Annotated in this window: 43 protein-coding genes and 2 riboswitches (2 of these 45 only partly in view); of the genes, 25 read left to right on the top strand and 18 right to left on the bottom strand. The window is 60.7% G+C overall.

Features of this window, described 5'->3' with window-relative positions; all coding sequences use genetic code 11:
• A protein-coding gene (gloB, locus tag AC0IYN_RS27905; RefSeq protein WP_214497622.1) for a hydroxyacylglutathione hydrolase crosses the window boundary here: on the bottom strand, positions 1–89 show its 5' portion. The gene continues 679 nt to the left of window position 1, outside the view; the window shows 89 of its 768 coding nt (coding positions 1–89); it begins with the start codon at positions 87–89; the stop codon falls past the left edge of the window.
• Positions 90–154: 65 nt separating this feature from the next.
• Here gloB and AC0IYN_RS27900 point away from each other — a divergent pair, with 65 nt between their 5' ends.
• From AC0IYN_RS27900 to AC0IYN_RS27880, 5 genes are all read left to right on the top strand, one after another.
• Positions 155–913, top strand: coding sequence for a class I SAM-dependent methyltransferase (locus tag AC0IYN_RS27900; RefSeq protein ID WP_406597452.1), 759 nt, complete (start codon positions 155–157; stop codon positions 911–913).
• Positions 914–943: 30 nt separating this feature from the next.
• On the top strand, positions 944–1,396 hold the full coding sequence (rnhA, locus tag AC0IYN_RS27895; protein ID WP_003173571.1) for a ribonuclease HI: 453 nt from the start codon (positions 944–946) through the stop codon (positions 1,394–1,396).
• A gap of 82 nt (positions 1,397–1,478) precedes the next feature.
• The gene (gene dnaQ, locus AC0IYN_RS27890) at positions 1,479–2,219 is read left to right on the top strand and encodes a DNA polymerase III subunit epsilon (RefSeq protein ID WP_406597484.1); all 741 of its coding nucleotides are present in this window, start codon (positions 1,479–1,481) and stop codon (positions 2,217–2,219) included.
• Between the two features lie 183 nt (positions 2,220–2,402).
• Complete coding sequence (locus AC0IYN_RS27885) at positions 2,403–4,658, top strand: Orn/Lys/Arg family decarboxylase (RefSeq protein WP_406597451.1); 2,256 nt, start codon at positions 2,403–2,405, stop codon at positions 4,656–4,658.
• Positions 4,659–4,666: 8 nt separating this feature from the next.
• Entirely contained in the window at positions 4,667–5,248 is a 582-nt protein-coding gene (locus AC0IYN_RS27880; protein ID WP_406597450.1) for a GNAT family N-acetyltransferase, read from the top strand.
• Here AC0IYN_RS27880 and AC0IYN_RS27875 read toward each other — a convergent pair.
• Positions 5,245–6,138 carry a LysR substrate-binding domain-containing protein gene (locus AC0IYN_RS27875; protein WP_406597449.1) on the bottom strand — a complete coding sequence of 298 codons (894 nt, stop codon included), beginning with the start codon at positions 6,136–6,138 and terminating at the stop codon, positions 5,245–5,247. The genes AC0IYN_RS27880 and AC0IYN_RS27875 overlap by 4 nt on opposite strands.
• A 109-nt stretch (positions 6,139–6,247) precedes the next feature.
• Between AC0IYN_RS27875 and AC0IYN_RS27870 the strand changes: the two genes are divergently transcribed.
• Positions 6,248–6,589, top strand: coding sequence for a hypothetical protein (locus tag AC0IYN_RS27870; RefSeq protein WP_457238671.1), 342 nt, complete (start codon positions 6,248–6,250; stop codon positions 6,587–6,589).
• Positions 6,590–6,650: 61 nt separating this feature from the next.
• Here the strand turns inward: AC0IYN_RS27870 and AC0IYN_RS27865 are convergent, their stop codons facing one another.
• A complete protein-coding gene (locus AC0IYN_RS27865) occupies positions 6,651–6,887 on the bottom strand; it encodes a hypothetical protein (protein ID WP_185708994.1) in 237 nt (78 codons plus the stop codon).
• 227 nt (positions 6,888–7,114) lie between these two features.
• Between AC0IYN_RS27865 and AC0IYN_RS27860 the strand changes: the two genes are divergently transcribed.
• Positions 7,115–7,672, top strand: coding sequence for an NADPH-dependent FMN reductase (locus AC0IYN_RS27860; protein WP_457238670.1), 558 nt, complete (start codon positions 7,115–7,117; stop codon positions 7,670–7,672).
• 272 nt (positions 7,673–7,944) lie between these two features.
• Here the strand turns inward: AC0IYN_RS27860 and poxB are convergent, their stop codons facing one another.
• Positions 7,945–9,669: a ubiquinone-dependent pyruvate dehydrogenase gene (gene poxB / locus AC0IYN_RS27855; protein WP_471844280.1), complete on the bottom strand. Its 1,725-nt coding sequence runs from the start codon at positions 9,667–9,669 to the stop codon at positions 7,945–7,947.
• Between the two features lie 77 nt (positions 9,670–9,746).
• Positions 9,747–10,979, bottom strand: a complete 1,233-nt coding sequence (locus AC0IYN_RS27850; RefSeq protein ID WP_122726779.1) for an NADH:flavin oxidoreductase/NADH oxidase family protein — start codon at positions 10,977–10,979, stop codon at positions 9,747–9,749.
• A 71-nt stretch (positions 10,980–11,050) separates the two neighbouring features.
• Here AC0IYN_RS27850 and AC0IYN_RS27845 point away from each other — a divergent pair, with 71 nt between their 5' ends.
• On the top strand, positions 11,051–11,455 hold the full coding sequence (locus AC0IYN_RS27845) for a MerR family transcriptional regulator (RefSeq protein ID WP_314535190.1): 405 nt from the start codon (positions 11,051–11,053) through the stop codon (positions 11,453–11,455).
• A 40-nt stretch (positions 11,456–11,495) separates the two neighbouring features.
• Here the strand turns inward: AC0IYN_RS27845 and AC0IYN_RS27840 are convergent, their stop codons facing one another.
• The 4 genes from AC0IYN_RS27840 to AC0IYN_RS27825 all read right to left on the bottom strand — a co-directional run bounded on the left by AC0IYN_RS27840 (position 11,496) and on the right by AC0IYN_RS27825 (position 19,264).
• Positions 11,496–11,990, bottom strand: a complete 495-nt coding sequence (locus tag AC0IYN_RS27840; RefSeq protein WP_406597445.1) for a DUF934 domain-containing protein — start codon at positions 11,988–11,990, stop codon at positions 11,496–11,498.
• Positions 11,974–13,632 (bottom strand): nitrite/sulfite reductase, encoded by a 1,659-nt coding sequence (locus tag AC0IYN_RS27835; RefSeq protein ID WP_406597444.1) that lies wholly within the window; start codon positions 13,630–13,632, stop codon positions 11,974–11,976. Before AC0IYN_RS27835 ends, AC0IYN_RS27840 begins: the two co-directional genes overlap by 17 nt.
• Positions 13,633–14,094: 462 nt before the next feature.
• A complete protein-coding gene (locus AC0IYN_RS27830) occupies positions 14,095–14,313 on the bottom strand; it encodes a DUF2970 domain-containing protein (protein ID WP_458375110.1) in 219 nt (72 codons plus the stop codon).
• A 97-nt stretch (positions 14,314–14,410) separates the two neighbouring features.
• Positions 14,411–19,264 carry a dermonecrotic toxin domain-containing protein gene (locus tag AC0IYN_RS27825; RefSeq protein ID WP_471844277.1) on the bottom strand — a complete coding sequence of 1,618 codons (4,854 nt, stop codon included), beginning with the start codon at positions 19,262–19,264 and terminating at the stop codon, positions 14,411–14,413.
• 219 nt (positions 19,265–19,483) lie between these two features.
• Here AC0IYN_RS27825 and AC0IYN_RS27820 point away from each other — a divergent pair, with 219 nt between their 5' ends.
• The gene (locus AC0IYN_RS27820; RefSeq protein ID WP_471844275.1) at positions 19,484–26,437 is read left to right on the top strand and encodes an NEL-type E3 ubiquitin ligase domain-containing protein; all 6,954 of its coding nucleotides are present in this window, start codon (positions 19,484–19,486) and stop codon (positions 26,435–26,437) included.
• 4 nt (positions 26,438–26,441) lie between these two features.
• Here the strand turns inward: AC0IYN_RS27820 and metH are convergent, their stop codons facing one another.
• Entirely contained in the window at positions 26,442–30,152 is a 3,711-nt protein-coding gene (gene metH, locus AC0IYN_RS27815; RefSeq protein ID WP_406597440.1) for a methionine synthase, read from the bottom strand.
• Positions 30,153–30,318: 166 nt separating this feature from the next.
• Here metH and AC0IYN_RS27810 point away from each other — a divergent pair, with 166 nt between their 5' ends.
• Positions 30,319–32,610 carry a fatty acid cis/trans isomerase gene (locus AC0IYN_RS27810; protein WP_471844273.1) on the top strand — a complete coding sequence of 764 codons (2,292 nt, stop codon included), beginning with the start codon at positions 30,319–30,321 and terminating at the stop codon, positions 32,608–32,610.
• 598 nt (positions 32,611–33,208) lie between these two features.
• The gene (gene nfuA, locus AC0IYN_RS27805; RefSeq protein ID WP_003173594.1) at positions 33,209–33,793 is read left to right on the top strand and encodes a Fe-S biogenesis protein NfuA; all 585 of its coding nucleotides are present in this window, start codon (positions 33,209–33,211) and stop codon (positions 33,791–33,793) included.
• A gap of 247 nt (positions 33,794–34,040) precedes the next feature.
• On the opposite strand, the gene cobM is transcribed toward nfuA, so the two are convergent.
• The 4 genes from cobM to AC0IYN_RS27785 form a co-directional block, all read right to left on the bottom strand.
• Positions 34,041–34,787: a precorrin-4 C(11)-methyltransferase gene (gene cobM / locus AC0IYN_RS27800; protein WP_406597438.1), complete on the bottom strand. Its 747-nt coding sequence runs from the start codon at positions 34,785–34,787 to the stop codon at positions 34,041–34,043.
• A gap of 69 nt (positions 34,788–34,856) precedes the next feature.
• Positions 34,857–35,249 (bottom strand): cobalamin biosynthesis protein, encoded by a 393-nt coding sequence (locus AC0IYN_RS27795; protein ID WP_457238665.1) that lies wholly within the window; start codon positions 35,247–35,249, stop codon positions 34,857–34,859.
• Positions 35,246–35,950: a CbtA family protein gene (locus AC0IYN_RS27790; RefSeq protein ID WP_406597436.1), complete on the bottom strand. Its 705-nt coding sequence runs from the start codon at positions 35,948–35,950 to the stop codon at positions 35,246–35,248. The genes AC0IYN_RS27795 and AC0IYN_RS27790 overlap by 4 nt, the downstream gene beginning before the upstream one ends.
• 11 nt (positions 35,951–35,961) lie before the next feature.
• Positions 35,962–36,150 (bottom strand): CbtB domain-containing protein, encoded by a 189-nt coding sequence (locus AC0IYN_RS27785; protein WP_027606475.1) that lies wholly within the window; start codon positions 36,148–36,150, stop codon positions 35,962–35,964.
• Positions 36,151–36,247: 97 nt separating this feature from the next.
• A riboswitch (cobalamin riboswitch) is annotated at positions 36,248–36,454 on the bottom strand.
• A gap of 77 nt (positions 36,455–36,531) precedes the next feature.
• Positions 36,532–36,731, top strand: a riboswitch (cobalamin riboswitch).
• Positions 36,732–36,824: 93 nt separating this feature from the next.
• Here AC0IYN_RS27785 and cobW point away from each other — a divergent pair.
• Genes cobW through AC0IYN_RS27765 form a run of 4 tightly spaced genes read left to right on the top strand, consistent with a single transcriptional unit; the run spans position 36,825 to position 43,302 of the window.
• Entirely contained in the window at positions 36,825–37,886 is a 1,062-nt protein-coding gene (gene cobW / locus AC0IYN_RS27780; RefSeq protein ID WP_078048105.1) for a cobalamin biosynthesis protein CobW, read from the top strand.
• Between the two features lie 3 nt (positions 37,887–37,889).
• Positions 37,890–41,651 (top strand): cobaltochelatase subunit CobN, encoded by a 3,762-nt coding sequence (gene cobN / locus AC0IYN_RS27775; protein ID WP_471844270.1) that lies wholly within the window; start codon positions 37,890–37,892, stop codon positions 41,649–41,651.
• Positions 41,651–42,649: a magnesium chelatase ATPase subunit I gene (locus tag AC0IYN_RS27770; protein WP_457238661.1), complete on the top strand. Its 999-nt coding sequence runs from the start codon at positions 41,651–41,653 to the stop codon at positions 42,647–42,649. The genes cobN and AC0IYN_RS27770 overlap by 1 nt, the downstream gene beginning before the upstream one ends.
• Before the next feature lie 53 nt (positions 42,650–42,702).
• Complete coding sequence (locus AC0IYN_RS27765; RefSeq protein ID WP_457247857.1) at positions 42,703–43,302, top strand: vWA domain-containing protein; 600 nt, start codon at positions 42,703–42,705, stop codon at positions 43,300–43,302.
• On the opposite strand, the gene AC0IYN_RS27760 is transcribed toward AC0IYN_RS27765, so the two are convergent.
• Positions 43,299–44,246, bottom strand: coding sequence for a DUF1853 family protein (locus tag AC0IYN_RS27760; protein ID WP_471844267.1), 948 nt, complete (start codon positions 44,244–44,246; stop codon positions 43,299–43,301). The two genes, AC0IYN_RS27765 and AC0IYN_RS27760, sit on opposite strands and share 4 nt — an antisense overlap.
• A 145-nt stretch (positions 44,247–44,391) precedes the next feature.
• Here AC0IYN_RS27760 and AC0IYN_RS27755 point away from each other — a divergent pair, with 145 nt between their 5' ends.
• The 6 genes from AC0IYN_RS27755 to pepN are packed head-to-tail and all read left to right on the top strand — an operon-like array spanning position 44,392 to position 50,892.
• Positions 44,392–45,282 carry an NAD(+) kinase gene (locus AC0IYN_RS27755; protein WP_003217892.1) on the top strand — a complete coding sequence of 297 codons (891 nt, stop codon included), beginning with the start codon at positions 44,392–44,394 and terminating at the stop codon, positions 45,280–45,282.
• Positions 45,279–46,253 (top strand): metallophosphoesterase, encoded by a 975-nt coding sequence (locus tag AC0IYN_RS27750; protein WP_406597482.1) that lies wholly within the window; start codon positions 45,279–45,281, stop codon positions 46,251–46,253. The genes AC0IYN_RS27755 and AC0IYN_RS27750 overlap by 4 nt, the downstream gene beginning before the upstream one ends.
• Entirely contained in the window at positions 46,250–47,119 is an 870-nt protein-coding gene (locus AC0IYN_RS27745) for a rhomboid family intramembrane serine protease (RefSeq protein WP_471844264.1), read from the top strand. Before AC0IYN_RS27750 ends, AC0IYN_RS27745 begins: the two co-directional genes overlap by 4 nt.
• A 14-nt stretch (positions 47,120–47,133) precedes the next feature.
• Positions 47,134–47,394 carry a YeaC family protein gene (locus tag AC0IYN_RS27740; RefSeq protein WP_016972751.1) on the top strand — a complete coding sequence of 87 codons (261 nt, stop codon included), beginning with the start codon at positions 47,134–47,136 and terminating at the stop codon, positions 47,392–47,394.
• Positions 47,391–48,221 carry a DUF2797 domain-containing protein gene (locus tag AC0IYN_RS27735; RefSeq protein ID WP_078048111.1) on the top strand — a complete coding sequence of 277 codons (831 nt, stop codon included), beginning with the start codon at positions 47,391–47,393 and terminating at the stop codon, positions 48,219–48,221. The genes AC0IYN_RS27740 and AC0IYN_RS27735 overlap by 4 nt, the downstream gene beginning before the upstream one ends.
• Positions 48,222–48,234: 13 nt before the next feature.
• Positions 48,235–50,892 (top strand): aminopeptidase N, encoded by a 2,658-nt coding sequence (gene pepN / locus AC0IYN_RS27730; RefSeq protein ID WP_457238659.1) that lies wholly within the window; start codon positions 48,235–48,237, stop codon positions 50,890–50,892.
• Between the two features lie 52 nt (positions 50,893–50,944).
• Here pepN and AC0IYN_RS27725 read toward each other — a convergent pair whose 3' ends face one another.
• Entirely contained in the window at positions 50,945–51,991 is a 1,047-nt protein-coding gene (locus tag AC0IYN_RS27725; RefSeq protein WP_457247852.1) for an aldo/keto reductase, read from the bottom strand.
• Positions 51,992–52,151: 160 nt separating this feature from the next.
• Between AC0IYN_RS27725 and AC0IYN_RS27720 the strand changes: the two genes are divergently transcribed.
• The 4 genes from AC0IYN_RS27720 (at position 52,152) to AC0IYN_RS27705 (ending at position 55,039) form a co-directional block, all read left to right on the top strand.
• Positions 52,152–52,868 (top strand): helix-turn-helix transcriptional regulator, encoded by a 717-nt coding sequence (locus AC0IYN_RS27720; RefSeq protein WP_406597429.1) that lies wholly within the window; start codon positions 52,152–52,154, stop codon positions 52,866–52,868.
• Between the two features lie 52 nt (positions 52,869–52,920).
• A complete protein-coding gene (locus tag AC0IYN_RS27715; RefSeq protein WP_078048115.1) occupies positions 52,921–53,256 on the top strand; it encodes a nuclear transport factor 2 family protein in 336 nt (111 codons plus the stop codon).
• A gap of 15 nt (positions 53,257–53,271) precedes the next feature.
• Complete coding sequence (gene zapE / locus AC0IYN_RS27710) at positions 53,272–54,375, top strand: cell division protein ZapE (protein WP_471844259.1); 1,104 nt, start codon at positions 53,272–53,274, stop codon at positions 54,373–54,375.
• 172 nt (positions 54,376–54,547) lie between these two features.
• The gene (locus tag AC0IYN_RS27705) at positions 54,548–55,039 is read left to right on the top strand and encodes a GNAT family N-acetyltransferase (RefSeq protein ID WP_471844257.1); all 492 of its coding nucleotides are present in this window, start codon (positions 54,548–54,550) and stop codon (positions 55,037–55,039) included.
• 109 nt (positions 55,040–55,148) lie between these two features.
• On the opposite strand, the gene AC0IYN_RS27700 is transcribed toward AC0IYN_RS27705, so the two are convergent.
• Positions 55,149–55,370 carry a hypothetical protein gene (locus AC0IYN_RS27700; protein ID WP_078048118.1) on the bottom strand — a complete coding sequence of 74 codons (222 nt, stop codon included), beginning with the start codon at positions 55,368–55,370 and terminating at the stop codon, positions 55,149–55,151.
• A 144-nt stretch (positions 55,371–55,514) separates the two neighbouring features.
• Positions 55,515–57,671, bottom strand: partial view of a TonB-dependent siderophore receptor gene (locus AC0IYN_RS27695; RefSeq protein ID WP_471844255.1) — the 3' portion only. 69 nt of this gene lie beyond the right edge of the window; only the last 2,157 of its 2,226 coding nucleotides appear in the window; its start codon lies off the right edge, out of view; it ends in the stop codon at positions 55,515–55,517.

Below are 57,671 nucleotides of genomic sequence, written 5' to 3'. Positions count from 1 at the left end.
TCGACCACGGCGCAGCGTCGGGTGCTTGGGTCCTGTAACAACCAGATGTAGTTATCGGTGAAGGCGGGCAGGGCACTGATCTGTATCATTCTTCGATTCGCCAAGCTGAACACATTGGTGCATCTTAGAACGTCTAGGCGAGTTGGAGAATGCAATGACTGATAAAGCGTTCGCCCAGGCCGATCCTGAGTGGCTGGCCCTGATCGGTGCAGCCCGCGAATGGCTGTCCGGTCCCATCGGGCAATTTCTGCTGGACGAAGAACGGCGCATGCTCGAAGACGAGTTGGGCCGGTTCTTTGGTGGCTACCTGGTGCATTACGGTCCTTCGGCCGAAACGCCGCCGTCCGCGCCGCAGGTACAGCGCAATGTGCGCCTGGGGGCGCCGTTGCCGGGGGTGGAGATTGTCTGCGAAGAACAGGCCTGGCCGCTCAGCGAGCACGCCGCCGACGTGGTGGTGTTGCAACATGGCCTGGATTTCTGCCTGTCGCCCCACGGCTTGCTGCGCGAAGCCGCGAGCAGCGTACGGCCAGGGGGCCATTTGCTGATTGTGGGGATCAACCCCTGGAGCAGTTGGGGCCTGCGCCATGTGTTCGCCCACGACGGCCTGCGCCAGGCACGCTGTATCTCGCCGCAACGGGTGGGCGACTGGCTGAACCTGCTGGGCTTCGCGCTGGAGAAACGCCGCTTCGGGTGCTATCGTCCGCCGCTTGCTTCAACCAAGTGGCAAGGCCGCCTGGCCGGCTGGGAGCGCCGCGCAGGTGCCTGGCAATTGGGCGGTGGCGGCTTCTATCTGCTGGTGGCACGCAAGATCGTGGTTGGGCTGCGGCCGGTGCAGCAGGTGCGCCGCGAGCCGATGGGCAAGCTGGTGCCGATGCCGATGGCCAAGGTCAACCGCAAGCAAAGCGATGCGTAACCCTCTTCTTGAATGAATACCGAGTGACCGATGACCGATAGCGTAGAACTCTTCACCGATGGCGCCTGCAAAGGCAACCCGGGCCCTGGCGGCTGGGGCGCGTTGCTGGTGTGCAAAGGCGTGGAGAAAGAGTTGTGGGGCGGTGAAGCCAATACCACCAACAACCGCATGGAGCTGATGGGCGCCATTCGCGGCCTCGAAGAACTCAAGCGCCGCTGCAACGTGCTGCTGGTGACCGACTCGCAATACGTGATGAAGGGCATCAACGAGTGGATGGTCAACTGGAAGAAGCGCGGCTGGAAGACCGCCGCCAAGGAGCCGGTGAAAAATGCCGACCTGTGGCAACTGCTCGATGAACAATGCAATCGCCACGACATCACTTGGAAATGGGTACGCGGCCACATCGGCCACCCCGGCAACGAGCGCGCCGACCAGTTGGCCAACCGAGGCGTGGACGAAGTGCGCGGCTACAAGCAGAGCTGATGGCGACTCACGTGTTAATATCGCGCGCCTTGATTCACACCACACCGCATACCACACCGTTGAGAGCTGAACCCTGATGGCCATCCGATCTGTTGTACTCGATACCGAAACCACCGGCATGCCGGTGACCGATGGCCACCGGATCATTGAAATCGGCTGTGTCGAATTGATGGGTCGTCGTCTCACCGGTCGTCACTTCCACGTCTACCTGCAACCAGACCGCGACAGTGACGAGGGCGCGATCGGCGTCCACGGTATCACCGACGAATTCCTCAAGGGCAAGCCGCGTTTTGCCGAAGTCGCCGATGAGTTCTTCGAATTCATCAACGGCGCCCAACTGATCATCCATAACGCGGCGTTCGACGTCGGCTTCATCAACAACGAATTTGCCCTGATGGGGCAGACCGATCGCGCAGACATTTCCCAGCACTGCTCGATCCTCGACACCTTGATGATGGCCCGTGAGCGTCACCCGGGCCAGCGCAACAGCCTGGATGCCTTGTGCAAACGTTATGGCGTCGACAACTCCGGCCGTGAACTCCACGGCGCCTTGCTCGACTCCGAGATTCTCGCCGACGTCTACCTGACCATGACCGGCGGGCAGACCAGCCTGTCCCTTGCGGGCAATGCCACCGATGGCAGCGGCTCGGCGGAAGGCTCGGGTAACCGACCTTCGGAAATCCGCCGCCTGCCGGCTGATCGCAAGCCCACGCCGATTATTCGCGCCAGTGAACAGGACCTGGCCGAGCACGTGGCACGGCTGGAAGCGATCGCCAAGTCGGCGGGTGCGCCGGCGCTGTGGTCGACCCTGACCCAGCAATGACGCAAACCTTGTAGGAGCCGGCTTGCCGGCGATGGCGGCATTGAACCCATTGCAAGATTCAACGGCCTCATCGCCGGCAAGCCGGCTCCTACAGGGGTGTGTTGCCTGTTCGAAATCTTCATTCGCCACATCCGCTTCCAGCTTCTACCCTTGAGTGCATAGCCCTCAGGACTACAAGCGCTGATGTATAAAGACCTGAAGTTCCCCGTCCTTATCGTGCACCGCGACATCAAGTCCGACACCGTTGCCGGTGACCGGGTCCGAGGCATCGCCCGAGAGTTGGAGCAAGAGGGCTTCAGTATCTTTTCCGCAGTGGACTACGCCGAAGGCCGGCTGGTGGCTTCTACCCATCACGGTCTGGCGTGCATGCTGATCGCCGCCGAAGGCGCCGGCGAGAATACCCATCTGTTGCAGAATATGGTCGAGCTGATCCGGCTTGCACGGCTGCGGGCGCCCAATTTGCCGATCTTCGCGCTGGGCGAGCAAGTCACCCTGGAAAATGCGCCGGCGGACGCCATGAGCGAGCTCAACCAACTGCGCGGCATCCTGTACCTGTTCGAAGACACCGTGCCGTTTCTGGCTCGGCAAGTCGCTCGCGCGGCCCGTACTTACCTGGATGGCCTGCTGCCGCCGTTCTTCAAGGCGCTGGTGCAGCACACCGCTGATTCGAATTACTCCTGGCACACCCCCGGCCATGGCGGCGGCGTGGCCTACCGCAAAAGCCCGGTAGGGCAGGCGTTCCATCAGTTCTTCGGTGAAAACACCCTGCGTTCGGACTTGTCGGTGTCGGTGCCCGAGCTGGGTTCGTTGCTCGACCACACCGGGCCGCTGGCCGAAGCCGAGGCCCGCGCGGCGCGCAACTTTGGCGCTGACCATACCTTCTTCGTCATCAATGGCACCTCCACCGCCAACAAAATCGTGTGGCATTCCATGGTCGGGCGCGATGACCTGGTGCTGGTGGACCGCAACTGTCACAAGTCGGTGCTGCACTCGATCATCATGACTGGCGCCATTCCGTTGTACCTGTGCCCGGAACGCAACGAACTGGGGATCATCGGCCCGATTCCCCTGAGCGAATTCAGCCCTGACGCGATCCGCGCCAAGATCGACGCCAGCCCGCTGACCCGTGGTCGTCCGCCAAAGGTGAAGATGGCGGTGGTCACCAACTCCACCTATGACGGCCTGTGCTACAACGCCGAGTTGATCAAGCAGCAGTTGGGCAATAGCGTTGAGGTCCTGCACTTTGACGAAGCTTGGTACGCCTACGCGGCGTTTCATGAGTTCTTCGCCGGCCGCTACGGCATGGGCACTTCGCGCACGCCGGACAGCCCGCTGGTGTTCACCACACACTCTACCCACAAGCTGTTGGCGGCGTTCAGCCAGGCCTCGATGATCCACGTGCAGGACGGCGGCGCGCGCCAACTGGACCGTGACCGCTTCAACGAAGCGTTCATGATGCATATTTCGACATCGCCGCAATACAGCATCATTGCCTCGCTGGATGTGGCCTCGGCGATGATGGAGGGCCCGGCCGGGCGCTCGCTGTTGCAGGAAATGTTCGACGAGGCCCTGAGCTTCCGCCGTGCCCTGGCCAACCTGCGCCAGCACATCGACGCCGAGGATTGGTGGTTTTCCATCTGGCAGCCGCCGTCGGTGGCGGGTATCGACCGGGTTGTCACCGCCGATTGGCTGTTGCACCCGCAGGATGACTGGCATGGCTTTGGTGATGTCGCCGAGGACTACGTGCTGCTGGACCCGATCAAAGTGACGCTGGTGATGCCCGGTCTCAACGCGGGCGGGGCCCTGAGTGATTGCGGGATTCCGGCGGCGGTGGTCAGCAAGTTCCTTTGGGAGCGTGGCCTGGTGGTGGAGAAGACTGGGCTGTACTCCTTCCTCGTACTGTTCTCCATGGGCATTACCAAAGGTAAGTGGAGTACCCTGCTCACCGAATTGCTGGAGTTCAAGCGCAACTACGACGCCAATGTCAGCCTGGCCAGTTGCCTGCCATCGGTGTTTGCCCAGGGCCCGACGCGCTATCAAGGCCTGGGCCTGCGCGACCTGTGCGATCAATTGCATAGCTGTTACCGTAGCAACGCCACCGCCAAACACCTCAAACGGATGTACACCGTTTTGCCGGAAATCGCGATGAAACCCGCCGACGCCTACGATCAGTTGGTCAGGGGTGAAGTGGAGGCGGTCTCCATCGACGCCTTGCCAGGGCGCATCGCAGCCGTGATGCTGGTGCCTTATCCGCCGGGCATTCCACTGATCATGCCGGGCGAACGCTTTACCGAGTCGACGCGCTCGATCATCGATTACCTGGCCTTCGCCAGGACCTTCGATAGCAGTTTCCCCGGTTTTGTCGCCGATGTTCATGGGTTGCAACACGAAGATGACGGCAGTGGTCGTTGTTACACTGTCGATTGCATCAAGGGTTAAGGATGTTTATGCAAGCTGTAATGAACCCGAAGTACCCGGGGCTCAGTGTAAGGGTTGCCGACGAAGGCTTTGATGCCTACGTGTGGGGCAATGATTTCAGCTTTGAGGTCAGCGCCTACGGTGAGCCGCAGATGGGCAAGCGGGTCGATCAATGGCCCGTGGAGCGCATCCTGCCGTACCGCAAGTGCTATGGCATTGACCCGGAGGAGTTCGCCAGTTTTCGCGACGCACCCGACAGCGCGATCTTCATGGCTTACCTGGATGATCGCCCGGTGGGGCATATCGTGGTCAGCACCAACTGGAACGGTTTTGCCCATGTTGATGAATTGGCCGTCGCCTTGCCTGCGCGGCGTCACGGGGTGGCCAAGGCGTTGCTGGATGTGGCGCAGTTCTGGAGCCGCAAGAAAAACCTGCCCGGCATGATGCTCGAAACCCAGAACAACAACCTCGGCGCCTGTCGCTTGTACGAGCGTTGCGGCTACGTGATGGGCGGCATCGACCACCTGCGCTATCGCGGCATCGATCCGCAGACCCGCGAAGTGGCGATATTCTGGTATCGGCTGTTCAAAAGCGAAGTCGACAAGACTTAACCCGCCAGCAGGTCTTCGGCCTTCTGCGTCACGATCTGCAGCAGCGCATTCAGCGCTGGCGAGGACGCGCCGTCCTTGAGGGTCAGCGCGTACAGGCTGACCATGATCGGCGGCGACACCGGGCACGCATCCAGCCCCGCCTCCCGTGCGCCAAAGGCGGTGAAGGGGTCAACCACCGCCAGGCCTTCTCCTGCTTCGACCATACTACGCATCATCTGGTAGGTCTGTACGCGCGTCTGCACCACCGGCAGCGGCCGCAGGGCCAGCAGCTTGGCATCCAGCAGGCGGCTGAGCGGGTCCTGGCCTTCCAGGCCGATCATCGATTGCCCGGCCAGGTCCTGTAGCGCGATGTATTTCTGTTTGGGTTTGAGCCAGCCATGGGGGGCGAGCAATTGCAGTTTGCCTTGGGCCAGTACCGTGCTGTGGATTTGCGGGTGTTCCGGGTCATGCAGGCTCAAACCCACATCGGCTTCGTGCAGCAGCAGGCTCCTGACAATCTCTCGGGTCGGTTGGCTCGACAGGTTGCACGGCGTGTCCTGAAAGCGTCGGCGCAACGCGGCAATGCTTTGCGGAAGCAGTTGATTGGCCAGGGGCGGCGTGCAGAGGGCGCGCAGAGTGGGGGCATGATGGTGTTTCAAGCGGCTGGCCAGTCGCTGCACCGGCTCCAGCGCTTCATAGACGTGGGCGATTTCGGCCTGCAGTTCCAGGGTTTCCCGGGTGGCCTGCAAACGTCCACGCACACTGGCGAACAGCATGAACCCGAGCTGTTGCTCGGCGTCCTTGAGCGCCGTGTCCACATCGCCCACGGAAAGTTGCAACCACTCGGCGGCCGTGCCGAGGTGTCCGGTCTGCAAGATGGCCTGAATCACTTCGATATGACGTAAACGCATCGCCGGAGTCTATGTGCAGCGGCCCGGGGATTCAATAGAATGGCTGCGCTGATCATCAACGACCAAAGCCGGCTACCGGCGTTAACAACAAAAACAGGTCTGGTCTCATATGCCTCTACCCTCGATCCTCGGGGTAACGGCCAAGCAACTGCTGGTCTTGGTGACCGTGGGGTGCGTGGCTGCTTATCTCTTCAACACTCAAAACGAAACCCCGCCGGAAAACCTGGCACTTGAAGCCTTTATCCGTTCCCAGGAGCAGGTAGTGGAGCAGGTGGGCTCGGTGCTGGGCATGGAGTTGGTCAGGCAAGTGGTCGCGCATCCCGGCTACAACTCCGCTGGCTACCAGCGTTCGCTGTATGCCGTTGACGGCGAGAGGGGGCGGCTGATGGTGACGCTGAAGAAGGTACAGGGAGAGCAGGGCATTGAGGTCACGGAGATCCGTCGTCCGTGATCACCCCAGCCCAGTCAACGCCATCAATGGCCAGGACTGAGCAGGTGGATAGGGCGGGATCTTATGACGCGAGGATGGTTTGCGACTCGCGCACAAGAATAGTGCCCGATTGGATCAACTTGAATTCGTCGCCTTCCAGTTTCTCTACACGATCGCCAATGGCCAGCTTGTAGGTGGTGGTAGGTGCCGAGCCAGCCAGGTCGCCTTGCGCCGGGTTGGATTCCTGGAACTCATGCACCGAATACACGCGTCCTTCTGCGTCTCTGGCATGAAACTGTCCGACTAGTACTGCTGCCATCTGTTTAGAACCTCTGGAGATAAACACTCGATTTGCGGTTCTGTAGACCGTCATGGAGCGGGGTAGTTTACTTACGGAATAAAAATACTATTCGTTGATCTTTTCAGATGATTCCTACGCATCACGCTGCGAAGCAAACAGCCTGGGGATTATCAAAACCCGCTGGTGAACACGCCGCGAAGACTCTATAACTACAGGCTCCTTTAGTCAGACGTCGGGAAACCCCAATGAGCAAGGTCTACACCGTAGCCGTCCTGGTTGGCAGCTTGAGAAAAGACTCGATCAACCGTAAGGTCGCGCTGGCATTGGCCGAATTGGCCCCTGCCAACCTGAAGTTGAGCATTGTGGAAATTGGCGACTTGCCGCTCTACAACGAAGACATTGACGGTGCGACACCGCCGGCAGCCTACAGTACTTTCCGTCAACACGTGAGCTCATCCGACGCGGTGTTGTTCGTGACCCCGGAATACAACCGCTCTGTCCCGGCGCCGCTGAAAAATGCCATCGACGTCGGGTCCCGTCCCTACGGCAAGAGCGCCTGGAGCGGCAAGCCTGGCGCGATCATCAGTGTGTCGCCGGGTGCGATTGGTGGGTTTGGCGCCAACCATCATCTGCGCCAGTCCCTGGTGTTCCTTGATGTGTGGTGTATGCAGCAGCCAGAAGCTTACCTGGGGGGCGCGGGCAACGTGTTTGACGAGGCAGGCAAGCTATCTGAAAAGACCAAGCCGTTCCTGCAGGCGTTTATCGATGCCTACGGTAAATGGGTCGAAAAACAAAAGGCCTGACGCGGTCTTCCCCCGTAGGAGCCGGCTTGCCGGCGATGGCGCTGGCATGATCACCGCAAGGCATAAGGGCCAATCGCCGGCAAGCCGGCTCCTACAGATCCAAGCCAGGCGGTCTGCCAGCGGCAGCGCCAGTGCTGTACTGTCCAGGCGCGAAGCCTGATCGACCTCCGGCCCCAGGATGGTCTGTTCAGTGCGCCGGATGCAGACCCGCGCATGGTAGAGGTGATAACGCAGGTGGTGGTCCGTTATGGCGCTTCCTTGCGCGCGTAAGATCAACGCAACCAGTTGGTACGCGCCAGTTCGATCACTTCATCGCCACGGCCGCTCATCACCGCCTTGAGCATGTACAGGCTGAACCCCTTGGCCTGTTCCAGCTTGATGGTCGGCGGCATCACCAACTCCTGGGTCGCGGTGAACACGTCCACCAGCACCGGGCCGTCATGGGCGAGGGCGCGGCGCAGGGCCGGTTCCAGGTCTTCGGATTGCTCCACGCGAATGCCAAGAATGCCCATGGCATTGGACATGGCGGCGAAGTCCGGGTTTTTCAGCTCGGTGCCGGCATCCAGGTAGCCGGCGGCTTTCATTTCCATGGCGACAAAACCCAGTGACGAGTTATCGAACACGATGACCTTCACCGGCAGATTCAACTGCGCCAGCGAGATGAAATCCCCCATCAACATGGCAAAGCCGCCATCTCCGGACATCGAGATCACCTGGCGATCCGGGAAAGCCGCCTGCGCGCCAATTGCCTGGGGCATGGCGTTGGCCATCGAACCGTGGTTGAACGAACCGATCAGGCGGCGCTTGCCATTCATCTTCAAATAGCGCGCCGCCCACACGGTCGGCGAACCGACGTCAGCGGTGAAAATGGCATCGTCATCCGCCAACTCGCTGAGCAGGCGCGCGACGTACTGCGGGTGGATCGGCCGATTGGCCTTCGACGGTTGAGCCAGGTCGTCCAGCCCTTGGCGGGCCTTTTCGTAATGCTTCAAGGAGGTTTCGAGAAAGCTGCGATCAGTCTTGCGCGTCAAGCGCGGCAACAGGGCGCCGATGGTTTCACTGACATCGGCGGCAATGCCCAGGTCCAGCGTGGCGCGTCGGCCGAGGGCCTGGGGGTTGCGGTCAACCTGAACGATCGTGGCGTCGGTGGGGTAGAACTGGCGGTAGGGAAAGTCGGTGCCGAGCATGATCAACGTGTCGCAGTCGAGCATCGCGTGGTAACCAGAGCTGAAACCGATCAGGCCGGTCATGCCCACATCGAACGGATTGTCCCACTCCACATGTTCCTTGCCGCGCAGGGCGTGGACCACGGGGGCGCCCAGCGTGTCGGCCAGGGCCACCACCTGATCATGGGCGCCGGCGCAACCGCTGCCGCACAGCAGGGTGACTTTCTGACTGCTTTCAAGGATCTCGGTGAGGCGTTGCAGGTCCGGGTCGGCGGGCAGCGTGCGCGGTGCGTGCAGGGCTGGCCAGGGCTTGAGCTTGTCCTCGACTTCCAGCAGCGACACGTCGCCCGGAATCACCACCACCGCCACACCACGATTGAGGATCGCCGAGCGCATGGCGCGGTGCAGTACATGAGGCATCTGCTCGGGGTTGGTCACCAGCTCGATGAAGTGGCTGCACTCCTTGAACAGTTCCTGGGGATGGGTTTCCTGGAAGTAGTTGAGGCCGATCTCCGAAGACGGGATCTGTGCGGCAATCGCCAGCACCGGCACATGGTTGCGATGGCAGTCGAACAGGCCATTGATCAAGTGCAGGTTGCCTGGCCCGCAACTGCCGGCGCACACAGTCAACTCACCCGTGGCGGCCGCCTCGGCACCCGCAGCGAATGCCGCCACTTCTTCGTGACGCACATGCATCCACTCGATGCTGTCCATGGTGCGCAGGGCGTCGGTGAGGCCATTGAGGCTGTCGCCGGTCAGGCCCCAGATGCGCTTGATGCCCGCCTGTTCAAGGGTGGTCGCCAATTGCTGGGCCAGGTTGATTTTCGCCATGAAGAACTCCAATCGTCAGTGAGGTTAAAAACTGCTGATCAATAGGGGACAGTTCGATCACGGCGGATGTTCATCCTTTAATGTGAAGATTGAGTCATGGCTGCCCGGTACTGCCGGGTACGCCGCGCCAGAAACCATTGGTCGCGCACCAACGCCATGCACGGCGCAACATTGGCTTTGGGCAAATGGCCGCGGCTGAGGCGGCGCATCTGGTAGCGCACCACCGCGAGGATGGCGAGGGACGCCAGGGGTTTGCGCTTCCAGTCGATGGGCTTGAGTTGCGGGTTGGGGTCGCGGCCTTCGCGCCAGTGCTGGATCAACTGCGGTTCCAGGGTCAGGGCCGTGGCGATCCCGGCCATGGCGACGCCGCTGTCCAGCACCTGTTGCACGATGGGCAGGCGGCGAATGCCACCCGTGACCATCACCGGCATCTTGGCGATGGTCGCCAGTTGGCTGGCGAACTCCAGGAAGTACGCCTCACGTGCCAGGGTGCGACCGTCACGCGCTTCGCCCTGCATGGCCGGCGCTTCGTAACTGCCACCGGATAACTCCAGCAGGTCGATGGGCAACGGATTGAGCATTTCGACCACGGCGCGTGCATCGGCTTCTGCAAAGCCGCCCCGTTGGAAGTCGGCAGAGTTTAGTTTGACGGCGACACAAAACGACGGGCTGACGTTAGCGCGCACTGCACGAATCACTTCCAGCAACAGCCGCGCGCGGTTCTCCAGGGAACCGCCCCAGCGGTCGGTGCGCTGATTGCTCAGCGGAGAAAGGAACTGGCTGAGCAAGTAGCCATGGGCACCGTGAATCTGCACGCCGGTAAACCCGGCTTGCTCGGCCAGGCGTGCGCTGGTGGCGAAGCGCTGGATCACGTCTTGGATGTCGTCTTCGGTCATGGCCTTGGGCGTGGCAAACATCTTCGAGAAACCGCCCAGGTCGAGCGCCACGGCGGACGGTGCAATGGCTTGCTGGCGCAGGTTGGCCGGCGTCTGGCGACCTGGGTGGCTGAGTTGTACCCAGAAGTGCACGCCGTTGTCGCGCGCCACGTCGGCCCACTCACGAAAGCTCGCCAGGTGCTGCTCATCCTCAAGCGCCACGCCGCCGGGGCCGGTCATGGCGCGGCGGTCGACCATCACGTTGCCGGTGATCAACAAGCCGGGCTCGCCCTGCGCCCAGGCCTTGTACAACTGCTTCAGTTCGCGCGACGGCGCCTGATTGCCATCGGCCATATTTTCTTCCATCGCCGCCTTGGCGATGCGGTTGGAGAGGACTTGACCATTGGGCAATTGCAGGGCTTCAAAGGGTGACATGGGTTGACTCCTGAGCGGGGGAGGCCTCAGGCTAAGCTTAAAGTTAACTTTAATGTCAAGCAGGGGCGGTGATGAATATTGGTGAGCTGGCAAAGCAGAGTGGGTTGGCGGCTTCGCGGATCCGCTTTTATGAGGCCGAGGGGCTTATCAGCCAAGTGGGGCGCCAGGCCAATGGTTATCGGCGTTACGCGCCGGAGGCGCTGCAAACCCTGCAACTGATCCAGAGCGCGCAACAGGCGGGGTTTACCTTGCAGGAACTCAAGGCACTGATGCCGGCGCCGGGCGAGCACAAGCGCGAAGAGCTGATCGAGGCATTGGAGCGCAAGGTCGCGCAGATCGAAGAGATGCAAGCGCAACTGGCCCATAGCAAGGCGCAACTGCTGGGGGTGATCGAAGCGGTACGGGCGCAGCCGGAAGGTGTGCCGTGCAGCATGGGGCAAAAGCAGGTGCTGGCGTCGATCAAACTCAATGCGTAAAAAAACCCTGGCATGCCAGGGCTTTTTCATACGCCAATACTCAGCGACGACGGAACAGCGGCAGCGGTTCATCCGTGGCTGCCTGGTACGTCACCGAGAAGTCCTTGAGGCTTTCCAGCGCTTCGTAGGGGTCTTTGTCGGCGCGCAGGGCGAAGGCATCGAAGCCGCAGCGGCGCAGGTAGAACAGTTGGTCGCGCAGCACGTCGCCAATTGCGCGCAGTTCGCCTTTGTAACCGTAACGGTCACGCAGCAGGCGCGCGTTGGAGTAGTTGCGACCATCGGTGAAGGCCGGGAAGTTCAGCGCGATGACCTGGAAGTGTTCCACGTCGGCACCGATTTCCTCGGCTTCTTCATCGGCGTCCAGCCACACACCCAGGCCGCCGTCGCGGGCCTTGAGGGCGTGACCGTGTTCGCGCCACAGCACCAACGGCACGATCAGGTCGTCGCAGTTGGAGATGCCGTCGAAGCTCGCGTCCTTGGGCAGCAGGTGCCAGGTTTCGTCGAGGACTTCGTTGTTCTTAATGATTCGCTGCATAGACGCGCTCCTTGAACAGGTCAATGCCGATGCGCTGGTAGGTGTCGATGAAACGCTCATCTTCGGTGCGCTGTTCGATGTACACGTCGATCAGCTTGCCGATCACCTCAGGCATGGCTTCCTGGGCGAAGGATGGGCCGAGGATCTTGCCCAGGCTCGCATCGCGGCTGGCGCTGCCACCCAGGGACACTTGGTAGAATTCTTCGCCTTTCTTGTCCACGCCCAGGATGCCGATGTGGCCGACGTGGTGGTGACCACAGGCGTTCATGCAACCGGAAATGTTCAGGTCTAGCTCGCCGATGTCGAACAGGTAGTCCAGGTCGTCGAAACGGCGCTGGATCGATTCGGCAATCGGGATCGACTTGGCGTTGGCCAGGGAGCAGAAATCGCCGCCCGGACAGCAGATGATGTCGGTCAGCAGGCCGATGTTTGGCGTGGCGAATCCGCCTTCGCGCAACTCGCCCCACAGGGTGAAAAGTTGGCTCTGCTCAACGTCCGCGAGAATGATGTTCTGCTCGTGGGAAGTGCGCAGTTGACCGAAGCTGTAGCGCTCGGCCAGGTCGGCAACGGCGTCCAGCTGCTTGTCGGTGATATCGCCCGGTGCAACGCCGGTTGGCTTCAACGACAGGGTCACTGCGACATAACCCGGCTTCTTGTGCGCCAGGGTGTTGCGGCCACGCCAGCGGGCGAAACCTGGATGCTCTTGGTCAAGTGCTGCGAGCTCGGCGTCCTGATTGCTCAGGGCCTTGTACTCGGGGTCGACGAAGTGTTTGGCGACGCGGTGCACTTCGGCTTCGGTCAGGGTGGTCTGGCCGCCGCGCAGGTGTTCCATCTCGGCGTCGACTTTCTGGGCGAACACCTCAGGGGTCAGCGCTTTGACCAGGATCTTGATCCGGGCCTTGTATTTGTTGTCACGACGGCCATAGCGGTTGTAGACCCGCAGGATGGCGTCGAGGTAGCTCAACAGGTCCTGCCACGGCAGGAACTCATTGATAAAGGCGCCGACCACCGGCGTACGGCCGAGGCCGCCACCCACCAGTACGCGAAAACCCAGCTCGCCGGCTGCGTTGTGCACCGGCTCCAGGCCGATATCGTGCACTTCGATGGCCGCACGGTCCGAGGTCGAGCCATTGATGGCGATCTTGAACTTGCGCGGCAGGTAGGCGAATTCGGGGTGGAAGGTGGTCCACTGACGGACGATTTCGCACCAGGGGCGTGGGTCGATCAGCTCGTCGGCGGCAACACCGGCGAATTGGTCGGTGGTCACGTTGCGCAGGCAGTTACCGCTGGTCTGAATGGCGTGCATCTGCACGGTGGCCAGTTCAGCCAGGATGTCCGGCACATCTTCCAGCGCCGGCCAGTTGAACTGTACGTTCTGGCGAGTACTGATGTGGGCATAGCCTTTGTCGAAGTCGCGGGCAATCTTGGCCATCATGCGCGTCTGGCGCGACGTCAGTTGGCCATAGGGCACGGCCACCCGCAGCATCGGCGCAAAGCGCTGAACATAAAGGCCATTTTGCAGGCGCAGAGGGCGGAACTCTTCTTCGCTCAGTTCACCTGCTAGGTAGCGTCGGGTCTGATCACGGAACTGCTTGACGCGGTCCTCGATGATGCGCTGATCGTATTCGTCGTATACGTACATATAGGTCCTGTTCTCGGCAAATCTGCGCGCACGGCCGCGCACTCCCAACGGAGCCGGCGCACGATACCAGTTTGCGTTTATGCGCAAAAGTGATGTTTGAGTATATGCAAATAACCAAATTGACTAATGAGAACGGTTATCGCGATACCCACATTTGTCATGCGGGCAATCGTCGACTTTACTGTGATCGTGTCTGAACGTTATCACCTATAAAACCGACAAGAGGCGATGCGATGAGCAATTCGACAAAAGCCCGTAAGCCCGACAGTACCGTGGACGCCTGGGCCATTCTGTTCTTGATAATCCTGGTGGTTGGCACTGCCGTGTTCTGGGTCAGCCACCAGTAGTCATAGATACGGACCCCTGTAGGCGCTGGCTTGCCAGCGATAGCCTCACCTCGGTTGTCAGCCACACCGCAGTGAGGCCATCGCTGGCAAGCCAGTTCCTACAGTCAGGTTGGGTTTATACGCCAGCCAAGTGCAACACCAGTTGCACGATGCCAAACAGCGTCAGCGCGAACACCGCCGTAAACAAAACCCCCAGGATCACAAAGTGGCTGGGCTTGCCGTGGGTGAAATCCCGCGCGCGGTTCTTGCCGCTTTGCACGCCAAACGCGGCGGCCATGACGCTGTGGAGCATCTGCCAGAAGGTCGGCGGTTTGTTGTCGATTGGATCGTCCATACAGCCCTCGTCAGCAAGATCATCCCAAAGAGCATAGACAACCTGTCATCCAGCACCTCATCGATCACCGATGATGCTCGCTCCAACTTAGCCCCTATTATTGCGCCAGCTTGAAAAACAAATCGTTATCCAGCGGCGCTTTGATCACGGCTCTTTCCAGGTAAATCACTTCACGGTTATTCGCTCGCGCCCGTTCGATCAATTCTTTGAGTGTGTAGGGCCGATCCTCTACGGTCTTCAAATGGCCGAAGGTACTTTGCTGGACGGGGGTGTCGACGGAGGGGTAATGGAAATGGGCGTACCACAGAATGGTTTCCTCGTACGGTTTGCCTTGTGCAATTTTACGTTTGTCGCGCACGGTATATTCGTCGAGGAAGTCGCCCGCCTTCAGTGGGACGCGACGTTTAGACAAGTTGATATCGACATACTTGTTTTTCCACAGATAGGCAACTTTGAACGCTTGGGGACGCTGCTTCAGGTAACCTTTGCTGCGTGCCTCAACGGCCAACGTTTTTAAGGCATTCGACTCGGCACGGTATTCGTTTATCAGTTCAGTGGCCTTTGAGGCGGTGCTGTGTTCGCGTTGAATTTCATCGGCCAATGCGTCCATCTTGTTCGCGTGCTGGGTCAGCATGTCGTCCCAGTCCAACGGGGTTACGGCTTCGCGTTCCGAGGGGTTCTCGAGCTTTTTCTGTTGGGCGCGTATCGTGTGCTCAATCCCCGCTTTTTGAGCGATCAGGGTGCGCGCATTGCCCGTAATCTTTTTCAACGAACGCGTGACCTTTGGTTTGGGCGGTTCGACCGGCGCGACCGGCGCGGCCGGGACGACCTTAACCCATACCCCTTCACTGGCGTGTTCGTGATAGGTGGCAATGGGTTGGTCGGTGATAGGGTCTTTGATATCGACAAAATTGCCGGGTGCGTCAGGCTGACTGGGGCGTAACTCACCAATCAGGTGTTGATTGTCTCGGGTTTTGATCACTCTGCGGTTAGCGTTTTTGGGGCGTTTGGCTTTTTTGGGCTCTGGCAATGGGGCGATTTTTTCTTCAGCCCGGATCAAATCGGCTACCTGTTTTTCAGCGTCCGAGCGCATCTCGCTCAAGAGTTCCAAAAGCGGTGCTCGATACTCCTCGCGCAGCAACCGGGATTTCATTTCAGCTAACGAGTTAATTGCATTTTCCATTCGCTCTAACTCGTGGAGCACATTGCCGAGCACGGCAATTTGTTCGGACGGTGAATAGCCGCTGACCGAACTGACTTCCTTATGATACGAGAGGATTTTGGTGGCGGCATCGCGGTCCATAAGTCCGTTTCCGAAGTGTCGCTCCGCAGGAATGTCCGTTTCAATCGTACGATCGATGATCAACTCATTCAGCGTTATAAGTTGGAACCATCTTACGTTCGCTCGGGAGATGTCATCCGGCCCTGGCAAATAAGTTTCCAATCTTTCACGCAGCGGCCCTGAGTTCTCCAGCGTGACTTCGATTTGTTCTGCGGTCTTTAACTGATCATCGAAAATATCCCATCGTAGCTTCGCGTTGTTGATTAACTCATCGTAGCCAACTGTATTTTTTTCGGGCAGTTCTACATCGGTACGGAGCAAGAGTTCAAGGTAATTTTCACCAAGCTTGCTGCTAAAAGTGTTACTGATGTAGGTACTATTGAATGTAAACGATGACACGTGATACTGGAAGTTTTGCTCTGTTAACTTGTTTAGCATGTCTTGAAGGGCCGCTGCCGTCCTGTCCAAGCTCATTAGTTTGGTGACCTTTTCTGACACCTGTATACATTCCTCTGCAAAAGCCCGCGCCTTTGTCTGATATTCATGGGCTGCGTCTCGCCAGCGGGCCTGGGCAAGTTTCATGTTCTGTTGCCTTTGTATATGGCGTTCAGAAATTTTGAAGTACAGCTCGGGGGATAGTTGGGGGGGCCTGAGCCTTTCCCAATCCTCTCGCACTAAGCGCATGCTGGTTTCCATTTGATCCTCGGCAGTGAGCGCTGCATCATAAAGCCGTTTGGTAATGGCAGACTGTTGTACCGCCTCTTGGGTAAAGAGTTTCACTTCCGAATGCAGTTGAGCCAGATTTTCTTGGCGTTTTGCCTTCCATTCCGTTATTCGCCCTCTAGGCATGCCACCCTCCAACCGTGCCTGACGGTCCAGCCGCCAATTTCCCAGGTCATTGCGGGTCAGTTTGAAGCCCGGATGGTGTGCACGCTGCGGGTCAACCAGGTAAACATCGCCGAAACCCGGCACCACGCTGACTTGGAACAGCAGGCCGCCGACACTGGCGTGCCAGGCATCGCCGATACGGTAAAGCCCCTTGAGGCGGCCACTCGCTTCTGGCGGCGGCAAGGACGATGGCCACGGCACATGCACGGCGAGCAAAGCTTTCAGCAAGTTGGCGCCCGCCTTGGGGCTGGCAATCGAGCGGATGAAGTCCAATGCGGTATGGCCTCCCGCTGGAGGTTCTCCCGGCAACGCCACGGTGGCCTGTCGAACCTGAGCGACTCCCGGTTGAGCGGGCATGCCTGCAATACGGCGCAACGGCTTAAGGTGCAGAAGGTGATCGTGTTCCTCCAGCTTCGGCAAAGGTTTTGCGGCTCTTTCAGAAGGGGTGGCGCCATGCATCAGCACCATTGCGGTATTAAGCAACAGATCGATCAGTGCCAACTCGCGGCGGGTGGGGTCATCGCTGTCAAGGCCCTCCAAGTCCTCTTGCAGGCTGCTGACCAGTACCAGGAGCCAACCCGCCAACATTAAGGCCCCCCGCGCCAGCGGTAACAGCAGGGTGTTAAACAACAGCCAGGCCCCCTCCATCATGACGGCCCAGCGGCTTTCGCTGTTGGATACAGATGCTCTATCCGCCACGTCAACCAGGGCGCGGGCGGTACTGCCGAACAAATGGTTGAGCAACTTACCGTTGACTTGCGACTGTAACCATTCTTGCGCCCCTTCATCGATGGACAGCGTCGCGGGGGCAGGCTTTTCGCGGGTAACGAACTCATCTCCGGGCAGGAATCTGATGATGTGCGGCTCCTTGATCCCGCCGTGGTCGTAGACCGCACGCGCTTTGTCGCTCAGCCAGGTCAGTACGCTGGTTTGCAAGGCGCCTGGGCTGGCGAGTGCGTCCAGCAGGGCCTGACGCGTCGAGTATTGATGAAGGGCTTCGTCGTATAACGGGCGATACAGCAGGTGCGGGCCTTGATGACTGTCGCGGGGCTCGATCACGAAGAAATTGTTAACGATATCGGGTGGGGCACCGGCTTTTCGGCACAGGCCCAGGGGGCGCAGGACGATCTCCTGACCGTCGACGACTCTGTCGGCGGGTGTATAGCCCATCAATGCTTTTACATACCGATAGCCGGTGATGGTCACACCGTATTGCTGCCTGATCGCATACTCCAATGCCTGTATCGGCAGCTTGACCTTGAGCTCGTGGGTAAACAACCGCTCCCGGCGGCGTGCTTCGGCGGTGTCTGACAGCAACATCTCCTTGATCTTCTGTGGATAGTGGGTGCCGATGTCGACGCGCTGGATCAAGCCGGCGCTACCCAGCAGGTAGGTTTCGTTGAGCCAGTCCGGCAGAGCCTTGGTGCCTTTCGCAGCGAGCTTAAGCGTGCCTTTGGGCTTACCGGCGAGATTCTTCACGGCCAGTTCCGTCAGTGACATCTGTACATGCTCGATAAAGCCAAAACCGCCTGGGTAGCCTGCGGCCACTGCAAAGTCCAATATCACATCGTCGGGATCAAAATCAGCATGATCGGCCTGCATTTGTTTGCGCAGTGCGTCGCGGCTGAAGCCGTGGATAGTCTCAATACCCTCGTTGAACGAACGGCCCTGCTTCTGTTTCACCACTTGCGCCATATCCTGCGAGTGGCGCAGGTAGGCAAAGCGGTCATCGGCAGTCGCTTGCGCGAGGTGTTCGGGAAGCTGATCGTTGATCGTTTGCAGCTGCGTGGCAGGAGGCACAGGCACAGTGGTGAAATGCAAGGCTGGATCCGTGAGCGTATCCAGAGTGAGGGTCAGTGCCTCTTCACTTTGACCCTGGAATGACAGCGCCGCCAGGTCTTCCAGTTGCTGGTTGAGGATAAGCCCGGCCTGGCGTTCAAACACATTGCGTTCAGGCTCGTTGCGCCGCCAGGTCACGCTGTCGCACTGGAACTGGCGCTGCATTCGACTGCCCCAGCTTTCACCAAAGGCGTCAATCGAATCAAACGGCTCGATGACGCCGGCCACGCTGTACAGCAGCACCTGCTTGTCGCGAACCAGCAACAGGTCGGGCGTGAGCAGGTGTTCTTCTTTCCCGTCTTTGGACAGCGTGGTTTCAATGAAATAGACATAGGTGGTGGGCGTGGAACGCGGCAGACGCTCCAGAAGTTCTGGCCAGGTGGCAGTGACGGTCAGCATGTCCCGTTGTAGGTCGGTCAGGCCTGAGTGGCCTGCTGCTGTGGCAGTCATCTGGCCGTTGAGAAACTCGCCCAGCCATTGCCAGCGGCTTTGTCCATGGCTGTCGATTGCGCTCCAATAGTCGGCCAGGGCTTGCTGGAAATAGAGGTAAAGCGATTCGGGCAACTCGTCGATGATTTGCGCAATGACCTGCATATCAATTGGAGGGGGGGCAGAAGGCTCAAGGGTCGTGGGTATTTGCTGCGTAAGGTAAAAGGGCAGCTCCCGGCGCGAGCGCAAATCCAGCAGTTGCGGGTTCACGACATGCGCGATAGCGATGTTTGTCAGCAGTGGGTAGGTATAACTGCCGGAGGGCGTAGGGCTCGCCAACCTGGTCGTGAGAAGGTCCAGTTCCAGCGTCCGGTAACGCTCCAGGATACGGTCGCGCAGGGTATTGAATACTACCGAGAACAAAGAGGGGCGGGAGGAGAAGCGCTTATGGATTGCCTGGGCGGGTATCTGGCTGAAAGCAGCGGGTGATGGGGGGAGGGTGGGTGCGGGCATGGCTAAATCCTTTTTTCTGTAGATCCCGGTATTGCTTGGCTGCCGGGTCAGCAGACCGATAATCGGTCTGCGACAGGAAATCGGATTTTTTTGCAGTGGCTGCGGTAAGGAGCTACCGCAACGGGCCCTGGGTGCTTAGCCCGCTACAACAGTGCACCGCTTTGAAGCGCATCGGGCGTGGTTTTCTGAAGCTTCTTCATAACGCCTCAGGAATCCATCATGCCCACCGCTGTATTTCATGCTCCTTTCATCAAGGCCAATCTGCCTGGATGGGTCAAACATCTGGCCGCATCCGATATCCAGGCCTTGCATCGCGCCCGCGACCCGGTGCAGCAATTCAAGCAGACCTTTCCCGAAAAATTCGCCGCCGCCAGCCCGCAACTGCAAAAAGCCTTGACCGACAGCGGTGTTCAGCGCCAGGCGTCAAGCCAGGCACTGGCCAAGGCGCTAAAAGATTTCAAAGGCATTGCCGAGTTTGCTGAGCCGCTGCTGCTCGAAGCCATGCGCAAACAGTTTGCCCTGGCACCCGACGTCAACAAGACCATGCTCTACCATATGCGCAAACACAAACGTGCGGACAAGCAAACGTTGTTGCAAGCGGCGCTGCGTAATTTTGAAGCCGATGAGTCGTTTGACGAATCTATGGGAGGGGAAACCAGCGCGCTGGCGCCAGTTGGAGCATTGGATGAGGTCTTTTCCACTAATGATGACTGGACGTGGTTGGGCGTACGCTATCACCTGCGCGACAAGCTGGCGATCAAGCCAGCAGAGTTCGCCAGCCTGTGCCGCGAACTGGATTTGGGCAAGCAGTACCAGGCACACCTGAGTACCGTGTTTGAAACACCCGCTACGGCGCCACAGGTACGCCAGCTCACGATTGCGTCCAACAAAGATACGTTGCGCTTGCAAACCCATATCGCCCGAATGCGCAGTGAAATAAGCGAAACTGCCTACACAACGTTGCAAGCGATACTGGATGGTTCGCCCGCACCCACTTTTCATGGCAGGTCAGTTGTTTACAGTCAATTGAATATGCTGGGTTCGGACGTGAGCGACGTGTTGATTATCGGTACCGCCGCACGCAAGGGGAATGTACTCACTGATTTCATTATTCCCGTACCCTCAGTGTTCGAGTCGTTTCTCGACTACAGGCGCATCATCGTGTGGATCCCGGGCGACCCTCTGGAGCCGGTCAAGGAGTACCGCTCGCCCAAAGAGTTTATTGTGCGGTTGGCGGTCAGACTGCGCGCACCAGACTATCAACGTTTTTTTACCGGTTTCTTGCCCCAGGATGAAGCCCAGGCATTTTTGCACCGACTCAAAAGCCAGCTGAAAGTCTTGCGGTGGAACCCGAATCCCGTATACCCGGGGCCGAACTACAACCCCAAGTCCTTCGCCAACGGGATTTACGAGCGTGTCTGGAACGACAATGTCAATCTGCACGCCAAAGAGTCGTTCATAGACGCCGAAGTGTTTGGTCATCTCTACGAAAAGCACCTTGCACGCGTCAAGTCCAACGCGAAACTGTTGGCGGTGCCCACCGCCCAGGTTGATCACACTGCATGGATCGATCGCCTCATGCACTGGGCCGAGTGGGGGTTGAACGTACTTAACGTCGCCGCGTTCTTTGTACCTGGGTTGGGCGAGGTGATGATGGCTGTCACCGTCGTGCAACTCGGTTATGAGGTTTATCAAGGGGTCGAAGCCTGGAGCGTCGGTGACAGCGAAGAAGCTTGGGCGCACCTCACCTCGGTCATACAGAACGTCGCGTACATGGCGGCACTGGGGGCCGTGGCGGGCAAGGCACCCCCTATCTTGCCGTCGAAGTTCGTCAATGGGATGGCCCGGGTGAAATCGCCGTTCGGCAAGCTGCGTTTGTGGCATCCGGACCTTGCGGCGTATAAGAGTAATGTTTCGCTAAAGGGCCTGACGCCCAATGCGCTGGGGCAGTATGAGATAGCCCGCAAGACTTATATTGCGCTGGATGGCAATACGTACGAAACGATCTTCGACCCGGCGGCCAACCATTGGCGCATCAAGCACCCTTACGCGATAGATACCTATGAGCCGATTTTGCGGCACAACGGGCACGGTGCCTGGCGTCACAGTCTGGAGCGACCACTGGAATGGCCGCGTCTGGCTCTGCTGCGGCGAACCGGGCCGCACATGGATCTCTTCACCGACGCACAAGTGGATCGGATCGCCGAGGTCAGCGGGTTCAGCGACGATGCCCTGCGTGCGATGCATGTTGACAATCATGCTCCCCCCCCGGCGTTCATGGAAACGGCGCGGTTGTTCGAGATCGATCGACAAGTGGACGAGTTGATCGGAAATATCCGCGATGGGGGCAGCCTTGGGGAGCCTGGCCAGTTCATTGTTCCGCTGGCTGTGGAAATGCCCCGGTGGCCGGTCGAGGTGGGGGTCGACGTTATAAGCAGCCCGGAATCCTGGGCGACTTCAATGCACTACGGCGCGGACAACGCACCCCGGTCGATCATCATCACCCGGTCAGAGGTCGCTGCCGGGAAGTTGCCGGAAAAAATTCTCGCAGGCCTCGACGAAACACAGATCACCCATTTACTGGGCCAAGAGAGTGCACAGCCGGGCGCGGACCGTTTGCAGCAACTCAAGGGTCGCCTAGCTGATCATGCACAAAGCCGACGAAAATCATTGTTCGACAGCCTGCTGAGCAAGCAAGCCGCACCCGATGCCGATACGAAGGCGCTCCAGCGCAGTTTCCCGTCGCTGTCGCCAGAGGCCGCGCAGCATGTGCTGGGCGGTGCCAGCGTCGACGAGTTGAGCCAATTGCGCAGTACCGGGAGCATTCCCGTGCGGCTGGCCAAGGCGATCCGGGTGCAGGTGCATCAGAGCAGCTTGAGTAGGGCGCTTGCCGGCTTGTACGTGGAGAACCTGGCGTCCGCGGCCAGTGATCGGTTGGCGTTGCACTGCCTGGAGCAAATGCCCGGTTGGTCGGCGGATGTTCGGGTAGAAGTACGCTCCCTTGGTATCAGCGGACCGCTGGTGGACAGCATTGGCAGTGAACAAGCATTGAAGCGGTTTTACCTGATCAAGGCAGGGGATGCTTTTGTGATCATGGACGCCGAGGGCAAGGCGCTGAACAGCGCTGCGAGGTATGGCCGAAATCTGTTCGAGTCGCTGCTGGAAGTGCTCCCTGAGGCATGGCGGGTCTCACTGGGGGAGTGGCCGAGCGCCGACTTGCGCCAACAGGTGGCTGACTATGCGTGCAGCCATCGTGATGCCATGTCGCGAATCCTCAGGCGCGAACCGCTCAAGGCTGGCGCGGGGCGTCTGGTGCGTACGCCGGGCCGGTTTGCCTACTTGGCCAGCGGTGAAGTTGCAGGCTTCGTCGATGAGCCATTAGTCGCCAGGGTGCGGGATGTTTATCCGAACATCGATGATGTTCAGGCGTTGCAGTTCATCAGGTCGCGCCGGCTAGACGGTGAAAGCGATCAGCAGATTTTCCACGCGTTGGAGAACCGTCGCAGGGAGTTTGAAGGGTTAAACACGGTACTGGATAGCTGGGTCGCAGGTGCTGCATCGCAGTCTCGGGGAGGCTTGTTCGGGTATGGCCGACGTGAATTCGCCGATCGGATTATTGCCTGCTGGCGAGGTGGGCTCTATCGCGGGCTGAAGCCTGTGTACACGCTTGACCTGGTTGGCGCCGACACATTACCGGCGTGGGCTGCCGACTTTTCCCACGTACGTGGCTTGCGGGTATACGGTACCCAGCTTGCCGATGACACGCTTTTGCCGCGCTTTAGCGCGTTAGAGAGCCTTAATATTACCGCCGGTACGCAAAGCATGGCAGTTCTGGCTGATCAGTTGCCCGCGCTCAACCGCATTACCAAGCTCAGCCTATCTACGCAGGTGGGACACTTTGACTATTCACCGCCATTGATCCAGGCGCTCGAGGGCATGACTCAACTGGAAGGGTTGCATTTGAGCGGGAGTCTCCCAGCGTTGGACTACAGCGCGCTGACAGCCTTGCGTCAGGTATCGCTCGATGGAAACCTAAGCGAGTGGCCGACCAGCCTCCTGGCGCTCGACAAGCTTGAGTCGGTGAACCTGTGGGGCGCGAATATTTCATCGCTGCCCGATGCACTGTTCAGTGGGCATGAACGGTTATGGCGTGGCTTGTCGTTGAACTGGAGAGCCCTGGATCCACAGGCGTTCATGAAGGCCTTTGAGTATTTGCATCAACATCCGGCTCATCTGGTGGATGAGGAGCAGATGGTGGGGGAGTACTGTAGGGGCCGCCTTGAGAAGCTGATTCCCCGCGCACGTGAATTCCCGACCGACGCCCTCTCAGCCTTCCAGAATGAGGGGCTGTCCGGCCGCGAGTTGCTGGCGAAGATCGAGGCGATGGAGCAGGAATACCACGACTGGAATGCGCCTCTGGTGCAGTGGGAAGGCGTAACCGGGCCATCGATCGATGGCGAGCGTATGCCCGCCTATCATCGCGCGGAGCTTGCAGACAGGCTGCGGGTCTGTTGGCGTAATGCGCAGAGGGCCAAGTATATGCCCCGCGAGCCTGTCACGGAGCGGCACGCAGGCATCTCATTTACCGTAACAGAAGAGACACTGGACTTGTCGACGCATGGTGCGCCAGGTGACTTGCCAGCGTTGAACGAAGTCGTATTTACGCAAATACGTCGCCTGAAACTGGCAAGCGCCAAACTGACAGCCACACAGCTAAATGGGTTCCTGAGTCAGTTTCCTCACTTGCGTGAACTCGACCTGAGTGGCAACCGTTTGACCGAGCTGCCCCAGGCGCTTGGGGAGCTGGCGCAACTTTCCGATCTTGATTTGTCTGGCAATGAACTGACGATCACCGCATCGACACAGGCGCGGTTGAACCGATTGAGTGCTTTGCAGCGGCTGAGCCTGGCTGGCAATCGCGTTCGCAACCTGCAGGTCACTTCGCTCACCGAGCTGACTTCGCTGGACCTGGCGCGGACCCAAATTAAAGTATGGCCGGAGGGTGTGCTGAGCCTGCCAAGACTCGGTTTCCTGGACCTGAGTTACAGTGCTGTCACCAGCATTCCCGATGCTGTGTGGGTGGGGCACGAAGCACTGCTGGCAGGTACTAAATTGCGCGGTTGCCGTTTAAGCCGTTCGGCATTGGCAAGCGCGCAGGAATTTGCCGTACGTAACGGCCCTGGAACCCCACTGGGAACCATGTTCGTCGATCCGTTCGGCATCGAACGGCGCGTGCTGGCTGCCGGCAGGACCGGGGGCGATCCGCAGTTCTTCCCGGTGGAGGTCGCAGAGCACCCGGACCTGTTGCTGCCAATGCCTGGCGCAGAGCCAGAACTGCCGTTGACATCCGCCGAGCGCCTGCAACGGCTGGACCCACAACTTGACACAACCCAGGCCGTTCAGCGAATAGACACGTGGCTTGCGCAAGAGGTGAGCGCAGTGGACATCGACGCCGCGCTACGCCAGTGGCAGGCGCAGCACGCAACAATGACCCGGGACCTCAATGCTTGGATTGATCGCCCGGCGATCCGTAACCGTGACGGATGGGCGAACGCCACCGACCGCCGACGCGCCGCTGATCGCCTGCTGTTTTGTTGGCGGGAGACACTGCGTAATGTGCCTGCCGCACAGCCTGTGGCTGAGTCTAGTGTTGACTTGAGCGAGCTGAACCTGGGGGACTTGCCGACGCTGGAGGTCACCTTCAGCCATGTGGGCGCACTGGACCTGAGTCGTACCCGGCTTACGAGTGCTCCGGACGCATTTCTGCGCGCGTTTCCCCGATTGAACCGCCTGATGCTCAATGGCAACCGACTGGGTGCATTGCCCGAGCCCGTCACGCATCTGACCGACCTTACCCATCTGGGCATCAACAATAACGCGCTGCATGCGCACGAGCCATTGCAGCGCGAACTGCGCACCTTGACGCGTTTGCAAGTATTGGACTTGGGAGAAAACCGATTGGACACGTTTGACGTGACGGGGCTTGACCGCTTGCAAAGCCTCGATTTGCGCGCAAATCAGTTGACCACCTGGCCGATAGGTGTCCTGGAGGCACCCGCGCTGACTCACTTGAACCTGGGCGCAAATTCGTTCGTAAATATTCCGCCCTCTGCATTTGAAGCGCAACATGCGGCCTTAATGGCGGGTACTGACTTGTCCGATAATTCGTTGGTCGCTGAAGATTTAATCAGCCTGCGTGATTACCAGGGCCGAACGGGAATTGAGTTGGGTTGGAGCACCGCAGAAATTGAGCGCAGTTTGGAGAGTTTCCACGCGAGTTCGTCCGATGAAGAGGACGTTGGCATTCACCCTGGGCAGGAAACCCCGCAACAACGTAAAGCCCGTTGGTTTGACGGCGTAGCGACAGATTCCGAGAAGCACGAGATGTGGGACACGGTGATGTCCACGGACAGCACGGGGGATTTCGGCGAAATCCTGGCGCAACTGCGTCATACACGCGACTTCACCCAGGATCGCGCCGGTCTTGATAGGCGCGTCTGGGACGTAGTGGGAGGGGCGTACGCCGATCTGGAACTACGTGAACGGTTGATGGGCATCGCCCAGGCTTCCAGGCACCGCCAAACCTGCGGGGACGGCCGTATGTTGCTATTCAATGCATTGGAGGTCGAGGTGTATGAGTTCAATGCCCTGCGCGATGTGGACCCCACTAACAAGGGCCGCGCCCTGCTGAAACTGTCCAGGGGGTTATTCCGTCTGGCTCAGTTGGAAGCGATCGCCCTCGAACGCATTCGGCTCAACCCCGGCATCGACCCTGCGGAAATTCGCCTGGCCTACCGCGTCGGCTTAGCCCAGCGGCTGGAACTGCCGAGGCAGCCCCGAGGCATGCTTTTTGAACAAATGTCAAGGGTGCAAGCGGCGGACCTGGACGTGGCCTATCGAAAGATTCTTGAACTGGAGCAGACACCTGCATTCTGCGAGCAACTGACTGCGCGCCCGTACTGGAAAGAGTACTTGCAGGAGAAATATCCCGACGACTTCGCGACGCTGCAACAAACCCGTCAAGACAAAGCCTCGGCATTGGAAGATCAATACCCCGAGTTTAGCCCGGAGTACTTCCAGGAAATTGACGCCCTGGATAAGGCCAACGAGACCGAGCAGCAGGCATTGATGAATGAACTGTCAGCGCGGGAAATCGCCGCGCTGGGTAGTTAGTCGATCAGTTGTCATACCCCAGGTTCGGCGCCAGCCAGCGTTCGGTCACGCTGAGGTCCTGGCCTTTGCGTGCGGTGTAGCTCGCCACTTGGTCCTTGTCGACCTTGCCCACGGCAAAATACTGCGCCTGCGGGTGGGCGAAGTACCAGCCGCTGACCGCCGCTGCCGGGAACATCGCGTAGTGTTCGGTGAGGAACACGCCACTGCGACCGGCGTGCATTTCGCGGGCCTCGGGGTCGAGCAGTTGGAACAGCTGGGCTTTCTCGGTGTGATCCGGGCACGCCGGGTAGCCTGGGGCAGGGCGGATGCCGCTGTACTGCTCCTTGATCAGCGCCTCGTTGTCCAGTTGCTCGTCCTTGGCGTAGCCCCAGTGTTCTTTACGCACCTGTTGGTGCAGCCACTCGGCGCAGGCCTCGGCCAGGCGGTCCGCCAGGGCCTTGACCATGATCGAGTTGTAGTCGTCGCCAGCGTCCTGATAGGCCTTGGCGACTTCTTCGGCGCCGATGCCGGCGGTGGTGATAAAGCCACCGATGTAGTCGGTTACGCCGCTGTCCTTGGGCGCGACGAAGTCGGCCAGGGAGAAGTTCGGTTTGCCGTCGGTCTTGATGATCTGCTGGCGCAGGTGGTGCAGCCGCGCAATCGGCTGGCCATCGTCGCCGTAGACTTCCAGGTCATCGTCCTGCACCTGGTTGGTCGGCCAGAAGCCGAACACGGCACGGGCGCTGATGAGTTTTTCGTCGATCAGCTTCTTGAGCATGTCCTGGGCATCGGCGTACAGCGCAGTGGCGGCTTCACCGACCACTTCGTCTTCGAGGATGCGCGGGAACTTGCCGGCCAAGTCCCAGGAGATAAAGAACGGCGTCCAGTCGATATATTCGGCCAGCACCTTGAGGTCGATATTGTCCAGCACCTTGGCGCCGGTAAAGGTCGGCACCACCGGGGTGTAAGTGGCCCAGTCGAACTGCGGCTTCTTGGCGATGGCCGCCGGGTAGCTGAGGCGCTCAGTGCGTGCGCTGCGGTTGGACGTGCGCTCACGCACGTCGATGTATTCCAGGCGGGTCTTCTCGACGAAGCCGGCCTTGAGTTCCTTGGACAGCAACTGCGTGGCCACGCCCACGGCGCGTGAGGCGTCGGTGACGTAGATCACCGCATCGTTGCTGTACTTGGGCTCGATCTTCACCGCCGTGTGCGCCTTGGACGTGGTGGCGCCACCGATCATCAGCGGCAGGTAGAAATCCTGGCGCTGCATCTCGCGGGCCACATGCACCATCTCGTCCAGGGACGGCGTGATCAGGCCGGACAACCCGATGATGTCGCACTTCTGCTCCTTGGCCACCTGCAGGATCTTCTCCGCCGGCACCATTACGCCCAGGTCGACGATGTCATAGCCGTTGCAACCCAGCACCACGCCGACGATGTTCTTGCCGATGTCGTGCACGTCGCCCTTCACCGTGGCCATCAGGATCTTGCCCTTGGCTTCCGGCTTGTCGCCTTTTTCCAGCTCGATGAACGGGATCAAGTGGGCCACGGCCTGTTTCATCACTCGGGCGGATTTCACCACCTGGGGCAGGAACATTTTGCCGGCGCCGAACAAGTCGCCGACGATGTTCATGCCGGACATCAGCGGGCCTTCGATCACTTCGATCGGGCGCGCGAACGACAGGCGCGATTCCTCGGTGTCTTCAACGATGTGGGTGGTGATGCCTTTGACCAGTGCGTGTTCCAGGCGCTTGTTGACGTCCCAGCCACGCCATTCCTCGGTCTCGGCTTCCTTGACGCTGCCGTCACCCTTGTACTTGTCGGCAATGGCGAGGAGGGCATCGGTGCCTTCCGGGGTGCGGTTGAGCACCACGTCTTCCACGGCGTCGCGCAGCTCGGTCGGGATCTGGTCGTAGATCTCCAACTGGCCAGCGTTGACGATACCCATGGTCAAGCCGTTGCGGATCGCATACAGCAGGAACACCGAGTGGATCGCCTCGCGCACCGGGTTGTTGCCCCGGAATGAGAACGACACGTTGGACACGCCGCCGGAGGTCAGCGCATACGGCAGTTCGTCACGGATATAGGCGCAGGCATTGATGAAGTCGACGGCGTAGTTGTTGTGCTCCTCGATACCAGTGGCGACCGCGAAGATGTTCGGGTCGAAGATGATGTCTTCCGGTGGGAAGCCCACTTCGTTTACCAGGATGTCGTAGGAGCGTTTGCAGATTTCTTTCTTGCGCGCCTCGGTGTCGGCCTGGCCGGCTTCGTCGAACGCCATTACCACCACCGCAGCGCCGTAGCGCTTGCACAGCTTGGCGTGGTGGATGAACTGCTCCACACCTTCCTTCATGCTGATGGAGTTGACGATGCCCTTGCCCTGGATGCACTTCAGGCCGGCCTCGATCACTTCCCACTTGGAGGAGTCGATCATGATCGGTACGCGGGAGATATCAGGCTCGCCGGCAATCAGATTGAGGAAGGTCACCATGGCCTTCTTCGAATCGAGCATGCCCTCGTCCATGTTGATGTCGATTACCTGGGCGCCGGCTTCCACTTGCTGCAGGGCGACTTCGAGGGCTTCGGTGTAGTTGTCTTCACGGATCAGGCGGGCAAACCGCGCGGAACCGGTGATGTTAGTGCGCTCGCCGACGTTGACGAACAACGAGCTGCGGTCGATGGTGAACGGCTCCAGGCCCGACAGTCGGCACGCCTTGGGAATGTCCGGGATCGCACGCGGTGCATAACCGGCCACGGCCTTGGCAATGGCTTCGATGTGGCCCGGCGTGGTGCCACAGCAGCCGCCGACGATGTTGAGGAAGCCGCTCTGGGCGAATTCTTCGATGACCTTGGCGGTTTCCGAGGGCAGTTCGTCGTACTCGCCGAATTCGTTCGGCAGGCCGGCGTTGGGGTGCGCGGAAACGTGGGTGTTGGCCTTATTCGACAACTCTTCCAGGTACGGACGCAGCTCGCTGGCGCCCAGCGCGCAGTTGAGGCCCACCGAAATCGGCTTGGCGTGGGCCACGGAGTTCCAGAACGCTTCGGTGGTCTGGCCCGACAACGTGCGGCCGGAGGCGTCGGTGATGGTGCCGGAGATCATGATCGGCAGTTCGACATTCAGCGCTTCGAACACCCCTTGCACGGCAAAGATCGCGGCCTTGGCGTTGAGGGTGTCGAAGATGGTCTCGATCAGGATCAGGTCGGCGCCGCCCTCGATCAAACCTTTGGTGGCTTCGGTGTAGTTTTCCACCAGCTCATCGAAGGTCACATTACGGTAGCCGGGGTTGTTCACGTCTGGCGACAGCGAGCAGGTACGGCTGGTCGGGCCGAGCACGCCGGCGACGAAACGCGGCTTGGCCGGGTTTTCGGCGGTCTTGGCGTCGGCGATCTTGCGCGCCAGGCGTGCGCCTTCTACGTTTAACTCGTAGGCCAGTTCTTCCATGCCGTAATCGGCCATGGAAATGCGCGTGGCGTTGAAGGTGTTGGTTTCGAGGATGTCGGCGCCGGCATCCAGGTAGGCTTTTTCGATGCCGCCGATCACGTCCGGACGAGTGATCACCAGCAGGTCGTTGTTACCCTTGACGTCGCTTGGCCAGTCGGCGAAGCGTTTGCCACGGTAGTCCTGCTCTTCCAGTTTATAGCTCTGGATCATCGTGCCCATACCGCCGTCGAGGATCAGGATACGTTCCTTGAGGGCTTGATGAAGGGCTTGCAGACGAACGCTACGATCGGACATGGGACTACTCTGGTCAGGCATTACGGAGGGCGTGGATCATAGCAAACCTGTGCCGATTTAGAGCATGCGCAGGTTTTGCATGAATATCGTTCATGTTGTTGTGGGGGATGGCCCGGTAGAATCACCGGCAATTTTTCAGCGCACGCATTGAATCGGGACCGGATACATGTCACTTCGCCTCATCACCAGCGCCGTCCTGGCACTGGTCGCCTGCCTCGCACAGGCTGACGGACCCGCCCCGGCGATTTCGTATACCCGCGACATTCAACCGATCTTCACCGAAAAATGCGTGGCCTGCCACGCCTGCTACGATTCCGCCTGCCAGCTTAACCTGGGCAGTGCCGAGGGCGCGGCGCGCGGCGCCAGCAAAATGCCGGTGTACGACGGCGAACGCAGCCAGGCCACGCCGACCACCCGCTTGTTTTATGACGCCTTTGGCAAGCAAGCCTGGCAGCAGAAAGGCTTCTATTCGGTACTGGACGCTCAAGGCAGCCAGGCCGCCCTGATGGCGCGCATGCTGGAACTGGGCCATAACGCACCGCTGCAACCCAATGCCAAGTTGCCGGACGACATCGTGCTGGGCCTTAACCGCGAAAACATGTGCGCCATGCCCGGCGAGTTCAATGCCTACGCCGGTGCCCATCCCAAGGAGGGCATGCCGCTGGCGGTCACCGGGCTGACCGACCAGCAGTACCAGACCTTGCAGCGCTGGCTCGCGTCGGGTGCGCCAATCGATGCACAAGGCCTGGCCCCCAGCGCCCGGGAAGCCCTGCAAGTGCAGCAATGGGAAAACCTGTTCAACCAGCCCGGCGCCCGCGAAAGCCTGGTGACGCGCTGGTTGTTCGAGCATTTGTTCCTTGCCCACATTTACTTCGAGAATGGCGAGCCGGGGCATTTCTTCCAGTGGGTGCGTTCGCGCACACCGAGCGGACAACCCATCGACCTGATCGCCACGCGCCGTCCCAATGATGATCCGGGCACCCAGGTGTACTACCGCCTATGGCCGGTGCAGGGCGTGATCGTGCATAAGACCCACATCACGTACCCGTTCAGTGCTGAAAAGATGGCGCGTATCAAAGCGCTGTTCTACGCCGGTAACTGGCAGGTCAACGCCTTGCCGGGCTACGGCCCTGGCCGGCGCGCCAACCCCTTCGAAACCTTCGAGGCCATCCCGGCCAAGGCGCGTTACCAGTTCATGCTGGATAACGCCGAGTACTTTGTGCGCACCTTTATTCGCGGGCCGGTGTGCCGTGGGCAGATCGCCACGGACGTGATCCGCGATAACTTCTGGACCCTGTTCCAGGACCCGGACCACGACCTGTACATCACCGACGCGCGCTATCGCGGCCAGGCCACGCCTTTGCTGGCCATGCCGGGGCAGAACGATGACGTCGGCAGTGTGCTCAGCCTGTGGCTGGCCTACCGCGACAAACGCAATGAATACGAGGCCCTGCGCCGTGACAGTTACGCCGACCTGCCGCCACCGAGTTGGTCGAGCCTGTGGGCGGGCAATGACAATGCCTTGCTGAGCATTTTCCGCCACTTCGACAGCGCCTCGGTGACCAAAGGGCTGATTGGCGAGGTGCCGCAGACGATGTGGCTGTTTGACTACCCTTTGCTGGAGCGCACGTATTACCAGTTGGCGGTGAATTTTGATGTGTTTGGCAACGTGTCGCACCAGGCCCAGACCCGGTTGTACTTCGACTTGATCCGCAATGGCGCCGAGCAGAACTTTTTGCGCTTGATGCCGGCCGATTCGCGCGATGGTTTTATGGATGACTGGTACCAGAACAGTGGCAAGCTCAAGCTGTGGCTGGATTACGAGGCTATCGATGACGACAAGCCTACTGGGCTGCACCTGGACGAAAACGATCCGAAGCGCGATTTTGCCAATCAGTTGCTCAGCCGTTACGGCGATTTGAACGCCAGTCCGGATCCGATCAATCGCTGTAGCGGTGCTTATTGCTCGCGTGACGGTGTTGATCCGGCGTTGCAGGATGCGGAGCAGGCGCTTAGTCGCTTGACCTCACGGCCGGCTGCTGGGCTCAAGGTCATCGACCAGTTGCCCGAGGCCACGATGCTGCGTGTCGAGACGGCCGGCGGTAAGCGCGTGGTCTACAGCATGTTGCGTAACCGTGCCCACAGTAATGTGGCGTTTCTGCTGGGGGAGGCATATCGCTATCAGCCGGGCCTGGACACGGTAACCGTCTATCCGGGTGTGTTGAGCAGCTATCCGAACTTTATGTTCAATATTCCGGCGCAGGAAGTGCCCGAGTTTGTGGCTGAAATGGAGCGGGCCAAGGATGCCAAGCGGTTTGAGATGATTGTGGATCGTTGGGGGGTGCGGCGTAGTCATCCGCTGTTTTGGCAGTATTTCCATGATTTGTCGGAGTACATTCGAGAGACTACGCCGGTTGAGGAGGGGGTGTTGGATATGAATCGGTATGAGAATTTGTGAGGTTTTTTTGGAGTGCATATCCGTTATTTGGGTGATGGCTGGTATGGGTTCCGCCCTTACGGCGGCCCACGGATTCAAGCCTGCGTTCGGCCGTGTTTGACGGGGCGCCTCAGATCAAGATCAAGAGCGACTCGCTTCGCATCGTAGATACGCGGTCCTTGTAGGAGCCGGCTTGCCGGCGAAAAACGTGAGACCGCCGCGTTTATCCAGATGCCCCGCATCATCGTTAACGACCATCGCCGGCAAGCCAGCTCCTACAGTGGACCGCGTTTGTTTTTGCCTTTGCTCTACACCACTCAAGCCGGCTGTCAGGCCGCTGTGCTTTTGCTTTTGATTTTGATCTTCGGCCCCCCAAATCACTGTCGGATTACGGGCACACCGAGCCTAGGCGAGGTGCCGAGTGTTGGGGCAAGAGCGCTTGGGTTACTTTCGCGCTTTTCGAAAGTGACCCGCCGTAAGGGCGGAACCATAAGCCGCCGTCACCCAAATAACGGATATGTACACCCCCCCAAACAAACCTATCCCGACAAAAACACTAGGACTTTGTACCAACGTAATATTTTGGCGTAAACTGCCGGCAAGCCTGTGAGGAGTTTCCATGACTGCCATAACCATTACCGACGCCGCCCACGATTACCTGGCTGACCTGCTGTCCAAGCAGAACACCCCAGGTATCGGCATCCGCGTCTTTATCACCCAGCCCGGCACTCAATACGCCGAGACGTGCATTGCCTACTGCAAGCCAGGGGAAGAGAAGCCTGAAGACACCGCCCTGGGGCTGAAGAGCTTCACCGCGTATATCGATGCTTTCAGCGAAGCTTTCCTTGACGACGCCGTGGTCGACTACGCCACCGACCGCATGGGCGGCCAATTGACCATCAAGGCGCCAAACGCCAAGGTGCCGAACGTCAACGCTGACAGCCCGGTCAACGAGCGCATCAACTATTATCTGCAAACCGAGATCAACCCTGGGCTGGCCAGCCACGGTGGTCAGGTGAGTCTGATCGACGTGGTCGAGGACGGCATTGCCGTGCTCAAGTTCGGCGGCGGCTGCCAGGGCTGTGGCCAAGCGGACGTGACTTTGCGTGAAGGCATCGAGCGCACCTTGCTTGAGCGCATTCCGGAGCTCAAGGGTGTACGTGACGTGACCGACCACACGCAGAAAGAAAACGCCTACTACTGAGTAAGGTGTTCACTGCAAACAAAAAAACGGCGCCCCGTGAGCGCCGTTTTTTATGCTTAAAATTCAGCGTCTTACGCTGTTCACCTAATACTGAAGATTAACTGTAGGAGCCGGCTTGGCGGCGATAGCGGCGTGTCAGTCAACAGATTCGGCAGCAGATACGCCGCGATCGCTGGCAAGCCAGCTCCTACAGTATCAACGTATTCAAATATATCAGTGAGTTGCGGTCATTTTGTGAGGTTGTTTGTCACGGTCGGTAAAGGTGTGCATGCCCGGCCCGATACAACGAGGACTCACTGAAACTATCATTGGCCAGCACCCGACCCACCACAATCAATGCCGTACGTCGAAACCCTTTCGCCGCCACTTTCTCGGTAATGTCATCGAGGGTGCCGACTGCCCAATCCTGATCCGGCCACGTCGCGCGGTGCACCACGGCAATCGGGCAATCCGCGCCATAGTGCGGCAGCAGTTCGGCGACGATCTTAGCCAGGTGGTTGACCCCCAGGTGGATCGCCATGGTTGTGCCGTGGCGGGCCAGGCTGTCGAAGTCTTCACCGGCCGGCATGCTGGTTTTATCAGCGTAGCGGGTCAGGATCACGCTTTGGGCGATGTCGGGCAGGGTCAGTTCGGTTTCCAGCAGCGCCGCGCAAGCGGCTACCGCGGTGACGCCAGGGATGATCTGGAAGGGGATGTTCAGCTCGCGCAAATGGCGGATCTGTTCGCCAATCGCGCCATACAGGCTCGGGTCACCGGAGTGTACGCGCGCCACATCCTGCCCCTTTGCGTGGGCGGCCGTGATCAGGTCGATGATCTGTTCCAGGTGCAATTCGGCACTGTTGACCACCGTTTCTGCCTGATGACCTTCCAGCACGGCCGCTGGCACCAGCGAACCGGCGTAGATGATGACCGGGCAATGGCGGATCAGCCGCTGGCCTTTGACGGTGATCAATTCCGGGTCGCCGGGGCCTGCGCCGATGAAGTAGACGGTCATGGTAATTCCTGTCGAAAAACGGGCGAGCATGAATGTTATTCATGATCGGGGCGGGCGATTATCGGGATTTTAGCCGGCGCACGCCAATGCAAAGGTGGCGTGGGCGGTTTTTTTGCGGGTGATCAGCAGGCGGGCAGGGGCGTGACCGAGGTGTTCAGCCAATGCCAGGGCGGCGCTTTCAGCGATGCCGTAACAGCCGGTGTGGGCAAAAACCACCTTGGACTTGTGGCTCAGGCGGTTTTCGAAAACCGCCAGTTGCTCGGCGCTGAAACACTGCAACGTCAGGTCCAGTGCTTTGGCCAGCGCCAGCAGGCCTGGTTCGTCCTGTTTGCGATCGATACTGGCCAGCGCGGTGATGCGCTGGCGCTCGATACCGCCCTCGGCGAGGGCTGCATCAAACAGGGCCAGCAAGGCGTGAACATCACAACCGCGCTGGCAGCCCAGGCCGACCACCAGGATCATGCCGCGTAACGATCGTCACGGTTGCGGCGGAACAGCCACGCACTGATCAGACCCAGGGCCAGCCAGAATGCGACGTTGGTCAACTGCGAAGCGATCTTGAACTGGGCTTCCAGGGCTTCCGGGGCCAGCATCGAGTGTACTTCTGGCTGTGGAGCACCGATCACGTGCGGCACCACCAGGATCGCCACGCCCAGCGCTTTGAGCAGCCAGTTGCGACCGAACACAATCAGCGCGATACCGGCGGCGGTCGACGCGGCAGTGCCGATCCACCAGATCTGCCGTTGCGCCAGGTCTGCCGCAGCGGTGCCTGGCAGCTCGGGCGGCAGGCCCAGGGTTGGCGCCAGTACAAAGGTTGCGTAACCCGCCAGGCCCCAGAGCAGGCCTTGCGCCGTGCGGGTCGGCGCACGCAGGGTGTACAGGCCGGCCAGCATCAACGCAAAACCGACCGCGACCACCAGGTTGCCGCCGGTGGTGGACAGCACGCGTTGCCAGCCATCTTCGGGTTCCCAGGCTTCGGCGTCGTGGGTGTGGGCGGAGGCACCCTCGGTGTGCACATGGGCCACTTCGGTGGCGGCCGGGGCGTTTTCGTAGGTTTCCGCCTGCAGAATCAGCGGGGCGACCCAGAAGCTTTGCAACAGGGTCAGCAGCAGGGCGGCCAGGAGACCGGTGAAACCTGCGGTTTGCGCGATACGCTTGATCATGTCGGCAGGTCTCAGTGGCACGGGAACGCGGCGCTGTGGCGGGTATCGTGGGCGGCGTTGTGCACGGCCTCGATGTGCGAGAAACCGGCGAAGTACACCAGGCACGCGCCGAGGATCGACGCGCCGATGGCGGCGGTCAGGCGTTGGCTCAGGGTGGCGGAGCTGCTGGCGGTGTGCGAGGTGCTGCTGATGATCGACATGGCGCGTCCCTTCTGGGTGTCAGGGTGAAACGAGCGCATGAAAACCCCGCGAGCCAGGCACGCGGGGTTCTGAACAGCGCCCGCCCACCGCGGGTTTGTTATCTGATTTTTTCGGGCCGGTCTCCGGGCTTGCGAGGGGGCTCCTGGGGAGTCCTTAAAGCGTCGCCTTCCCATGCATCTGCACAGTGGCTGTGACACTTCGCTCGCTTACCGTTGCGGGGGCAGCACCGGACTGGTCATAACGCTATGACGCACCGGTTTCCCGTTTCACCCTGTGAAGGGCACCCGAAACAAGGTGTGTAGGAGAGCATGGAGGGATTGGGGGAGTCAATTGGGATATGTACCCAGCCACCCCATCATTGACCATCCCCCAAGCACTGCGTAGCCTTGCACCCTCGAGGTTCTTCAGCCCAGGCTGAAGCTAAGAAGGGAACGCGGTCCAAGCCGCGGCTGCCCCCGCAACTGTAAAGGGTTCATCTGACTGCCACGCCACTGCCATTACGGCGGGAAGGCGCAGCCAGCGCCGGTCGCATGACCCGCAAGCCCCAAGCCAGGAGACCTGCCTCGCAACCGATTTTCCACTTCAACCGGGCGGGGTGATCCGGTGACGAAATCCGCTGCTGCGTGCCGTCGCAGGGCCTATCGTCCCGTATGCCCGCCCCCAAGGGCATCCGATGAAAACACTGGCCAAACTTCCCGTCACCATCGTTACCGGCTTCCTCGGCTCGGGCAAGACCACCTTGCTGCGCCACATGCTCGACAACGCCCAGGGCCGCCGTATCGCGGTGATCGTCAATGAATTCGGCGAGTTGGGTATCGACGGTGAAATCCTCAAGCAGTGCTCCATCGGTTGCACCGAAGAAGAAGCCAACGGCCGCGTCTATGAGCTGGCCAACGGCTGCCTGTGCTGCACCGTGCAGGAAGAATTCTTCCCGGTGATGCGCGAATTGGTCGCCCGTCGTGGTGACCTCGACCATATCCTCATCGAAACCTCCGGCCTGGCCCTGCCAAAGCCGTTGGTACAAGCCTTCCAGTGGCCGGAAATCCGCAGCGCCTGCACCGTTGACGCGGTGATCACCGTGGTCGACAGCCCGGCCGTGGCCGCAGGCACCTTCGCGGCGTTCCCGGACCAAGTCGATGCCCAGCGCAAGCTCGACCCGAACCTGGACCACGAATCCCCCCTGCACGAGCTGTTCGCCGACCAACTGGCCAGCGCCGACCTGGTAATCCTCAACAAGAGCGACTTGATCAGCCCCGAAGACCTGGCCCGCGTGCGCCTGGAAGTCGCCGAAGAACTGCCACCCGCGGTGAAGATCATCGAAGCCAGCAGCGGTCGCCTGCCGCTGGACGTGCTGATCGGCCTGGGTGCCGGCTCCGAAGAGCACATCGACGGTCGCCACAGCCATCACGATCATCATCACGAAGGTGAAGACGATCACGATCACGACGCCTTCGATTCCATCTCCATCGACCTGCCGCAAGCCGACGAAGCGCTGCTGCTCGACGCCCTGACCCAGTTGGTGGTGCAACACGGCATCCTGCGTGTAAAAGGCTTCGCCGCAATCCCGAACAAGCCGATGCGTCTGCTGATCCAGGGCGTGGGCACGCGTTTCGACAAGCACTTCGACCGTGCCTGGAGCGCTGACGAGCCGCGTATTACGCGCCTGGTGCTGATCGGTCAGGACCTCGATGCGGCCGGCCTTGAAGCGCAACTGCGCGCCGCCCTCAGCGTTTAACCCATGCACCTGCTCAGGACCCAGCCCGGTGGTTTCGTCTCGGACGACAATATTGCCGACCTTGGCCAGACCCCCGCTGAACTGGTGATCCTGTGCAGCGGTGATTCCAGCCTGGCGCTGCTGGCCGAAGCGGCCCAGCAGTTGCCCGACGACTACCCCAGCTTTCGCCTGGCCAACCCGATGCAGGTACAGAACCATGCCTCGGTCGACCTGTATGTCGATGAGGTGCTGCGCCATGCCAAGGTCATCCTGATTTCGCTGCATGGTGGCATCGGTTATTGGCGCTACGGCATCGAGCGCCTGGTGGAGCTGGCCGAGCGTGGCGTGCAGCTGATCCTGGTGCCGGGGGACGATCGCCCGGACCCGGAGCTCAGCGGCCTGAGTACTGTCGGCGCAGAAGAACGTGATCGCCTCTGGCACTTCCTGCGCCAGGGCGGCATGGGCAACGCCTTGGACTTTTATCGCTGCCTGGCCAGTGGTTACCTGGGCCGCGACTACACCTGGGAAGCGCCGCAAACCCTGCCGCGCACGGCGATTTATCACCCCAGGCACGCCAATGCCCGCCTGAATGATTGGCAGGCCGACTGGAATGCCGAGTGGCCGGTGGCGGCGGTGCTGTTCTACCGCTCCCATTTGCAGGCGGCCAACACCGGTTTTATCGACGTGTTCTGCCAGCGCTTGCAGGCCGCGGGGCTTAACCCGTTGCCAATGGCGGTGGCCAGCTTAAAAGAGCCCGGCTGCCTGGCGGTGGTCGAGGACTGGCTGGATGAGGTGGGCGCGGCGGTGATCCTGAACACCACCGGCTTCGCCCAGTCCAGCCCCGAAGCGCCGCACTTGCGGCCGTTTCGCCGCAATATCCCGGTGATCCAGGCCATTTGCGCCCAGGACAACCAACCTGGCTGGGAAGCCAGCGAGCAAGGCCTCGGCCCGCGTGACTTGGCCATGCACATCGCCCTGCCGGAGCTGGATGGACGGATCATCAGCCGGCCAATCAGCTTCAAGGACCTGGCCTGGCGCAGCGAGCGCAGCCAGTCGGATGTGGTGTGCTACCGCGCAGCGCCCGAGCGCATGGATTTTGTCGCGGAACTGGCGCGACGCTGGGTCGAGTTGGCGCGAGTGCCGAATGCGCACAAGCGCATCGCGCTGATTCTTGCCAACTACCCGACCCGCGACGGTCGGATTGGCAATGGCGTGGGCCTCGATACCCCAGCGGCCGCGCTGAATATTTTGCGTGCCCTGCAGGCTGAAGGCTATCCCCTGCCGGAGACCTTGCCCGACAGTGGCACGGCGCTGATCCACGACTTGCTCGGCGGTGTCACCAACGACCTGGACAGCCTCGACCTGCGCCCGTGCCATCAAAGCCTGGGCCTGGACGACTACGCGGCGATGTTCGCTCGCCTGCCCGAAGCCAATCGGCAGGCCGTACTGGAACGCTGGGGCGCGCCACAAAGCGATCCGATGTTCCGTGATGGCCGCATGATGATCGCTGGCCTGCGCCTGGGCCTGACCTTTGTCGGCATCCAGCCGGCCCGGGGTTATCAGGTGGACGCCAGCGCGGTGTACCACGACCCGGACCTGGTGCCGCCCCACGCGTACCTGGCGTTCTACTTTTGGCTGCGCCACACCTACGGCGCCCATGGCGTGATCCATGTGGGCAAGCACGGCAACCTCGAATGGCTGCCCGGCAAAGGCGTGGGGCTGTCGGAAAACTGCTGGCCCGACGCGCTGTTGGGGCCGCTGCCGAATATCTATCCCTTTATCGTCAACGACCCGGGCGAGGGCGCCCAGGCCAAGCGTCGTACCCAGGCGGTGATCATCGATCACCTGATGCCGCCGCTGACCCGTGCCGAGACCTATGGCCCGCTGCGTGACCTTGAGCTGTTGGCGGACGAGTATTACGAAGCCCAGTTGCTGGATCCGCGCCGCGCCCTGGAATTGCAGAAAGACATCCTCAAGCTGGTGCGCGAAACCCGTATCGACCAAGAACTGGAGCTGGCAAGCGACGCCGATGCCGCCGTGTGGCTGCCGCGCCTGGACACTTACCTGTGCGACTTGAAGGAGTCGCAGATTCGCGACGGCTTGCACATCTTTGGTGAGTCGCCCGCAGGCCGCTTGCGTATCGATACCTTGCTGGCATTGCTGCGCATCCCGCGTGGCGATGGCCGTGGCCCGCAGTCGAGCTTGCTGCGGGTGCTGGCCAAGGCCTTCGACCTGGGCTTTGACCCACTCGATTGCGCCCTGGCCGAGCCGTGGACAGGACGGCGCCCGTTGGTGCTGCAGAAGATCGACGGGCAACTGTGGCGCACCGCCGGCGATACCCGCGAGCGCCTGGAGCTGTACGCCGCGCGCTTGATCGAGCAGGCGCTGGAAGGGCCGCTTGAGCAGTTGGAAGAGCCCGGCTGGGAGGATGTGAAGGCCGTGATCGAAAGCCTGCGTATCGTCGTGGCGCCACGCCTGGACGCCTGTGGCCCGGCGGAAATGCGTGGGCTGCTCGATGCCTTGAGCGGCCGTTTCGTGCCCGCTGGCCCTAGCGGTGCGCCGAGTCGCGGGCGTTTGGATGTGCTGCCGACCGGGCGCAACTTTTTCAGCGTCGACGTGCGCAACCTGCCCACCACCACCGCGTGGCGCATCGGTTTCCAGTCGGCCAACCTGATTCTTGAGCGACACCTGCAAGACCATGGCGACCACCTGCGCCAACTTGGCCTGTCGGTATGGGGCACGGCTACCATGCGAACCGGCGGGGATGATATCGCCCAGGCCATGGCGCTGATGGGCGTGCGCCCGGTGTGGGCCACGGGCAGCCAGCGGGTGGATGACTTTGAGATCCTGCCGATCAGCCTGCTCGACCGGCCGCGCGTAGACGTGACGCTGCGGGTGTCGGGCTTTTTCCGGGATGCCTTCGCCAACCTGATCCGCCTGTTCGATGCCGCCGTGCAAGCGGTGGCCGCGCTCGACGAGCCGGACGACATGAACCCGCTGGCGGCCAAGGTGCGCAGTGAGCGCGAGGCGTTGCTCAAATCCGGCCTGGACGACGAGGCCGCTGCGAAACAGGCCGGATGGCGCATCTTTGGTGCCAAGCCCGGTGCCTATGGCGCCGGCGTGCAAGGTGCGATCGACGGGCGCCTGTGGCAAAGCCGCGAAGACTTGGCCGAGGTCTACCTGAACTGGGGCGGCTACGCCTATGGCGGTTCCGACGAAGGCACTGCCGCCCGCGAACAATTCGCCCAGCGTCTGAGCCAGGTGCAGGCTGTGTTGCAGAACCAGGACAACCGCGAGCACGACCTGCTCGATTCCAATGATTACTACCAATTCCAGGGCGGCATGCTTGCTGCCGTGGAAACCCTGAGCGGCGACAAGGCTGCCAGCTATCATGGCGACCACAGCCAGCCGGACCAGCCGAAGATCCGCACCTTGAAGGACGAGCTGAACCGGGTAATCCGTTCCCGCGCCGCCAACCCCAAGTGGATCGAAGGCGTGAAGCGCCATGGCTATAAAGGTGCGTTCGAGATGGCGGCGACCGTGGACAACCTGTTCGCCTTCGACGCCACCACTGCGCTGATAGACGACCACCAATATGCGCTATTGGCCGACGCCTATCTGCTCGACCCCGAGACCCGGGCCTTTGTGCAACAGCACAACCCCGATGCGCTGCGCGACATGACCGAGCGCATGCTCGAAGCGCAGCAGCGTGGCATGTGGCAGGAACCGGGGGCGTACCGCGAGGCGTTGGAAAACCTGTTGCTGGATATAGAAGAAGACAGCTGATGACCGATATTCCCCACTTCCCGCTGTCCGCCGTAGTCGGCGCCGATGACCTGAAACTGGCGCTGTGCCTGACCGCCATCGACCCGAAGATCGGCGGTGTGCTGATCGAAGGCCCGCGCGGCATGGCCAAGTCGACGTTGGCGCGGGGCCTGGCAGACCTGCTGGCCAGTGGTCAATTCGTGACCTTGCCGCTGGGCGCCACTGAAGAACGCCTGGTCGGTACGCTGGACCTCGACGCCGCATTGGGCGAAGGCCGCGCGCAGTTCTCACCCGGCGTATTGGCCAAGGCGGATGGCGGCGTGTTGTACGTCGACGAAGTCAATCTGTTGCCCGATCACCTGGTGGACTTGCTGCTGGACGTGGCCGCCAGCGGCACCAACCTGATCGAGCGCGATGGCATTTCCCATCGGCATTCGGCGCGGTTTGTGCTGATCGGCACCATGAACCCGGAGGAGGGCGAGTTGCGTCCGCAGCTGCTTGACCGTTTCGGTTTCAACGTGGCGTTGAGCGGGCAAACCTTGCCGACCGAGCGTGGTCAGATCATCCGTCGTCGCCTGGATTTCGACAGCGACCCGGCGGCGTTCTGCGCGCAATGGGCTGAGCAGCAGGCCGCGCTGCGTGAACGTTGCACCCAGGCGCGGGCGCGGCTCGACAGTATCGAATTGGATGACCAGGCGCTGGCGCAGATCACTGAGCGCTGCTTTGCCGCAGGTGTCGACGGCTTGCGTGCAGACCTTGTCTGGCTGCGGGGCGCCAGGGCGCATGCCGCCTGGCGGGACGCCAGCGCCATTGCCGAGGAAGATATCGAAGCAGTTGCCGAATTTGCCTTGCGCCACCGCCGCCAAGCGCAAACACCCCCGGCCAGCCCGCCGAGCGAAGGGCAGTCGCCCAAAGCCTCCGACACGTCGCCAGGCCAGGGCCAATGGGGTGATATGCCCGCACCGGCCTTGCCCACGGGGGCACGCCGGGATGTGCCCGCCTGGCCAAAAAAGCCCTAGGCATTCGCCCCCGGCCTGACACGGGGACGGATGCCCGCCCCAAGGCTGGGCGACTGGACAGCGGCAGGCACGGCAAGGCACGCAGCGCGAAGCAGGGTAGGATCAATTGGCCCTGCACCTTGCTCGGTGGCCGACCGCAGGCCCGTGAGGACCTGCTTTATCACCTGCGCAGCCGTTCGGCCCATGAGCTGTGGCTGGTGATTGTCGATGCGTCGGCGTCCACCCGGCGGCACCGTGCGCTCACCGATGCCAAGGGTTTGTTGGCGCAATTGTTTGATGACGCCTACCGCCAGCGGGCACGGATGGCGTTGTTGACGGCCAGCGGTCACTCGCCCAAATGGCAGGTCCAGGGGTTGAAGGCGGCGAAGGGCCTGGCGGATTGGCTGGATCAATTGGGCGCGGGCGGTGGTACGCCGTTGCTCGCGGCATTGATCGAGGCCGGGGCGTGGTTGACGCTGCGCCGCAAGCGTTATCCGGCTGAGCAGCAGCGACTGCTGGTGATCACTGACGGGCGACTCAAGGACATCGCCGGGTTGCCGTTGCTGGAGTGTCCGGGGCTGTTGGTGGATATCGAGCGCGGGCCGATCAGGTTGGGTCGGGCTCGGGAGTTGGCGGTGGGGTTGCAGCTGGACTATCGGCATATTGACGATTAGCTATTGCCCGGCACGTTGGGCCAAAGATCCGCCACCAGGAACAGCCGCTCGGCTTCCTCCCAATCCTGATCGACTTGAACCATGCGCACCAACAACTGCGCCGGCGCCATCGGGTCCAGCTCCGCCAGCCAGCCCCTCATCTGTTCTTCACTCCAGACTTCATCCGCCGGGTAATGCGCCGGCGCCAACCACGCATGCCTGGGCAGGGGCTGCCAACGGCCGGGCGGACTTTGGCTGACAAACGCTGGCCAATCACGCTGATGCAACCAGCGCCCACGTAAATGCTGTGGATGGGCACCAATGGGGGCTTGGGCCTCGCCAGGCCAGGGGTACAACAGATAGCCGCCCAGCCACAAATGCGCATCGAAATGCTGGATATCCAGCGCGGCCAGCGCCTCTCGGCTTTCCGCCCGCTTGGAAATCGGCAGTTGATGCTGGGCCAGATGCGCCAGTTTGCGGTCCAGCCGATCGTGGCAACCCGGCCCCAACCATTGATCCGTGTCCTGGCCATTGCCGTCCTGCGGGCCGAGGTACAGTTTGATTGCCAGCTCCAGATGATGCACGCCGTCGCGGTCGCGCAGCAGCATGTCCAGCTCGCCGAGGGTATGCCCGGCGCGGCGGATCGGCAGGTTGGCCGCCAACAGTTCCACGCCCGGCGCATGCTGCACCGCGAACTGCCACAGGCGCTCGTAGTACAGGCCCAGGCGCCGGGTGCGGGAGAGGTTCAGCCACTGTTGCAGGGCGCTGCTGTCCTGGTCGAGTTGACGCAGCCAGCGCTCCAGCAGGTGCGGCGCCTGCACCCAGTCACTGCCGGCCAGCGGGTGGCGTTGCGGCCACGGTGTTTGCGCCAGCATCGGCGGGGCGAGCATCACCCACGCCAGGTCGCGCACTTCGGGGTGGCGCAGTTGGCGGGGCAGGTTGTGCAGATCCGGGAACACAGTCATGGTCCGAGCATAGCCTTTTCAGTGCCGTGCGGGTGGATGAGAACCCTTGTCATCAAGGCTTCACGGCGACAAAGGATTTTGCCTGGGACGGCCTTTCGCCCATAATCGTTCTTTTTTGCCACACCCCACATCCCGCAGGAGCCCCATGGAGCAATTTCGCAATATCGGCATTATCGGTCGCCTGGGCAGTACTCAGGTGCTGGACACCGTCCGCCGGCTGAAAAAGTTCCTGCTGGAACGCCACCTGCATGTGATCCTCGAAGACACCATCGCTGAAATCCTGCCGGGCCACGGCCTGCAAACCTCGTCGCGCAAGATGCTCGGCGAAGTCTGCGACATGGTCATCGTGGTCGGCGGCGACGGCAGCCTGCTGGGCGCCGCCCGTGCCCTGGCGCGGCACAACGTACCGGTGCTGGGGATCAACCGGGGCAGCCTGGGTTTCCTCACCGATATCCGTCCCGATGAGCTGGAGGTCGAAGTCGCCAAGGTGCTTGACGGCCATTACCTGGTGGAAAACCGCTTCCTGCTGCAAGCCGAAGTGCGCCGCCACGGCGAAGCCATCGGCCAGGGCGATGCCTTGAATGATGTGGTGCTGCACCCTGGCAAGTCGACGCGGATGATCGAGTTCGAACTCTATATAGACGGCCAATTCGTGTGCAGCCAGAAGGCCGACGGCCTGATCGTCGCCACGCCCACCGGCTCCACGGCCTACGCGCTGTCGGCGGGTGGGCCGATCATGCATCCCAAGCTGGATGCCATTGTGATCGTGCCGATGTATCCCCATATGTTGTCGAGCAGGCCCATCGTGGTCGACGGCAACAGTGAGCTGAAAATCGTGGTGTCCAAAGACATGCAGATTTACCCGCAGGTGTCCTGCGACGGTCAGAACCATTTCACCTGCGCCCCCGGTGACACCATCACCGTGAGCAAGAAGGCACAGAAGTTGCGGTTGATCCACCCGCTGGACCACAACTACTACGAAGTGTGCCGCACCAAGCTGGGCTGGGGCAGCCGCTTGGGGGGTGGAGGCGACTGATGCTCGATCCCGCGCGTAGCTACGACCTGATTGGTGACGTGCACGGTTGCGCCCACACCCTTGAGCACTTGCTCGACCAGCTGGGCTACCACAAGCAGGGCGGCACCTGGCGTCACCCGTCGCGCATGGCGGTGTTCCTCGGCGATATCATCGACCGCGGCCCACGCATCCGCGAGGCGCTGCATATCGTCCACGACATGACCGAGGCCGGCCAGGCGCTGTGCATCATGGGCAACCACGAGTTCAACGCCCTGGGTTGGACCACACCGGCGCCGCCGGGCAGTGGCAAGCAGTTCGTGCGCGAGCACAACCCTCGGCATGCACGGTTGATCCAGGAGACCCTGACCCAGTTCGAACACCACCCGGCCGACTGGCATGACTTCCTCGGCTGGTTTTATGACATGCCGCTGTTTGTCGACGCCGGGCGCTTCCGCGTGGTGCATGCGTGCTGGGACGACGGCTTTATCCAACCGCTGCGCGCGACCTTCCCGGACGGTTGCATCGACCAGCACTTCCTGCAGGCCGCCGCCGTGCCGGGCAGTTTTGCCTGCAACGCCTTCGACCGCCTGCTGCGCGGTACCGACATGCGCCTGCCGGACGGCCTTACGCTGACCGGCGGCGATGGCCTGACGCGCTCGTTTTTTCGCACCAAGTTCTGGGAAGATGACCCCAAGACCTACGGCGATATCGTGTTCCAGCCCGACGCCTTGCCGGAGCCGGTGGCGCGTACGCCGTTGTCGTCCACCGAAAAGAATTCCCTGCTGCGCTACGGCGTCGACGAACCGTTGTTGTTCGTCGGGCACTACTGGCGCAGCGGCAAACCCGCGCCGATCCGCCCGAACCTGGCCTGCCTGGACTACAGCGCCGTGCTGTACGGCAAGCTGGTGGCTTATCGCCTGGATCAGGAAACCCGCCTGGATCCGAGTAAATTCGTATGGGTCGACGTAGAGCGCCCCGAGGTTATCAAATGAGTGCTGTGGCGGTATTACGCCTGCCCCTGAACGTCGACCTGGGCGGCTTTGTCCAGTTGCTGCAACGCATGCAAGTGCCCCATCGTGTCAGTGAAGAGGCGGGTGAGCAGGTGTTGTGGGTGCCCGAGAACATCAGCGACGACGTGCGCGTGCTTTACCAACGCTTTCCTGCGGGTGATCCGGACCAGCAACTGGATATTCCCGAGCAGGCGCCGATCAAGCGCCCTGGGTTTCTCCAGCAACTGCGACACAGCCCGTTAACCGCGTTGGTGCTGCTGGCAAGTATCATTGTGGGCGCCGTGACCTTGCTCGGTGAAAACCTGCAAGCCATGAGTTGGCTGACGTTCCTGCAGTTTCGCATCGTCGGCGAGTACATCCAGTTCACGCCGCTGGCCGACAGCCTGGCGGCGGGGCAGTGGTGGCGCCTGGTCACGCCGATGCTGATCCACTTTGGCATCCTGCACCTCGCCATGAATGGCATGTGGTACTGGGAACTGGGCCGGCGCATCGAAGCGCGCCAGGGCAGCATCAACTTGCTGGGCCTGACGCTGTTGTTCAGCCTGGTGTCGAACTACGCTCAATACGTTTTTGGCGGCCCTGGCCTGTTCGGTGGGTTGTCCGGCGTGCTGTATGGCCTGCTCGGGCATTGCTGGATTTTTCAATTACTGTCGCCTAATCCGGCCTATCGCCTGCCCCGTGGGGTGCTGGTGATGATGCTGGTGTGGCTGCTGCTCTGCCTGTCGGGGCTGGTCTCGATGATCGGTTTCGGCGAAATCGCCAATGCTGCCCATGTCGGCGGCCTGGTTATCGGTTGCCTGACGGGTTTGCTGGGTGGGCTGTACAGCCGCCGCAAAGCCTCTCTTTGATAAGGAAGAGCCTTATGTCCTCTTTTGCTGAAATGATCGAAAACATCACCCCGGACATCTACGAGAGCCTCAAGCTCGCCGTGGAAATCGGCAAGTGGTCCGATGGCCGCAAGCTCACCGCCGAACAGCGCGAGCTGTCTTTGCAAGCGGTGATCGCCTGGGAAATCCAGAACCTGCCCGAAGACCAGCGCACCGGTTACATGGGCCCGCAGGAATGTGCGTCCAAATCCGCACCAGTACCGAATATCCTGTTCAAGTCGGATGCGATCCATTGATTGAAATTGGTCGCGGTGCAGTCAGCAAGATGTCGGCGCAACTCGGTGAGCCGACCGTTCAATACGCGTTTCGCCTGGGCGATGCCGAGGTGCCGGTCAACCCGTTGATCGGCACTCACGTGCGCCTGGAATACCTCGGTGCCATTCATTGCAGCCATTGTGGCCGCAAGACCAAGACCAGCTTCAGCCAGGGCTATTGCTACCCGTGCATGACCAAGCTGGCCCAGTGTGACCTGTGCATCATGAGCCCCGAGCGTTGCCACTACGACGCCGGCACCTGCCGCGATCCAGGCTGGGGCGAACAATTCTGCATGACCGACCATGTGGTGTACCTGGCGAATTCGTCGGGGATCAAGGTCGGCATCACCCGCGCCACCCAGTTGCCGACGCGCTGGCTGGACCAGGGCGCGAGCCAGGCGCTGCCGATCATGCGCGTGGCGACCCGCCAGCAATCCGGCTTCGTCGAGGACCTGTTCCGCAGCCAGGTGGCCGACAAGACCAACTGGCGCGCGCTGCTCAAGGGCGACGCCCAGTCCGTCGACCTCAAGCAGGTGCGTGACGAGCTGTTCGCCTCCTGCGCCGAAGGCCTGGTGAGTCTGCAGGAACGCTTTGGCCTACAGGCCATCCAAACGATTGCCGACATTGAGCCGATCGAAATCCGCTATCCCGTCGAGCAGTATCCGACGAAGATTGTCAGCTTCAACCTGGACAAGAACCCGATTGCCGAAGGCACGCTGCTGGGGATCAAGGGCCAATACCTGATCTTCGACACCGGCGTTATCAACATTCGTAAGTACACGGCCTACCAGCTCGCCGTGCATCAGTAGAAGGATGCCACCCATGCGCACCGAACAACCGAAGATGATCTACCTGAAGGACTATCAGGCGCCGGACTACCTGATCGAAGAGACTCACCTGACCTTCGAGTTGTTCGAGGACCACAGCCTGGTCCACGCGCAACTGGTGATGCGCCGCAACCCTGAGCGCGGCGCCGGTTTGCCGCCGCTGGTGCTGAACGGCCAGCAGTTGGAGCTGTTGAGTGTGAACCTGGCCGATCAGGAACTGACGGCCGATGATTATCAACTGACCGACAGTCACCTGACGGTGCAGCCGAAGAGCGAGACTTTTACCCTTGATACCACGGTAAAAATCCACCCGGAAACCAACACCGCCCTGGAAGGCCTGTATAAGTCCGGCACTATGTTCTGCACCCAGTGCGAGGCGGAAGGCTTCCGCAAGATCACCTATTACCTCGACCGCCCGGACGTGATGAGCACCTTCACCACCACGGTGATCGCCGAGCAACACCGCTACCCGATCCTGTTGTCCAACGGCAACCCGATCGCCAGCGGCCCCGGCGAAGATGGCCGTCACTGGGCGACCTGGGAAGACCCGTTCAAAAAGCCGGCGTACCTGTTTGCGCTGGTTGCGGGTGATTTGTGGTGTGTCGAAGACACCTTCACCACCATGACCAACCGCGAGGTTGCGCTGCGCATCTACGTCGAGCCGGAAAACATCGACAAGTGCCAGCACGCGATGACCAGCCTGAAAAAATCCATGCGCTGGGACGAAGAAACCTACGGTCGCGAGTACGACCTCGACATCTTCATGATCGTGGCGGTGAATGATTTCAACATGGGCGCCATGGAAAACAAGGGCCTGAACATCTTCAACTCCAGTGCCGTGCTGGCCCGCGCCGAAACCGCGACAGACGCCGCACACCAGCGGGTCGAGGCGATTGTTGCCCACGAATACTTCCACAACTGGTCGGGCAACCGCGTGACCTGCCGCGACTGGTTCCAGCTGTCGCTCAAGGAAGGCTTCACCGTGTTCCGTGACTCGGGTTTCTCGGCCGACATGAACTCGGCCACGGTCAAGCGCATCCAGGACGTGGCGTACCTGCGTACCCACCAGTTCGCCGAAGACGCCGGCCCGATGGCCCACGCGGTGCGCCCGGACAGCTTTATCGAGATCTCCAACTTCTACACCCTGACCGTGTACGAAAAGGGCTCGGAAGTGGTCGGCATGATCCACACCTTGCTCGGCGCCGAAGGCTTCCGCAAAGGCAGCGACCTGTACTTCGAACGCCACGACGGCCAGGCCGTGACCTGCGACGATTTCATCAAGGCCATGGAAGACGCGAACGGCGCCGACCTGACCCAGTTCAAACGATGGTACAGCCAGGCCGGCACGCCGCGTCTGGCGGTGAGCGAGTCCTACGATGCCGCGGCCAGGACCTACAGCCTGACCTTCCGTCAAAGCTGCCCGCAAACCCCGGACAAGGTGGAAAAACTGCCGTTTGTGATCCCGGTGGAACTGGGCTTGCTGGACGCCAAGGGCGCGGGTATTGCCTTGCGCCTGGCCTGTGAAGCGGCCGCTGGCGCCACGTCGCGCGTGATCTCGGTGACCGAGGCCGAGCAGACCTTTACCTTCGTTGATATCGCCGAGCAGCCGTTGCCTTCGCTGCTGCGCGGGTTCTCGGCGCCGGTGAAGCTGAGCTTCCCGTATACCCGCGACCAACTGATGTTCCTGATGCAGCATGACAGCGACGGCTTCAACCGCTGGGATGCCGGCCAGCAGTTGTCAGTGCTGGTGTTGCAGGAGTTGATCGCCCAGCACCAACAGGGCCAGGCGTTGCACATGGATCAGCGCTTGATCACTGCGCTGCGCAGTGTGTTGAGCGACGAAAGCCTGGACCAGGCCATGGTGGCAGAAATGCTGTCGTTGCCGGGTGAGGCCTACCTGACCGAAATCAGCGACGTGGCGGATGTGGATGCGATCCACGCCGCCCGTGAATTCGCACGCAAGCAACTGGCGGACAACCTGCATGAAGCCCTGTGGCTGCGTTACCAGGCCAATCGCGAACTGTCCAAGCAGACGCCATACGTGGCGGCCGCCGAGCACTTTGCCCGTCGCGCGTTGCAGAACATCGCGCTGTCGTACCTGATGCTCAGTGGCAAGCCGCAAGTGTTGGCGGCGACCATCGAACAGTTCGACACCAGCGACAACATGACCGAGCGCCTGACCGCGCTGGCGGTGCTGGTGAACTCGCCGTTCGAAGCAGAGAAGGCCAAGGCGCTGGCGGTGTTTGCGGAAAACTTCAAGGACAACCCACTGGTGATGGACCAGTGGTTCAGCGTGCAGGCTGGCAGCACGTTGCCGGGCGGGTTGGCGCGGGTCAAGGCGTTGATGGAGCACCCGGCGTTCACACTGAAGAACCCGAACAAGGTGCGTGCCTTGATCGGCGCCTTTGCCGGGCAGAACCTGATCAACTTCCATGCAGCTGACGGTTCGGGTTATCGCTTCCTGGCGGACTTGGTGATCCAGCTCAATGGCTTCAACCCACAGATCGCGTCGCGCCAACTGGCGCCGCTGACCCGCTGGCGCAAATACGACAGCGCGCGTCAGGCGCTGATGAAGGCGGAGCTGGAGCGCATCCTGGCGTCCGGTGAGTTGTCGAGTGACGTGTTTGAGGTGGTCAGCAAAAGCCTGGCTTAAGCCGCCTCGTTGAATAAAAAACGGCCTGTCTACCAGGCCGTTTTTTTTCGCCTCAGATAACGGGCGGGCGAGGGGCGTCGAGGCTGTTATCGAGGGGGAAACGCTCGGCGATGATCCCGTGCGGCACACCCAGCGGTATGGCGCTGGCGGTGTCGAGACGGATGACTTGCTCGGCTGACAACTGCACATTCAATGCGCCTAAGGTGCTGTCCAGTTGGGCGCGTGTGCGCGAACCCAGGATCGGGATCAGTGCGGTGGTGGAGCGGCGAGCCTTTTCCCGGAGCCAGGCGATGGCAACGTGGGTTGGGGAGGCTTCCACTTCGGCGGCGACCGCCAGCAGCGCGTCGAGCACCGCGGTTTCGCGGGCGCTGTGCTCGGCGTGCACCAGGATCCCGAGTTTGTTGGCGCGGTTGTCGTCTTGGGTGTTGCGGTACTTGCCGGTCAGGAAGCCGCCGCCCAGGGGCGACCACAGCGTGGCGGCCAGGCCCAGGGCTTCGGCCATCGGCAGCAGCTCGCGGTCGGCGGTGCGCTCGACCAGGCTGTATTCCACCTGGATGCCGATGATCGGCGCGAAGCTGCGCACTTCAGCCAACAGGTCGGCGCGGGCAATGCGCCAGGCGGGGAAGTTGGAAAGGCCGGCGTAGTGGATCTTGCCAGCGCGAACAAGGTCGTCGAGGCCGCGCAGGATCTCTTCCATGGGCGTGACGTTGTCGCTCATGTGCGCCCAGAGCAGGTCGATGCGGTCGGTGTTCAAGCGCTTGAGGCTTTCTTCCACCGAGCGGACCAGGTTCTTGCGGTTGTTGCCGAGCCTGATCGTGCCTTCATCGGACGGTTGGGTACGCAGGGTGTACTTGGTGGCCACCACCAGGTTGTCGCGCTCGGAGGCGATAAATTCGCCCAGCAGCTTTTCGGCCTGGCCGAACTGATAGCCGTTGGCGGTATCGAGGAAGTTGCCACCGGCCTCAAGGTAGCCGTCGAAAATCTGTTTGGCTTCATCGCGCTCGGCGCCATGGCCCCAGCCTGTACCGAAATTACCGGTGCCCAACGCCAGTTCAGATACCTGCAGACCGCTGCGGCGGCCAAAGACTTTATTGCGCATACAAGGACTCCTGAGGCAGTGATTTTCTTACATGTTTAGTAACATGTATTTAATATGATCTCGGTAATGTATTCAGTCAAGGGGCTTTTTTACTGCTGACGTTTTCTGGCAGGGGGCTCTGCTAAGCTGCGTCACTTTTCCTTTCTCGGCAGGCATTCCTGTGTCGCGTACCACTCGTCTACTGACTTTGCTGCAGGCCCTGCGAGGCAAGAAACGACCGGTGACCGCTGCCGTGCTGGCGGCGCAGTTGGAGGTGTCCGAGCGTACGCTGTACCGTGATATCGCCGAATTGACCGCCCTGGGTGCGCCTATCTTTGGCGAGGCGGGGGTAGGGTATGTGCTGCGCAGTGGCTTGTTTCTGCCGCCCTTGATGCTGAACGCCGAGGAAACCGAAGCCATCGTGCTCGGCTTGCGCTACGTGGACCAGCGCGGCGATGAGGTGCTCAGCCGCGCCGCGGCCAATGCCCTGGCGAAGATCGCCGACGTACTCGACCCGGCCGCCCAGGAAGCCTTGCGCAACCCTACGCTGTTGCCCGGCCCGCCTGGGTTCGGTTACCCGGAAAACCGCGTCCCCCTCAACGTGTTTCGCGAGGCTATTCGCAGCCAGGCCAAGCTGCATATCGACTATGCGGACGCCAGCCAGACCCAGAGCCAGCGCCTGATCTGGCCCCTGGCCCTGGGTTTTTTGAATGAGGTGCGGGTAGTTGTGGCCTGGTGTGAGCTGCGCGGCGCCTACCGCACTTTCCGTACCGACCGCGTGGCAAGTGCCCAAGCGCTCGGCGAGCGTTATCCGGGGCGCCGCAGTGATTGGCTGCGGGCCTGGCGCAAGCGGCTGGAGCAAAATGAGTCCGGACCTTTTACTCCTGACAAAAACTGACACAACACTGGCTTAGCATGGCCTCACAAATCACCAAGAAAGGAGCTGTGCCATGTCTATTCCTGAGTTGGCACCGGCCATCGCGGCCTATATCGCGGCGGCCAACACTCTCGACACCTCGGCTGTGGCCCAGTGCTTTGCCGAGGATGCCAACGTGTTCGATGAGGGCCAGCACCAGGTCGGCACCGCCGCGATTGCGCGCTGGATGGAAGACACCGGGCGTCGTTATCAGCCGCGGGTCGAAGTGCTCAAGGTGCAACACCGTACCGGCAAGGTGCTGGTCAGCAATAGCGTGTCCGGCAATTTCCCGGGCAGCCCCTTGGAGCTGCGCTACACCTTTCGGTTGAACGAGCAGGGCAAGATTTCACGGCTGGATATCTCCCTGTAGGTCATAATCGCGGGCATGACTTTCGACTCGCCCCTCGCTGCCTATCAACACGCCATCGCTCAACAGGGTTTCGTCGCCGATGACGCCCAGCGCCGCGCCGTGGACGCCTTGCAAGCCTGCCACCAAGCCCTGCACCACGGCCATGCGCCGATCACCGGCGTGTACCTGTGGGGACCCGTGGGGCGTGGCAAGACCTGGCTGATGGACCAGTTCTACCAGAGCCTGCGGGTGCCTGCGCGGCGCCAGCACTTTCATCACTTCATGGGTTGGGTGCACCAGCGCCTGTTCCAGCTGACGGGCATCCAGGACCCCTTGCAGGCCCTGGCACGGGAGCTGAGCCAGGCAGTGCGCGTGCTGTGCTTCGATGAGTTGTTCGTCAATGACATCGGCGACGCGATCATCCTTGGGCGCCTGTTCCAGGTGATGTTCGAGGAAGGTGTGGTGATGGTCTGCACGTCCAACCAACCGCCTGACCAACTGTACGCCGAGGGCTTCAACCGTGAGCGCTTTTTGCCGGGGATCGCGGCGATAAAGCAGCATATGCACGTGGTCGCGGTGGATGGCGCAGAGGACCACCGGTTGCACCCGGGGGTGGGTATTCAGCGTTACTGGGTCAACCAGCCCGAGGCGCTGGCCGGCGTGTTCGCGCAATTAGCTGAAAGCCAGCCAACCTGCAGCGGGCCGGTCGTGGTGGGGCATCGTTGCATCATCGTCGTGCAGGCCAGCGACACGGTGCTCTGGTGTCGCTACGCCGACCTGTGCGAGCAACCCCTGGCGGCGATGGACTTCATGCTGCTGTGTGATCGCTTCAAGGCGATCCTGCTGGGTGAAGTGCCCAACCTCAGCGCGCAACAACGCCCTGGCCGGATTGCCCGTGGCACCGAAGACGGCGCACAACGCGTGGCGGCCGGTGATCGTGAATTGCCGCAATTGTCGGTGCACGATGACAGCGTGCGCCGGTTTATCGCCTTGGTGGACGAATGCTACGACCGAAGAGTGCCGCTGTTCATCGAGGCCAAGGTGGCGCTGGAGTGCCTCTACACCGAAGGCTACCTGGAATTTCCCTTCCGCAGGACGCTGAGCCGGCTGCAGGAAATGCAGTTGCAGCGTTTCGGCTGAGTCTGTGCGAAAAAATCCAGGAATCGCCTGATTGCGCTTTTACACCAGATGAACCTTCGCGTTTTCAGGCGCATTTTTGTAGTTAATCTCCTTCATCTGGCGCCTGCTCCACGCTTACAATCGTGCCCCTCACAGGGAGTCGATTCCCTTTTAGTTGTGATCGAGGATGGACATGGACACCCCAGATATCCTGGTGCTGCAAGCCAGCTACACCAACCCCGTGCACGCCGAAGCGATTGGCCGTGTGCTCAACCACTACGCTGAAGACCCCATGGGCGGTGGCCACAGCCTGCCCACTGACCTGCTGGAGCAACTGCCGGGCGAGCTGGCCAAGCGTCCCCATGCGTTCAGCGTGCTGGCGTTTGTCGGCGGTGAACCGGCGGGCTTGGTGAATTGCTTTGAAGGGTTCTCCACATTTGCCTGCCGTCCGCTGGTCAACGTCCACGATGTGGTGGTGATGGACGCGTTTCGTGGCTTGGGGCTGAGCCAGAAAATGCTGCAGAAGGTCGAGGAAATCGCCCGTCAGCGCGGCTGCTGCAAGATCACCCTGGAGGTGCTGGAGGGAAATGCCGTGGCGCAATCGGCGTATCGCAAGTTTGGGTTTGATGACTCGGTATTTGATCCCGCCCACGGACGCATGTTGTTCTGGAATAAACCGCTTTAATAAATAACAGGCAAAAAAAGGCGCCATGTATTAAATGGCGCCAAGTAGACCCTAGCCAAAGGAGCGGGATGGTAAGGGATAGTGCGGTTAAATCAGGTATGCCGTTGAATCAAGTATTCGGTTGTTGCTCGGCGGTGGATTGATCGGCCGCCTCTTTCTTGACGTTCTTGCCATCAGCCTGAGCTGTTTGTTCAGCCGTGCCGTGAGTCTTTTGCTGCATGAACGTGAAGTTGTTGTAGAACTCCTTCGAACGCTCGGAACCGCCTTCGGCAAAGGCGGCGGCAGAAGTCAGGGTCATCAGGCTGGCAAGCATCAAGGTCGAGAGTTTCATGGCAGTGTTCCCATTAAGAGTGATCGGTATCCGCTCTGTCCTTGATCAGATTCATGGGGCGAGTGTGGGGTGGGTTTATTAAGTAGGAATTAACGCAAAAAAATCCCGAAGTTAACAATTTCGTTAACTTCGGGTTATAAATTCTTACATCTTCCAGTCGAGTGCCAAGGTGATCGAGCGCGGATCGCCCCAATACACGCCGTTATAGAAACCGACACGTTCGTAATACTTTTTATCAAATAGATTGTTGACGTTGACCGACGCCGAAAGATGTTCGTCGAACTGGTAGCGCGACATCAGGTTGACGACGGTATAGGCCTGTTGGGTGATCTTGGTCGGTGTCGTGATGAGGTCGCCGTCTTGATCGCGGCCCGTTGGACGCCCGGCAAATGCGTAGAAGTCGCTCTGCCAATTGACAGCACCACCCACCGTCAACCCGCGCCATTCACCGGGCAGGCGATAGGCTGTCGACATCTTCAGCAAGTTCATCGGCTGATCGGTGTTGTTGCGTTGCTTATCGCCATTGAGCGAGTGGGTATAGGTGTACCCAGCGGTGAGGTTCCAGTCGGGCATCACTTCGCCTGAGACCTCGACTTCAAAGCCCTGCACCTTGTTGCCTTTGCCACCGGATTTGTAGAACTGCTCGCGGGTGACCGGGTCGGGTGGGGCGGTGTTGTCGAGTTCAGCCACGTTATCCTGGGTGCTCCAGAAAAACGCAGTGGCCAGGTTCAACCGCTCGTTCAGCAGGCTGCCCTTGAGGCCGATTTCGTAGTTGCTGCCCACCACCGGCTCCAAGTACTTCTTGCTGGCGTCGCGTTCGTCCTGCGGGTTGAAGATATCGGTGTAGCTGGCATACACCGTGTATTCCGGCGTCAGGTCGTAGAGCAGCCCGGCGTAGGGCGTCCACATGTCGTTGTGGGTCTGGCGGGTTTTGGGTTCGGGGACGCGTTGATTATTGGCGTCGTATTCAGCCGGGGTACTTTCGATTTCCCAACTGCCATAGCGGCTGCCCAGTACCGCGTGCAGCCTGTCGGTCAGGCTCAGTCGAGTGGCCAGGTAACCGGCCTTCTGTTGTTTGCGTGAGTGTGGGCCCTTGAGCCCGGTGGTGCGGTCGGGGAATTTGACGATCGCGCCCATGTGTTGCCAATCAGGGATGGTTTCGTAGCCGTCGGGTGTGCTGTAACGCTGGTAGGGTGAAGAATCCCTTTGCTGCGACTCCCCATACCCCACCATCAATTCATGCTCGCGTCCCAGCATTGAGTAGGCGCCGGCGAGGTTGAAGTCCACGGCATCCATCTTCGAGGTACCGACCATTTGGTTGGTCCAGGCGGTCATGCCACTGCCGTCCGGATTCGGGAAACCCGCGCCGCCGTAATACACCTTGCCGTCGGTATCGCTCTGCCGGTGGGTATAGGCGGCTTTCAGGCGCCAGTTCTCGGACAGTTTGTGGTCAAGGGAGGCAAAGGTGGTCTTGTCCTTGAGCGGCCAGGAACTCCAGTCGGTGGCCATATTGGCGGAGCGCGACAAGCGAGCCTTACTGCCATCGCTGTTCCAATAGGGCAGTGTGCCCCATGAGGTGCCCTGCACATGTTTGTTCTGATAATCGAAGCCTACGGCTACCACGGTGTCGTCCGTCAGATCGGCCTCGAGAATGCCGTAGCCGACTTCCCTTTGCAGGGCGTAATTATCGCGAAAGGATTGGCTGTCGCGGTAAGCCATCACGGTACGTCCGCGCAGGCGCCCATCAAAGGCCAGTGGGCCGCCCACATCCAGGTAGCTGTAGTAGTTGTCATGGCTGGCGCCGCTGACGCCCGCTTTGGCTTGCCACTGTGAAGTCGGGCGTTTGCGGATCATGTTGACCGTGGCCGAGGGATCGCCCGCACCCGTGGTCAGGCCGGTCGCACCGCGTACCACCTCGATACGGTCGTAGATGATGGTGTCGGAGTCGGACTTCATGCGCCCAAAGGTATTGAGCATGCCATCCACTTGGAAGTTGTTGATGGAGTAGCCCCGCGATGAGTAGCCGGCACGGTCCGAATCCAGGTGCTGGACTGTCACCCCAGTGGTCTGGCGCAGCGCATCGGTCAATGTATTGAGATTGAAATCATCCATCTGCTGGCGAGTGATCACCGAGATCGATTGCGGGGTTTCCTTGACCGACAGGTTCAGGCGGGTGGCGGTGCTCATGGAACCGGTGGTGTAGGCCCCTGTGTGCTCGGTGGTAGCACCCAGGCCTTCGGCGGTGATGCTGGTGGCGCCGAGTTCGAGGGTTTTGTTTTCGGGGATGGTTTCAGCCAGCAG

The sequence above is a fragment of the Pseudomonas sp. AC112 genome (genome assembly GCF_979253545.1).
This window is presented reverse-complemented; position numbering and strand designations above follow the sequence as displayed.

Coding starts and splice junctions, on each gene's coding strand:
- AC0IYN_RS27705 (WP_471844257.1), top strand. CDS start 54,548: ATGGACACCCCAGATATCCTGGTGCTGCAAGCCAGCTACACCAACCCC.
- AC0IYN_RS27790 (WP_406597436.1), bottom strand. CDS start 35,950: ATGATCAAGCGTATCGCGCAAACCGCAGGTTTCACCGGTCTCCTGGCC.
- nfuA (WP_003173594.1), top strand. CDS start 33,209: ATGACTGCCATAACCATTACCGACGCCGCCCACGATTACCTGGCTGAC.
- zapE (WP_471844259.1), top strand. CDS start 53,272: ATGACTTTCGACTCGCCCCTCGCTGCCTATCAACACGCCATCGCTCAA.
- AC0IYN_RS27865 (WP_185708994.1), bottom strand. CDS start 6,887: ATGGCAGCAGTACTAGTCGGACAGTTTCATGCCAGAGACGCAGAAGGA.
- cobM (WP_406597438.1), bottom strand. CDS start 34,787: ATGACCGTCTACTTCATCGGCGCAGGCCCCGGCGACCCGGAATTGATC.
- AC0IYN_RS27880 (WP_406597450.1), top strand. CDS start 4,667: ATGCAAGCTGTAATGAACCCGAAGTACCCGGGGCTCAGTGTAAGGGTT.
- AC0IYN_RS27715 (WP_078048115.1), top strand. CDS start 52,921: ATGTCTATTCCTGAGTTGGCACCGGCCATCGCGGCCTATATCGCGGCG.
- AC0IYN_RS27840 (WP_406597445.1), bottom strand. CDS start 11,990: ATGCAGCGAATCATTAAGAACAACGAAGTCCTCGACGAAACCTGGCAC.
- AC0IYN_RS27770 (WP_457238661.1), top strand. CDS start 41,651: ATGACCGATATTCCCCACTTCCCGCTGTCCGCCGTAGTCGGCGCCGAT.
- AC0IYN_RS27795 (WP_457238665.1), bottom strand. CDS start 35,249: ATGATCCTGGTGGTCGGCCTGGGCTGCCAGCGCGGTTGTGATGTTCAC.
- rnhA (WP_003173571.1), top strand. CDS start 944: ATGACCGATAGCGTAGAACTCTTCACCGATGGCGCCTGCAAAGGCAAC.
- AC0IYN_RS27870 (WP_457238671.1), top strand. CDS start 6,248: ATGCCTCTACCCTCGATCCTCGGGGTAACGGCCAAGCAACTGCTGGTC.
- pepN (WP_457238659.1), top strand. CDS start 48,235: ATGCGCACCGAACAACCGAAGATGATCTACCTGAAGGACTATCAGGCG.
- AC0IYN_RS27740 (WP_016972751.1), top strand. CDS start 47,134: ATGTCCTCTTTTGCTGAAATGATCGAAAACATCACCCCGGACATCTAC.
- AC0IYN_RS27900 (WP_406597452.1), top strand. CDS start 155: ATGACTGATAAAGCGTTCGCCCAGGCCGATCCTGAGTGGCTGGCCCTG.
- cobW (WP_078048105.1), top strand. CDS start 36,825: ATGAAAACACTGGCCAAACTTCCCGTCACCATCGTTACCGGCTTCCTC.
- AC0IYN_RS27850 (WP_122726779.1), bottom strand. CDS start 10,979: ATGTCACCCTTTGAAGCCCTGCAATTGCCCAATGGTCAAGTCCTCTCC.
- AC0IYN_RS27725 (WP_457247852.1), bottom strand. CDS start 51,991: ATGCGCAATAAAGTCTTTGGCCGCCGCAGCGGTCTGCAGGTATCTGAA.
- cobN (WP_471844270.1), top strand. CDS start 37,890: ATGCACCTGCTCAGGACCCAGCCCGGTGGTTTCGTCTCGGACGACAAT.
- AC0IYN_RS27825 (WP_471844277.1), bottom strand. CDS start 19,264: ATGCCCGCACCCACCCTCCCCCCATCACCCGCTGCTTTCAGCCAGATA.
- AC0IYN_RS27835 (WP_406597444.1), bottom strand. CDS start 13,632: ATGTACGTATACGACGAATACGATCAGCGCATCATCGAGGACCGCGTC.
- AC0IYN_RS27875 (WP_406597449.1), bottom strand. CDS start 6,138: ATGCGTTTACGTCATATCGAAGTGATTCAGGCCATCTTGCAGACCGGA.
- AC0IYN_RS27760 (WP_471844267.1), bottom strand. CDS start 44,246: ATGACTGTGTTCCCGGATCTGCACAACCTGCCCCGCCAACTGCGCCAC.
- AC0IYN_RS27810 (WP_471844273.1), top strand. CDS start 30,319: ATGTCACTTCGCCTCATCACCAGCGCCGTCCTGGCACTGGTCGCCTGC.
- AC0IYN_RS27755 (WP_003217892.1), top strand. CDS start 44,392: ATGGAGCAATTTCGCAATATCGGCATTATCGGTCGCCTGGGCAGTACT.
- AC0IYN_RS27860 (WP_457238670.1), top strand. CDS start 7,115: ATGAGCAAGGTCTACACCGTAGCCGTCCTGGTTGGCAGCTTGAGAAAA.
- AC0IYN_RS27700 (WP_078048118.1), bottom strand. CDS start 55,370: ATGAAACTCTCGACCTTGATGCTTGCCAGCCTGATGACCCTGACTTCT.
- poxB (WP_471844280.1), bottom strand. CDS start 9,669: ATGGCGAAAATCAACCTGGCCCAGCAATTGGCGACCACCCTTGAACAG.
- AC0IYN_RS27785 (WP_027606475.1), bottom strand. CDS start 36,150: ATGTCGATCATCAGCAGCACCTCGCACACCGCCAGCAGCTCCGCCACC.
- AC0IYN_RS27820 (WP_471844275.1), top strand. CDS start 19,484: ATGCCCACCGCTGTATTTCATGCTCCTTTCATCAAGGCCAATCTGCCT.
- metH (WP_406597440.1), bottom strand. CDS start 30,152: ATGTCCGATCGTAGCGTTCGTCTGCAAGCCCTTCATCAAGCCCTCAAG.
- AC0IYN_RS27830 (WP_458375110.1), bottom strand. CDS start 14,313: ATGGACGATCCAATCGACAACAAACCGCCGACCTTCTGGCAGATGCTC.
- AC0IYN_RS27885 (WP_406597451.1), top strand. CDS start 2,403: ATGTATAAAGACCTGAAGTTCCCCGTCCTTATCGTGCACCGCGACATC.
- AC0IYN_RS27745 (WP_471844264.1), top strand. CDS start 46,250: ATGAGTGCTGTGGCGGTATTACGCCTGCCCCTGAACGTCGACCTGGGC.
- AC0IYN_RS27845 (WP_314535190.1), top strand. CDS start 11,051: ATGAATATTGGTGAGCTGGCAAAGCAGAGTGGGTTGGCGGCTTCGCGG.